Consider the following 56,266-nt stretch of genomic DNA (forward strand, 5'->3'; position numbering starts at 1 on the left):
CCGATTTCGGCGCCTTTTCGGCGTCCAGTTCGAGCTTGATGATGCCGTGGTTCGTGTGCAGTTCGACCATGATGCGATCCTTGAGTAGAGGGAGGGGGCGGGCGGGGCCGCGCGAACTACGCTGTATTCCGTTACGTTAGCGCGTTCCCGCCGGTTGCGTCAGCAGCCTGTTATTTGGATACCACCGCCGCCGATTCGATCACGATCGGCGTTTGCGGGACGTCCGCCATCGGGCCACGCGTGGTGGTCGGCGTGCCTTCGATCTTCTTTACGACGTCCATGCCCGAGGTCACCTTGCCGAACACGGCGTAGCCGTTGCCGTCCGGGTTCGGGTAGTCGAGGCCGGCGTTGTCGACGGTATTGATGAAGAACTGCGCGGTGGCCGAGTTCGGATCGCTCGTGCGCGCCATCGCGATTGTGCCGACGGTGTTCTTCAGGCCGTTACGGCTTTCGAGCGGAATCGGCGCGCGTGTCGGCTTCTCGACGTAGCTCGCCGTGTAGCCGCCACCCTGGACCATGAAGCCCGGAATCACGCGATGGAAGATCGTGCCGCTGTACTGGCCGGACTTCACGTAGTCGAGAAAATTGGCGACCGTCTTCGGCGCCTTCTCGGGATAGAGCTCGACGCGGAAGTCGCCGTCCGTCGTCTTGAAGAGGACGGTCGGATGCGCGGCGGGCGCGGCCGTTTGCGCAAACGCGGGCGCGTTCGCGATCAGAGCGGCGCTGCCGAGCGCCAACAACAAGCTTTTCATGGAATTCCTCAGGGTGGAGAAAAAGAAGCCGCGCGCTCACTGCGACGGCGCGACGTAAGGAGGCATGGCCAGCGACCCGTTCGAGACGCCGTATTGGTACGACGGCGTGGAATTGACCGGGAACGACGGCACGGCAGCCGAGGCCGGCTTTGCCGCGGCGGTCTTTTTCGCCGGGACGGGCGGAGCGATCACTTTCTGGAGATCGGCAAGGCGCTGCGCGGTCGCGCCGCTCGCGTGGCCGAGTGCCTGCGCTCGCTTGTACGATTCGGCGGCGAGCCGCAGGTACAAGTCGCCGAGATTTTCGTAGGCGAGGCCGTAGCTCGGATTCACCTTGATGGCCGTCTCGAGCGCGGCGCGCGCATCTTCGTAGCGGCCTTCCTTTGCATAGAGCGTCGCAAGGTTGTTGTACGGCTCGGGCAGTTCCGGATAGGTCTGCGTCAGCTCGACGAATTGCCGGATCGCGTCGTCGTCGCGATTCAGGTGCGCGAGCACGGTGCCGCGCTTGAACTTTGCCTGCGCATCGCGCGGGTGTGTCTTGATGCGCTCGTCGAGCTGGATCAGCGCCGCATTCCAGTTCTGGCTGGCGATCGACGCATCGAGCTGCGGCGTGCCGTCGGCGACCGCGGTCGACACTTGTTGTGCGTGCGCGGAGAGGCCTGGCAGCGCGGTCAGAGCAATGCCGCACAAGATAGACGCGGCGAGGGTCGCAGCGCGTGGCGCGCGGCCGCTGGAAGGTTTCATAGGCTTAAGTCGGGATGTTATACTCCGACCCATTCTAACAAAACGTCTGCTGGTTTCCTCGAACAGCAGACTGTCCATCGCCACTCGTGGTCGTCTCCGCCTCGATCGCAGTTTGACCGCCGCTTCAAGCGTTCACGCTCGCGCACCGGCTCTGTCACATGTCCCGCATTCGTCATGTGTTTCGAATGCGTGGCGTGCGGCGCCAAGTGCGGATATCTCTCGGCCCACGCATCGTCTCTATGGAATCTCTGCGCATCTACAACACGCTCGCGCGTGACAAGCAACTTTTCGTGCCGCGCCGTGAGGGCGAAGTGCGAATGTATGTCTGCGGGATGACGGTGTATGACTACTGCCACGTGGGCCACGCGCGCGTGATGGTCGTGTTCGACATCGTGCAGCGCTGGTTGCGCACGCTCGGCTACCGGGTGACCTACGTGCGCAACATCACCGACGTCGACGACAAGATCATCCGCCGCGCGGTCGAGAACGGCGAGTCGATCAAGGCGCTGACCGGCCGCTTCATCGCGGCGATGCACGAAGATGCCGATGCGCTCGGCATCGAGCGTCCGGATATCGAGCCGCGTGCAACCGATTTCATCCCGCAGATGCTCGGCATGATCGAGAAGCTCGAGGCAAATGGTTATGCGTATCGGGCCAAGGACGGCGATGTCAATTACGCAGTGCGCAAGTTCGCGAACTACGGCAAGCTGTCGGGCAAGTCGCTCGAAGATTTGCGCGCGGGCGAGCGCGTGGCGGCCAACGATGCGAAAGAAGATCCGCTCGACTTCGTGCTGTGGAAGAGTGCGAAGCCCGACGAGCCGGCCGATACGATCTGGGATTCGCCGTATGGACGTGGCCGTCCCGGTTGGCATATCGAGTGCTCGGCGATGAGCTGCACGCTGCTCGGCGAGCACTTCGACCTGCACGGTGGCGGCCAGGACCTGCAGTTTCCGCACCACGAGAACGAAATTGCACAGAGCGAAGGCGCGACCCATCAAACCTTCGTCAGTTATTGGATGCACAACGGCTTCGTGCAGATCGACAATGAAAAGATGTCGAAATCGCTCGGCAACTTCTTCACGATTCGCGACGTGCTGGCGAAGTACGATGCGGAAGTCGTGCGCTTCTTCATTGCGCGCGCGCATTACCGTTCGCCGCTCAATTACAGCGACGTGCATCTCGACGACGCGCGCGCCGCGCTCACGCGCTTGTATGTCGCGCTGAAGGAAGCAAGTCCGGACGACGAGGCGCTCGACTGGAACGAAGCGCATGCGCAGCGGTTCCGCGCGGCGATGAACGACGACTTCAATACGCCGGTCGCGGTGTCGGTGCTGTTCGAGCTGGCGGGCGAGGTGAATCGCACGCGCGATCGAGGGCTTGCTCGCCAGTTGAAGAGGCTTGCGCAAGTCGTCGGCCTGCTCGGCCGCGAGCCGCGCGTGTTTCTGCAGCAGGCGGGCGGCAGCGCAAGCGAAGCGTCGCTCGATGCCGCCGCGATCGAAGCGCAGATCGCGGCCCGTGTCGCTGCGAAGCAGGCCAAGAACTATGCCGAAGCAGACCGGATTCGTGCCGCATTGCTCGAAGCCGGGATTGCACTTGAAGACAAACCGGGCGGGTTGACCGAGTGGCGCCGTGTATGAGCGCCTATCGAACGTCCCTCTGATCGACTCGCCAGGCAGGAGGCAAGATGGCAACGGCCAGGAAGGCGCCGGCTAAACGGGCGGCGCCGCAACAATCCGCGGCAGCAGTGAAGACAATGCGCGCGCGCAAGACGAGCGTGTCGAAAGCATCGCTGGACGACGGCGGCAAAGCGTCTCCGTTGAAGAAGGCGTCGGTCAAACGTTTGCTCAACGGCGCCGCCGGGCACGCGGAGAAGGCGGCGCGCGCATCGAAGGCGAAAGCGTCGAAACCCAACGGCGCGGCAGACGCTCCCGGGATTCAGGAGTTCGCACGCGACGGCGAGGCCACGCGCAAGACGCGCGCGGGCTCGTCGACAGAAGCGGCGGTGCCGGTCCAGATTAGCGCGCGGGCTCCCTCCGACACACGTCCTCCGTACTGGGACGGCGCGTGCGCCGATCTCGTCAAGCGCGACCGCATCCTCAAGAAGCTGATTCCGAAGTTCGGACCGGTGCACCTGATCAACGGCGGTGATCCGTTCGTGACGCTTGCGCGCTCGGTCGTCGGCCAGCAGATTTCCGTTCAGGCTGCGCAGGCCGTTTGGCAGCGCATCGAAGCGGCGTGCCCGAAACTGACGCCGCAGCAGTTCATCAAGCTCGGGCAAGAGAAGCTGGTTGCATGCGGACTGTCGAAGCGCAAGACCGAGTACATACTCGATCTCGCGCAACACTTCGTGTCGGGCGCGTTGCACGTCGACAAATGGATGTCGATGGAAGACGAGGCCGTGATTGCCGAGCTGACGCAGATTCGCGGCATCGGCCGCTGGACGGCGGAGATGTTCCTGATCTTCAACCTGTCGCGGCCCGACGTGCTGCCGCTCGACGACCTCGGCCTCATTCGCGCGATCAGCGTCAACTATTTCAGCGGCGAGCCGGTCACGCGCAGCGAGGCTCGCGAGGTGGCCGCGAACTGGGAGCCGTGGCGCACGGTCGCGACCTGGTATATGTGGCGCAGTCTCGACCCGCTCGCCAACGGCGACTGATGCGGCTAAATTGACTATCGATATCTCGAAATCGATAGTTGTGTTTCGATTTTGACATCGGCGGGCGCGGTTAGAATACGCGCTGCCCGGCAAGTCCAAGGATTCGAACAAATGAAAACCACTTTTCTGGATTTCGAACAGCCAATCGCTGAGCTCGAAGCGAAGATTGAAGAGTTGCGCTTCGTGCAGGACGATTCGGCCGTCGATATTTCGGAAGAAATCGAGCGGCTGTCCAAGAAAGGCCAGCAGCTCACGAAGGATCTCTACGCGAACCTGACTCCGTGGCAGGTTTCGCAAATCGCGCGTCATCCGCAGCGGCCCTATACGCTCGACTACGTGAACGAGCTGTTCACCGATTTTCACGAACTGCATGGTGACCGTTCGTATGCGGACGACTTGTCGATCGTCGGTGGTCTCGCGCGCTTCAATGGCCACCCGTGCATGGTGATCGGCCAGCAGAAGGGCCGCGACACGAAGGAGCGCGCGGCGCGCAATTTCGGCATGCCGCGTCCTGAGGGGTATCGGAAGGCTGAGCGCCTGATGCGTCTCGCCGAGAAGTTCGGCTTGCCGATCTTCACGTTCATCGATACGCCGGGCGCCTATCCCGGCATCGGTGCGGAAGAGCGCGGGCAGTCGGAAGCGATCGGCCGCAATCTCTACGTGATGGCGGAGCTGAAGACGCCGATCATCGCGACCGTGATCGGCGAGGGCGGCTCGGGCGGCGCGCTCGCGATCGCCGTCGCCGACAGCGTGCTGATGCTGCAGTTCTCGACCTATTCGGTGATCTCGCCGGAAGGCTGCGCGTCGATCCTCTGGAAGAGCGCGGCGAAGGCGCCGGACGCTGCCGAGGCGCTGGGTCTGACGGCGCATCGCCTGAAGGCGCTGGGGCTCATCGACAAGATCGTCAACGAACCGCTCGGCGGCGCGCATCGCGACCCGAAGGGCATGGCTGCGCTGTTGCGTCGCGCGCTCGCCGATACGCTGCGCCAGTTCCAGGGCATGAGCACGGCGGACTTGCGCGAGCGCCGTTTCGAGCGCCTGATGGCGTACGGTAAATTCAAGGAAACGACGCCGGGCGCATGACGCGCTCGCAGTTCGTTCGCACTCGGGCGCTGCGCGCCTCGCTGCTGTGACCTCCTCCTCCGATTCCACTGCCGATCACATCGTTCTCGATGCGATCGGCAGTGCGCTTTTGGCGTTGCCCGGCGACGCGCGCATAGCGCTCGCCTACAGCGGCGGTCTCGATTCGACGGTGCTGCTCGATGCGGCTGTGCGCGTCGCCGGGCCTGCGCGCTGCGTCGCGCTACATGTTCATCACGGGCTCAGCCCGAACGCGGATCGATGGCTCGCGCATTGCGAGTCGACGGCGCGCGCATGTGGCGTGAGCTTCGAGGCTCGGCGGGTCGAGGTGACTCGCGAGCCGGGCGAGAGCGTCGAAGCGCTGGCGCGCGACGCACGATATCGCGCGCTCGAGGCGATGTGCGAGCGTCATGGCGCCGCTACGCTGTGGCTTGCCCAGCACGCCGACGATCAGGCCGAAACCGTGCTCCTGCAATTGCTACGCGGCGCGGGTGTTGCCGGGCTCGCGGCGATGGCGCAGGAACGCGCCGAGGGCGTATCGATGGTGCCGCGTGCACGCCCGTTGCTCCATCTGCTGCGAGGACAGCTCGAAGCCTACGCGCGCTCGCTCGACTTGCGCTGGATCGAAGACGAATCGAACACCGACACACGCTACGCGCGCAACGCGCTGCGTCATGACGTGATTCCCGCACTGGCCGTTCATTTTCCCGGTTTTCGCGATGCGCTCGCCCGCACAGCCCGGCATGCCGCCAGCGCGCAGCGTCTGCTCGACGATCTGGCCGAGCTCGACATGCGGACGGTGACGCGCGACGAAGGCCGTGCCTTGTCGCAGGCAGCGCTGCTCGCGCTGGACGACGAGCGCGCGCTCAACGTGCTCCGTTTCTGGATGCGCACGCTCGGCCTGCCCACGGCCTCGGCCGGCCGCCTCACCGATGCCTTGCGCCAGTTGCGCGATGCGAGCGGCGATCATCGATTGCGCGTCGATCACGCAGGGCAATGCCTGCGTCTTTACCGCGGCGAAATCTATTGGGAAGCGGGCGACAGCGCCGACTCCGCCGACGAAACCGCGCTCGCTGTCAGGCCGCCGAGCGAATTGGCTTGGCGTGGCGAGGAGGTGTGGCGCTTGCCCCTCTGGCGCGGCTCGTTCGTCTTCGTGCCGGCTGCGGGCGACGCTCCCGACGCGGTTTCGGAAGCGCTGTTGCAGCAAGCGCCGCTGACAGCCCGTTCGCGCGCGGGCGGCGAGCGCATGCGAGTGGCGCCGCACGGTCCGACACGCACGCTCAAGAATCTGTTCCAGGAGCTCGGCGTGCCGTCGTGGAAGCGGGACGTCCCGCTTGTCTATCTTGGCGACCACTTGCTGTTCGTGCCGCTCATCGGCTTGAACCGAGACGCGCTGCGTGGCGAAGCGCCACTACGGACGGGACAGCCGAGCCGGCGCATCGAATGGCGTCCCGATCTGATCGTCGCGTAATGGAGGCGGCGGCCCGGTACGCCGCTGGCGCGTGCCGATCTTTTGCGCCACAAGCTCCCGCCGTAAGCTCCTTGCGGCGCTTTCCGTCAAAGCCTGCCTCGCTCCGGCTTGTCTTTTCGGCGTCTATCGAGTACGCTCAATCGTTTGCTCAATCCGCTTTTGTTTCCGCTTGGCGCATTGTTTTGGCGTTTTTTGCGCCCTTTTGCGGTTTCTTGCGTCCATTTAACGAGCAAACCCGCGCATGCCGGCAGGCAACGCGTGCATGCTTCGCCGCCACCCATCGTCGTCGTCCTAAGCTCATAAGGCGTGTGACCGAACGGCAGTCTTGCGGTCCGCTGAGCGCATTCAGGTCAGTCAAGCGCGGTTACTCTTTCAGTTCAGAACGACAATGGCACTCATCGTACATAAATACGGCGGCACCTCGATGGGCTCGGTCGAGCGCATCAAGAACGTCGCCAAGCGCGTCGCGAAATGGCACCAGGCCGGCCACCAGTTGGTCGTCGTGCCGTCGGCGATGTCCGGCGAAACCAACCGGCTCCTCGGCCTCGCCAAAGAGATAACGAGCCAGCCGAGCCCGCGCGAACTCGACATGATTGCGTCCACCGGCGAGCAGGTGAGCGTCGGTCTCTTGTCGATCGCATTGCAGGAGTTCGGCGTCGAAGCCGTCAGCTACGCCGGCTGGCAGGTCCCGATCAAGACCGACAGCTCCTTCACGAAAGCCCGCATCCACGCGATCGACGACGAGCGCGTGATGCGCGACCTCAGCGAAGGCAAAGTGGTCGTCATCACGGGCTTCCAGGGCGTCGATCCCGAAGGCCACATCACGACGCTCGGCCGCGGCGGTTCCGACACCTCGGCGGTCGCGGTCGCGGCCGCGCTGAAAGCTGAAGAATGCCTGATCTATACAGACGTCGACGGCGTCTATACGACCGATCCGCGCGTCGTGGACAGCGCCCGCCGGCTCGATCGCGTGACGTTCGAAGAAATGCTGGAGATGGCGAGCCTGGGTTCGAAGGTCTTGCAGATCCGCTCGGTGGAGTTCGCCGGCAAATATCAGGTGAAGACGCGCGTGCTGTCGAGCCTGACAGATCCGCAGATCCCGCTCGAAGAGGAAATGAAGTCGGGCACCCTGATTACTTTTGAAGAAGACGAGACCATGGAAAAAGCAGTCATCTCGGGCATCGCGTTCCAGCGCGACGAAGCCCGCATCGCGGTGATGGGCGTGCCCGACAAGCCGGGCATCGCGTATCAGATTCTCGGCCCGGTGGCGGACGCGAACATCGACGTCGACATGATCATCCAGAACCAGAGCGTGCAAGGCAAAACCGACTTCACGTTCACGGTCGGCCGTGGCGACTATCAGCGCGCGATGGACATCCTCGTCAACCAGGTAAAGGGCCACGTCAGCGCGGAGCAGGTGCTGGGCGATCCGAAGGTGTCGAAGGTGTCGGTGGTGGGCGTGGGCATGCGTTCGCACGTCGGCATCGCGAGCAAGATGTTCCGTACGCTGTCGGAAGAGGGCATCAACATCCAGATGATCTCGACCTCCGAAATCAAGATCTCGGTGCTGATCGACGAGAAGTACATGGAGCTCGCCGTGCGCGCGCTGCATAAGGCGTTTGAACTCGATCAGGCGTAATGGAAATGAGGTAGGCGGTGGTGTGAGCACGGTGCGCGCAATACATCGCGCAGCGAATGGGCAAACCTGGCGAGAAAATTGCGTCATACGTTTGACCTTCGGCCGCGAACCCGCTATTATCTTGGCTTCGTCGCGCTGACTCCCTGCGCGAGCGAAGGTTTGGGAGACGTGGCCGAGAGGTCGAAGGCACTCCCCTGCTAAGGGAGCATCTGGGCCAAAACCTGGATCGAGGGTTCGAATCCCTCCGTCTCCGCCAGCAATGGTGGCGAAACCCCGTAGAGTTGCGGCTCTACGGGGTTTTGTTTTTTTGCGGGTCTTTTGCTGTGCATTCCGCAGATCGAGTTGCGACGATTTGCCGCTTTCTTCATTCTCATTCGATTTTAATTGGGATCGCTAATCAAGCCCTTCCTGGATAAAAGAATTAGAAAGGCACCCTCAAGGGCTGCATTGGCAAGCCGATATTCGCGTATAGATTGTTTGCGCGCGGGTGCGTCTGTGCTGGATCACCCATTCATGTAACGAAACGTAACGTCCGTTGGTCGTGGGCGATCTTGTGCATCAGTCGTTACAAGTTTGAAATACGCCGGACGGGATCCGTGCGCTATATTGCGCCCAGCAACACCACATTTCGCACAAAAGGTGAGTCCATGAAATCCGCACGCATTCTTTCACTGCTCGTCGGGGGGCTGGCAATTGGCGTTTCGAGCGCCGCCATGGCGCATGTGGACGTCGGTATCAATATCGGCATCCCGGCGCCGGTGTACGTCGCCCCCGCACCGGTCTATGCGCCGCCGCCTCCGCCGCCCGTCGTCTATCAGCCAGCGCCTGTGTATGTCGCGCCGGCGATCGTGATCGGCTGGCACGGTGACCGCTACTGGGACGGTCGCCGCTACTGGGGCCGGGATGACTGGTATCGCCACCATGGCGGTCCGGACCACGGCTGGCATGGTGATGAGGGCTGGCATGGTGAGCATCGGGGCTGGCACCACGACCACGACGACTGACGCACTGCCGGTGACGTCTGCGTGATGCAGCGTGAGATAAAAGAAACCGCCCGTAAGGGCGGTTTCTTTATGGGGGGCATGGCGACCGCTTCAAGCGCTGCTCGCCATTTAGCGCATATTGGCCGGCTTACTCGCTGGCGGCCGCCATCCCGCCGACCACCGCGCTAAAGCCGCTGTCGACGTGCATGATCTCAGCCGTCATGCCGCTCGCCAGGTCGGACAGCAGGAACGCGCCCGCATTGCCGACTTGCTCGATCGTGACGTTGCGCTTGAGCGGCGCGTTTTCTTCGACGAAGTCGAGGATCTTGCCGAAGCCTTTGATGCCGCTCGCAGCGAGCGTCTTGATCGGGCCGGCGGAGATGGCGTTCACGCGAATGCCTTTCTTGCCGAGCGAGACGGCGAGGTAGCGCACGCTTGCTTCGAGTGCAGCCTTGGCCACGCCCATCGTGTTGTAGTTCGGAATCGCCTTTTCCGCGCCTAGGTAGGAGAGGGTGAGCAAGGAGGCGTTTTCCGACAGCATCGGCAGCGCGGCTTTCGCGAGCGCGGGGAAGCTGTACGCGGAAATGTCGTGGGCGATGCGGAAATTTTCGCGCGTCATGCCGTCGAGGAAATCGCCCGCGATCGCCTCGCGCGGCGCGAAGCCGATGGAGTGGACGAGGCCGTCGAGGCTAGGCCAATGTTCCTTGAGCGATGCGAAGACGCCTTCGATCTGCGCATCGTCGGCGACGTCGCACGGAAAGACGAGGTTGCTGCCGAATTCGGCGGCGAATTCGGTGATGCGATCCTTGAAGCGTTCGCCGACGTACGTAAACGCCAATTCGGCGCCTTCGCGTTTGCAGGCCTGCGCGATGCCGTAAGCAATCGAGCGGTTCGACAGCAGTCCTGTCAGCAAAATGCGTTTACCAGCGAGAAAGCCCATGAATTCTCCTAATGAAGTCGGCGTGCCGTGCCGCTGCGCAAATGTGCGCGCTGCCGGCCGGTGCGGGATTTTGGTTAGAATTCTCTCACATTGCAAACACCAACTGACCAATAAGCCAATATGACGATCGGCTCGCGCTGGGCCTCTCCACGTCGCGCGCATCGGCGCGCTTCCACTTGCACGCGCTTGCGCGACCGTCTTTCGCTTCGTACGCACGCGCTCGTTGCACGCGTTTTGATCGCTGTTTGTACGTCGCTGGGGCTCTTCGCACCACATGCCGCATATGCGGTCTACGCGATCGCCCAATACGGCGAGCCGAAGTATCCGCCGGACTTCAAGCACTTCGACTACGTGAACCCCGATGCGCCCAAGGGCGGCACGCTGGTGCTCGCGAACCCGGATCGGCTTACGAGCTTCGATAAATTCAATCCGTTCACGATGCGAGGCAACCCGGCGCCCGGCATCGGCATGCTGTTCGAGAGCCTGACCACGGGCAGTTCGGACGAGGTGGCGTCGGCCTATGGCCTGCTCGCCGACGACATCGGCATCGCGCAGGATCGCTTGTCGGTTACGTTTCATATCAATCCGCGCGCGCATTTCTCGAACGGCGACCCGGTAACGGCCGATGACGTCAAGTATTCGTTCGATACGCTGACGAGCAAGCTGGCGGCGCCGCAGTTCGCGGCCTTCTTTGCCGACATCAAGCGCGCTGTCGTTGTCGATCCGGCGACGGTCCGCTTCGAGTTCCGCCAGCCCAACCGCGAGTTGCCGCTGCTCGCGGGCAGCATGCCGGTGTTTTCTCACAAGTGGGGCATGAAGCCGGACGGCAGCCGCATTCCGTTCGATCAGCTCGCGTTTCAAAAGCCGATCGGGAGTGGTCCGTACCTGGTCGAGAGCTACTCCGGCGCGCGGACGATCACCTATCGGCGCGATCCTTCTTATTGGGGCGCGGCGCTGCCGGTGCGCGTCGGCACCAATAATTTCGAGCGCATCACCTACAAGCTGTACTCGGACAACACCGCGCGGCTAGAGGCGTTCAAGGCGGGCGAGTACGACGCGCTCGTCGAATACATCGCGCGCAACTGGGTGCGGCGCGACGTCGGCAAGCGCTTCGACAACGGCGAGCTGATCAAGCGCGAATTCCGGCAGCACAACGGCGCAGGAATGCAGGGCTTCTTCATGAACCTGCGCCGGCCGCTTTTCCAGGACGTGCGCGTGCGCGAGGCGCTCGATCTTGCGTTCGACTTCCAATGGCTGAACCGGCAACTGTTCTTTGGCGGCTATACGCGTCTTAACAGCTACTTCGCCGATAGCGACATGCAGGCGAGGGGCATGCCGAGCGCGGGAGAACTGGCGCTGCTCAATCCGTTGCGCGCACAACTGGATTCCGCCGTGTTTGGCCCGATGGCCGTCCAGCCTGATACGGACCCGCCCAATTCGTTGCGGGCGAATCTGCTGAAGGCCCGCGCTCTGCTGGCGGAGGCTGGGTGGACCTATCGCGACGGCGCGTTGCGCAACGCGAAGGATCAGCCGTTCACGTTCGAAATTCTCGACGACAGCGGCTCCGCAGGTGGGATGGAGCCCGTCGTGACGGCTTACATACGCAACCTTGGCAAGCTTGGCATCACGGCGACATTCCGCACCGTCGATTTCGCACTGATCCAGAAGCGCTATGAAGCCTTCGACTACGACATGACAACAATCCGTTGGCCGGGCTCGCCCGTGCCTGGACAGGAGCAGGTCAGCCGTTTCAGCAGCAAGACGGCGGACGAGCAGGGCTCGGACAACATGTTCGGCCTCAAGTCGCCCGCGGTCGACGAGCTTTTATCGGAGCTGGTCCACGCGCAGACGCGCGAACAACTGACCGACGCGGCGCGCGCGCTCGACCGTGTGCTGACGCGTGGCTACTACGTGGTGCCGCATTGGTACAGCGCGACGCACCGGATTGCGTACAAGCGCGAACTTGCTTATCCGAAGACGTTGCCGCTGTACTATGAGGCGAACGACTGGATCGTGTCGGAGTGGTGGTTCACGCAGCCTTCGCCGGCGCAGCCGGTGAACTGACTCCGGCGCGCTTGCCGCGACTTCCAGTCCTGCTTAACGGTTTTGCTCGCTCACGGGTGACGGTCTATGTGGAGCTACATTCTCAAACGCGTGCTGCTGATGATCCCGACGCTGCTCGGCGTGTTGACCATCACGTTCGCCGTGATCCAGTTCGTGCCGGGCGGGCCCGTTGAGCAGGCAGCGTATGAGCTGAAGAAGGGGCAGGCGGAAGGGCACGCGCCTTTCGGGCTGCGTGCGCACACGGGCGTCGACGCGCAGCAGATCGCGCAATTGAAGGCGCTCTACGGCTTCGACAAACCCCCGCTCGAACGCTATTGGCTGATGCTCTCGCGCTTCGCGCGCTTCGATCTCGGACAAAGCTATTTCCGTCACCAGAGCGTGTGGTCGCTGATCGTGTCGAAGCTGCCGGTTTCGATCAGCATCGGCCTATGGACATTCTTTCTCACCTACCTGATATCCGTCCCGCTCGGCATTGCCAAGGCCGTGCGCAACGGCTCGCCGTTCGATATCTCGTCGAGCGTCGTCGTGCTCGTCGGCTACGCGATTCCCGGTTTCGTGCTCGGCGTGCTGCTGCTCGTGCTGTTCGGCGGCGGGTCGTTCCTGCAGCTCTTTCCGCTGCGCGGCCTCACGTCCGACAACTTCGCGCAGCTGAGCCTCGCCGGCAAGATCGTCGATTATCTGTGGCACATCACGCTGCCGATCACGGCGTCGGTGGTCGGCAGCTTCGCGGTCGTCACGATGCTGACGAAGAACGCGTTTCTCGACGAGATCCACAAGCAATACGTGCTGACCGCGCGCGCGAAGGGCCTCTCCGAGCGCCGCGTGCTCTGGAAGCATGTGTTTCGCAATGCGATGCTGCCGCTGATCGTCGGTTTCCCGGCTGCGTTCATCGGCGCGTTCTTCACCGGGAGCCTGCTGATCGAAACGCTTTTCTCGCTCGACGGCCTCGGCTTGCTGTCGTATGAATCCGTCGTGCGGCGCGACTATCCGGTCGTACTCGGCACGCTCTATCTCTTCACGCTGATCGGGCTCGCGACGAAGCTCATCTCCGATCTCTGCTACGTCTGGGTCGATCCGCGCATTCAATTCGAACAACTGGAGCGCTGAAATGAAGCCGCTCCCGACACCCGCCTACTGACATGAGCCGAGTCCGTCCCCGCAACGATAGCGACGCGCAAGTCCGCACCGAGCCCGCGCGCGCGTTCGTCTCGCCGTCGCCGGCGCGCCGTGTGTGGCTGCGCTTCAAGCAGCAGCGTCTCGGCTACTGGAGCCTCATCGTCTTCGCCGTCGCGTTCCTTGCGAGCCTGGCGGGCCCGCTGTGGTCGAACGACAAGCCGCTCGTCGTGCGCTACGGCGGGCATCTGTATTTTCCGATCGTGAAGACCTATGCGGAGACGGCCTTCGGCGGCGACTTCCCGACGCCCGCCGACTACCTCGATCCCTATGTCCGCCATCGGCTCGATGCACCCGGCAGCTTCGCGATCTATCCGCCGAACCACTACTACTACGACACGCTCAACTACTTCTCGAACCAGCCGAACCCGGCGCCGCCATCGCGCGAGAACTGGCTCGGCACCGACGCGCAGGGGCGCGACCTGTTCGCGCGTCTTCTCTACGGCTTTCGCGTGTCGGTCGAATTCGGTCTCGTGCTGACCTTCATCGGCACCGTCATCGGCATTCTCGCGGGCGCCGTGCAGGGATACTTCGGCGGCCGCATCGACATCACCGGACAGCGGCTCATCGAAATCTGGAGCTCGCTGCCCGAGCTCTATCTGCTGATCATCTTTGCTTCGATCTTCGAGCCGAGCTTTTTGCTCTTGATCGTGCTGCTTTCGCTGTTCGGCTGGATCGGCTTGTCGGACTACGTGCGCGCCGAGTTCCTGCGCAACCGCACGCAGGACTACGTGCGCGCGGCGCGCGCGATGGGGCTGTCGAACTGGCAGATCATCTGGCGTCACGTGCTGCCCAACAGTCTCACGCCCGTCATCACGTTCTTGCCGTTTCGCATGAGCGGTTCGATTCTTGCACTGACGAGCCTCGACTTCCTCGGCCTCGGCGTGCCGCCGCCGACACCGAGCCTTGGCGAATTGCTCGCCCAAGGCAAGGCGAATCTCGATGCCTGGTGGATCTCGCTGTCGACGTTCGGTGTGCTCGTGGCGACGCTGCTGTTGCTGACGTTCATGGGCGACGCGTTGCGCAACGCCCTCGATACACGGATCGCCGATGCGATGCGCGCCGGAGGCAACCAATGAGCACGCCGATGACGCCGAATATGAATTCGCGCGACGCGGCCGCGGGCGAGCCGCTGCTGTCGCTTGAGCGCCTGCGGGTGAGCTTTGGCGAGACGCTCGCCGTCAACGATGTCACGCTCGCGATCGGTCGCGGCGAGCGTGTCGCGTTGGTCGGCGAATCGGGCTCGGGCAAGAGCGTGACCGCGCTCGCGATCCTGCGCCTGTTGCGCGATGCCGAAGTGAGCGGCTCGATCCGCTTTGCGGGCGAAGACCTCGCGCAAAAGAGCGAGCGCGAGATGCGCGGCCTGCGCGGCTCGGATATCGCGATGATCTTCCAGGAGCCGATGACGGCGCTCAACCCGCTCTACACGATCGGCGATCAGATCGCGGAGACGATCGAGCTGCACGACGGCCTGCCGCCGCTCGAGGCGAAGAAGCGAGCGGTCGAGCTGCTCGCGCGCACCGGCATCGCCGAACCGGGCAAGCGCGTGAACAGCTACGCGCACCAGCTGTCGGGCGGCCAGCGGCAGCGCGCGATGATCGCGATGGCGCTCGCGTGCCGGCCGCGCCTGTTGCTCGCCGACGAGCCCACGACCGCACTCGATGTCACGATCCGCGCGCAGATCGTCGACCTGCTGCTGGAACTGCAGCGCGACGAGGCGCAAAAGCGCGGCATGGCCGTGCTGCTGATCACGCACGACCTGAACCTCGTGCGCCACTTCGCGCAGCGCGTGGCGGTAATGGAGCAGGGCGTGCTGGTCGAGAGCGGTCCTGTCGATCAGATATTCGCCGCGCCTCAGCATCCGTATACGCAGCGGCTTCTGAACAGCCGGCCGCAGCGGGCCGTCGAGCCGGTGCTGCCGATCGCGCCCGTCCTGCTCGAGGCGCGCGACGTTTCCGTCGCGTTTCGCACCAAGCTGCCAGGTTTTGCCGGATGGTTCCGCTCCGGGCGCTTCTCTGCGGTAGCGAACGCGAACGTGACAGTGCGGCAAGGGGAGACGCTCGGCATCGTCGGCGAGTCGGGCTCGGGCAAGTCGACGCTGGCAATGGCGCTGTTGGGATTGCAGCGGACCTCGGCAGGCGGGGTCGAGTTCCAGGGGCGGCCGCTCGCGAGTTATCGCGGACACGAGCAGACGGTGCTGCGCTCGAACATGCAGGTCGTATTTCAGGATCCGTTCAGTTCGCTCTCGCCGCGGCAGACCATCGAGCGGATCGTCGGCGAGGGATTGGCGCTGCACCGTCCGCAACTCGACGCCGCGGCGCGGCGCGAAAAAGTCATCGCGGTGTTGAGGGAAGTGGGGCTCGATCGTACGGCGCTGACCCGCTATCCGCACGAATTTTCGGGCGGGCAGCGTCAACGGATCGCGATTGCGCGGGCGCTCGTGCTCGAGCCGCGCATCCTGATTCTCGACGAGCCGACGAGCGCGCTCGACGTATCGATCCAGCAGCAGGTCTTGAAATTACTCGCGAATCTGCAGAACAAATACAACCTCGGTTTCGTATTTATCAGCCACGACCTCGAGGTGATTGGCGCGATGGCCCATCGCGTCATGGTGATGCAGGATGGAATGATCGTCGAAACGGGGGATATCGCAAAAATCTTCTCCGAGCCGACTCATCCTTACACTCGAAAGCTACTGAAGGCGGCATTGCAAGCGTGATTTCTCCCAATGAGGGGGGTATCTCAATTGTATTTTTTAATTTGTTTTGACATTTCTATACTTACTGGCTAGTATCGTCCAAACTTTTCGCAATCCACTGATTCTTAAGCAAAATCTACCGACCAATGCAGCACCGATACCTAGCCCAGGTTTGCACGCGAGCCGTCGCCGGGATGTTCATTGGCGTACTGATGGCCGCAGCTCCCGGCGCATTCGCCGACGAAGTAAGCAGTTTTAATCAGAATGCCGCAAATTTGACTCAGAACGGGTCGAATTCGCTGTCTCCCGATCTTTCCCTGAATTCCCAAGCGGACACCGCGGCCCCATCAGCCGGCGGTGCGAAGTCGTTTCTGGCTGGCATGGCCGGCAAGGCTGGCGATGTCGTCGTCGGCGCGCTGAACATGATTGGCGTGCGATACCGCTGGGGCGGCAATACGCCGGATTCCGGCCTCGATTGCAGCGGCTTCGTGCGCTACGTGTTCCAAGACACGCTCGGCCTTGCATTGCCGCGCCGCGCAGAGGAAATGAGCCGCGTCGGCGAGAAGGTTCGCATGAGCGAATTGAAGCCCGGCGATCTCGTCTTCTTCAACACGATGCGCCGTACGTTCTCGCACGTCGGCATCTACATCGGCGACAACAAGTTCGTGCATTCGCCGTCCACCGGCAGCACGATCCGCGTCGACGATCTGGATGACAGCTATTGGGAAAAGCGCTTCACGGGCGCACGCCGCATCGAGACGCAGTTTCCGTTGAAGGCTGACGATCTGCGCCAGCGTGTGAATGCAGCGCTGGGCGGAAACGGCAACTGACGTTTGCCGCTGCTGCTCCGGCAGTCGCGACCGTTCGATCCCGCTCAAAGCGAATACAAAAGCCTGCTTCATTTGAAGCAGGCTTTTGGCGTTTTCGCGCAATGCCGATTGGGCGGCGAAGTATCTGCGGGGCGCGCAGCAATGGCGCGCCAACCCTCCGCCGCACTGATTACGCGGCCGCTGCGTGGCTCGCAGCCAGCTTGCGCTGCAACTCAGCAAAACTTTTCGCGACCGCCTCCTCGCCCGCCAGAATGGCCGCGTTGCGCTGCCCGAAATCGCTGCCGCCCATGGCCGCGAGATTCGGGCGAATCACGAAGTCGGCGTACTTCTCCAGCTCGTAGGTCTTGATCGTCTGCCCCATGATCGTGAAGGTCTGGAGCAGCACGTCGAACGAGCTTTGCGTGAGCGCCGATTCGGGACGTGCCGAAATGTCTACCGCGATCACGAAGTCCGCACCCATCCTGCGTGCGAACGACGCGGGCACCGGGCTCACGAGCCCGCCGTCGACGTACTCGTGTCCGCCGATCTTCACCGGCTCGAAGATCGACGGCACGCTGCACGACGCGCGCACCGCAATGCCGGTATTGCCGCGCTGGAAGAGGATCGGCTGGCCGCTCCTCAAGTCGGTCGCGACGACGCCGAGCGGCTTGGCCATCTTTTCGATCGGCCGGTTGTTGAGCGTCGTGTTCAGGTAGTTCTGCAGCGCCACACCTTGCAGGAAGCCGCGCGCGCGAAACGGCATCGCCCAGTCGCTGATCGAGGCTTCGTCCATCGTTAATGCGAGCTTGTTGATCGCGATGCCGCTCATGCCCGAGGCATACAGCGCGCCGACGACCGCGCCCGCGCTCGTTCCGCACACGATATCGACCTGGATGTTGCGCGCTTCGAGCGCCTTGATGACGCCGATATGCGCGAAGCCGCGCGCTGCCCCGCCACCGAGCGCGAGCGCGACACGAAGCGGGCGTTCGCGTGTCGCGGCGGCTGGCTGCGGCGCGGCAGGCGGAGCAGCCGGGGCAGTGTTTGCGACCGATTCACTGCTGGTTTTGGTGCCGGTCGAGGCGCAAGCGGACAGCACGGCCGATGCGCACGCAAGCGAAAATGTGCGGCGGGTGAGGCGAGGGGACGAGGGCTTCAACGATTTCTCCAGCGGCGGCGCACGGCCCGGCTTCGATTCGGGCGGACTGCCGGCCAGCTCCGGCAAGTTCGGTATCGGCGCCGCAATCAAGCAAAGATGGCCGCGCGTGGGCGGCCGTATCGCGCCTGACGCGTGGCGCGGCGCGCGGACATCATAAAGCAAAGCGTGGCAGACGAACCGCGGCATGGAGAAAAGTCGCCGGCGGTTATAATTCCCGTTTATTTCGAATCGATTCACCGCGCGACACGTGCGCTGCTTTCCGCGAATTCGCGAGCCGGCAGCGAGCTGCGACTCCATCGGCGATCGCGCGTCCCGTTCTCGAGTTTTCAATTGCCTATGACCACCTCCGTTCGCACCCGCTTCGCACCCAGCCCGACTGGCTTCATCCATCTGGGCAACATCCGTTCCGCGCTTTACCCGTGGGCGTTCGCGCGCAAGATGAAGGGGACGTTCGTGCTGCGTATCGAAGATACCGATGTCGAGCGTTCGACGACGGAGGCCGTCGATGCGATCCTCGAAGGGATGGCGTGGCTCGACCTCGATATCGACGAAGGCCCGTTCTACCAGATGCAGCGGATGGACCGCTATCGCGAAGTGCTCAAGCAGATGATCGATCAAGGGCTCGCGTACCCGTGCTACATGTCGACGGAAGAGCTCGATGCATTGCGCGAGCGGCAGCGTGAAGCTGGCGAGAAGCCGCGCTACGACGGCACGTGGCGCCCGGAGCCGGGCAAGACGCTGCCGCAACCGCCTGCCGGCGTCCAGCCGGTGATGCGCTTCAAGAACCCGCTGACGGGCGTCGTCGCGTGGGACGACGCGGTGAAGGGGCGCGTCGAGATCTCCAACGAGGAGCTCGATGACCTCGTGATCGCCCGGCCGGACGGCACGCCGACCTACAACTTCTGCGTCGTAGTCGACGATCTCGACATGCGTATCACGCACGTGATCCGCGGCGACGACCATGTCAACAACACGCCGCGCCAGATCAACATCCTGCGCGCGCTCGGCGCCGAGCCGCCGGTCTACGCGCACTTGCCGACGGTGCTCAACGAGCAGGGCGAGAAGATGAGCAAGCGTCATGGCGCGATGAGCGTGATGGGGTATCGCGACGCAGGCTACCTGCCTGAAGCGGTGCTCAACTACCTTGCGCGGCTTGGCTGGTCGCACGGCGATGCGGAGGTGTTCTCGCGCGAGCAGTTCGTCGAGTGGTTCGATCTCGAGCATCTCGGCAAGTCGCCGGCGCAGTACGACCACGACAAGCTCAATTGGCTCAACAATCACTACATCAAGGAAGCGGACAACGCGCGCCTTGCCGACCTGGAGAAGCCGTTTCTCGCGCAGCTCGGCATCGACGAAGCGGCGATCGCGGGCGGCGCGGATCTCGCTGGTGTCGTCGCGCTGATGAAAGACCGCGCGACGACGCTCAAGGAGATCGCGGATAACGCCGCGATGTTCTATCGCGTGCCGGCGCCTGAAGCCGAAGCGCTCGCGCAGCACGTCACTGAAGCGGTGCGCCCGGCGCTTGCCGAGTTCGCTTCGGCATTGCGCACGGCAGAGTGGACCAAGGAGGGCATTTCTGCCGCGCTGAAGGCGGCGCTGACAGCGCACAAGCTCAAGATGCCGCAACTGGCGATGCCGGTGCGCCTGCTCGTCGCCGGCACGACGCATACGCCGTCGATCGATGCGGTGCTGATGCTGTTCGGTCGCGATGTCGCGGTGAGCCGCATAGAGAAGGGGCTCGCGTAAGCGGCGCTTCTGCAATGGGCCATGTACGCATGCAGCTCCGAAAAAGCTGCATGCAAAAAATTTTCACAAGAAAGCGAGTAGGGTATTTACAGAACGGAAATCGGTCTCTACAATCTCGTTTCTGTTCTGCAAGGGGGTATAGCTCAGCTGGGAGAGCGCTTGCATGGCATGCAAGAGGTCAGCGGTTCGATCCCGCTTACCTCCACCATCAGAACAAGTGAAGTCGTTTCGCAGAGCGGTATGCAGCGGTAAAAAAGACTTCACAAGCAGTAGTTAAGCAGTTAGAATAGCGTTCTTCGCTGATGACGAAAGTTAGCGGCGGAAACGAGACAGATCTGAAAAGATTTTGTCCCCTTCGTCTAGAGGCCTAGGACATCACCCTTTCACGGTGAGTACAGGGGTTCGAATCCCCTAGGGGACGCCAAGACATCGGTGTCGCTTCGGAAGAGAAGCAGCGCAGCTTGTGAGAAAAGACCGACGCTCACGAGCCATGGTGTAAAGACTGGAGTGGTAGTTCAGTCGGTTAGAATACCGGCCTGTCACGCCGGGGGTCGCGGGTTCGAGTCCCGTCCACTCCGCCAGACAAAGCCCGTTCAGGTCACGCTTGAACGGGCTTTTTCATTAAAGGTGTAAGCAGTACTTTGTCCCCTTCGTCTAGAGGCCTAGGACATCACCCTTTCACGGTGAGTACAGGGGTTCGAATCCCCTAGGGGACGCCAGAACATCTGCGTCGCTTCGAAAGAGAAGCAACGCAGCTTGCGAGAGCCGACCGACGCTCGCAAGCCATGGTGCAAAGACTGGAGCGGTAGTTCAGTCGGTTAGAATACCGGCCTGTCACGCCGGGGGTCGCGGGTTCGAGTCCCGTCCGCTCCGCCAAGACGAAACCCGTTCAAGTGCAAGCTTGAGCGGGTTTTTCTTTAATAGGCGATTTTTCTGATATCCGGCGCGAAGGCGAAGAACGGAATCACCCGCTCCCAGGCCCGCCGCCAGAGTATCGCGATGGGCGGGTATTTCGTGTTCCACGGGCCGGCACCGAACGCGTCCAGCGCCACGGCGGCAGCTTCGTCTGTCGGCGCCCGATAGACTTCCTTGCGCGCCGCCGGGACCGATTTGCGGTCCTTCCAACTCGCGAATTCGAGCGAATTGCGGATCAGATGCACGATGCAGCTCTGCACCGTCATTTCCGGGAACACCGCGTTGATCGCTTCCGGGAAGCCTTTTAGCCTGTCGACCACGGCAATCAGGATGTCTTGCACGCCGCGCGTACCGTCGCGGCGCACGCCCAGTGCCAGGTAGATCGCCTTGTTGCGCACCAAGCCTTCGTCGCGAATCTTGACCCGCAGCGCGTCGAAGAACACCACCGGGTACATCGGCTCCAGCGGCCGCTGGAGCCATACGCGGATCTGATCGATGACCGCGTCGATCACCATGCTGATGAAGTCTGGCGACACCTCGATGCCGTACATCTCCAACAGGAAACCCTGAATTTCCCGCACGCTCATGCCGCGCGCGTACATCGCGATGAGCTTGTCGTCGAACCCGGTGAAGTGTCGCTCGCCCTTGGCGATCAGCACCGGGTCGAACGTACCTTCGCCGTCGCGCGGGATATCGACGTCGAACGTGTCGTCGTCCGTCGTGATGCGCTTGTGGCTCGTGCCGTTGCGGTGAGATTCGTGCTGCTTTCCGGCTTGGCTTCGCCCTTCTCGTAGCCGAGATGATGCGTCAGCTCGGCGCCCAGCGCACACTCGAAGCTCGCCTTTTTGAGCGCCGCGAGTTGTTCGTTGATCGTTGCACGATCCGGCGTTCCGAGGACCAACTGCTTGATCAATTCCGGGACAGATTCAGCCCCTTGCCCGGTTCTACCGTCGTTTCTTCCTTACGTTTACGTGGCATAGAGCGACTCCTTGGCCGCCAAGTTTATGCCTCACACACAAGGTTTCGGACAGGCTCCTGGATGGGCGCGCCCCGGCTCTCATAGCCTCAACTGCTCGAACCGTCCGATGCGGACCAGTATGCCGGGCAGTGTGCGAGGAGATCGGTCCGACAACTGATTGCCCCTATCCCGATCATGCGACGGCACAACCCTGTTTCGTTTTCGTTAGAGACTGCTTGACCAGGAAGATCAGTCTACAGAAATGAATTGTCTGTTTCTTGAATGAATTCCCTCCTTTGCCTAATCTGACCGAGCAAAAAGGTTGGATGACGATATGGGGGTGTATCGAATGGATAATTCACACTCTGTGTTATTGACGGTTTTTATATTAACTCCAGGGAAATCTGTTTTTAATTAAAAATGGGGGTGGCCGGTTGCCGAGCGCGTTTTTCCCGTTTCTCATGGAAAACATCGTTTTCAATGCACGCTTGGATTGAGGATTACTCTGAAATGGACGAGGCAGCGGTATTTTCATTTGGGCCGATTGCTCAATTGCATCCTTATGCCGGAATTTCGGAGGGCAATGTCTTCTTTGCAGGGGGAGCACACATCGTTGAAACATGCATGGATCGAAGGCGTCTTGGAATCGGCGGTTCGGGCTTCGCTGGAAATTTTGCATGGAGCGGCTTGATCGGCTCGCACTGCTGGAGTAGCCGTTTTGCCATGCGCCGGCTTCAAATTCATCCCCAGCCTGGCGCGCTAATCCATCGCTTGGCTTAAGCAAAGCGATTAGCTTGTCACTCAGGCAGAGCGATTGGTGTGCAATGGTTGCTCGAGGTCCTTGTGCGTGTGTCATTTCTCTTGGCCTTTAGGGGAGCTTTGCGCGTGCCTATCCTGCCGCCAGCCTTGTTGCGCACGCGAGATCCCGCTGAGCAAGCGTCGCACCCAAGCGCTTTTTGCTTTGGTTCGGCAATGGCACGACGTTTTCTTCGCGATGCCGAACAGCCGCATGCTTTATCAACCCAAGTCAGCCCGTGACGTTCGAAGAACGACATAGGGCATTTCATAGGCTCTCAAGGAGAACATCATGAAATGGATTAGGATCGGGGCGTTTTGGGCCGTGTGCTGCATATCCAGCGCGGCGTCGGCAGGCACGAGCGGCCAATTCAATGTGGAATGCCCCCTTTCCCATACGCTGGCTGATGATGCCATCGTGTATCCTGGTCAGCCGGGTATTGCCATGTGGCACGATTTCTTCGGCAACAAATCGGCAAATGCGTTTACCACAGGCAAGAGTTTGTTGGCACAGCCTGCTACCACGTGCGACAACTATGCGGACGCTTCTTCGTACTGGGCGCCCTCGCTGCGGCTTGCGGATGGCCGCGTCATCCGGCCGATGTACCAGAAGACGTACTACAGGGCCATTGGTGTGGACAAGTATCCCGTCTCGCCGCTGCCCGATGGTCTGCAATTGCTAGCGGGCAATCATCACGGCTTTGAGCCGTCGGCTCCCATTACCTTCATTTGCTCTGGTCAGAATTACAGCAAGACGATTCCCGCCGGGTGTACACCGAACGAGCAGGGGTTCGTGCAGTTCAACGTTGCGGTGCTGTTCCCGGATTGCTGGGACGGCCAGCATCTTTCACCCATTTTCGGGAAGCAGCCGCTGCAGGTTCAGCGCGAACGCGCCATGTCCGGGCGGCAGGGCAACGCGGTGTATAGCGACAGCACCGGCAAATGCGCTGCCAACTACGTCCATATTCCCCAACTGAATCTGAATCTGGCCTATAACCTTGGAACGACAACGAACCTGGATGGCGCGCAACTATCGATGGACCCGACCGTTGTGGACGGCAAGGTGGTGCAAGAGAATTGGGGCTCGCTGTACACGGCTCACGCCGATTTTGTCAACGGCTGGCAGAACCATGCTGCGCAGTACATGGTGACGTATTGCCTGAACAAAGGCTGGGCATGCGACAAGCGAATTCCCTTCGATTACAGCGAAGCGCTTGCCGATACCACGCTGAGCAATTTGCGCCCCAATGAAAATACCGGCAGTGCGCATCAAATCCATGCCAAGGCGCGTTACAGGGGCGATGCCGATCAGGAAATCGCTCTACTGCGCTTTGCCGTGCCTGACAAGCCGGACGTTCGTGCATTGCCCAACCCGAAATACGCTGTCCAGCTCTATGGCGCCAATGCTTCCACTAACTCGGCGCGTATCATTGCCCTGTTCGAGACCGACGATAACTGGGATGAGGCGAGCGCTACCTGGAGCAATACGCCTCTTTGTCCCGATTCCGGACGTGTTTCCACGATGTATTTGAACAACGTTCCGGCCTATCGTACGTTCGACGTGACGGATTTTGTCAAGGATGCCCAGGCCCAGGGTAAAAAGACGATTTCATTCTGCGTGCGAGGCACCGACGCCAAAGAAGACATTTCCAGCGTATTCGCTTTTGATTCTCGCGAGGGTGCCAACCCGCCGCTACTGATCCTGCCGTCCAATCCATGACGGGAATGAGCGCGCTCTGTTTCTGGTGGCCCGCCTGGCGTGGGCCATTCGTCTTTATGCGCCCGGCTTGGGCGCACTCCTTTGGGAGGAGGTCCTGGCATAAGCGGATCATGGCGAATGAAGTGAAGCGCAACTGAATGAGGGGGAGCGGGCGTGGGGAGGAAGCGGGAGCATAAATCGCGAGCCGATGAACAAGAACCGCATGGAAGGCGCTGCCGAGCAGGGCGAGCGGGCAAAGAACCACGAAGCTCTCATGACCAGGGCGAAGCGGCGTAGATGTGGCGGTTGTGGGAGGGGCCCGGTCAGACAACTGACCGCCTCTATCCCGATTTCGCCTCATGTGCCGTTTGCCTGGTCGTCCAAGGGCGTTGCGGCAGCGCACGAAAACGCCTGTCGCACATCCCATCGTTCCGGGGACAAACCGCACTTGCCATCGCGCGTGGGCTGCCTTAACGTCGGCGGCATAACGTCTTCCGATTGCCGCAGCGATGCTCGACCCGACCGACGTCCCTTGTCCGTTCCATCTGCGTGAAGCCTCGTCCGACGATTTCGAGTTCGCCGAGGCGCTCACACGCAACAACATGGGCGGCTATTACAAGCGCCATCATCTGATCTGGCGTACCGACCTGTTTCTGGCCAGTTGGCGCGAATCGGAAAACTTCATCCTCGAAGAAAACGGCGAGCCGATCGGCGTGTTGCGCATCACGGAGGAGGGCGACTCCCTCCATATCCGCGACGTGCAAATTGCCGAAGGGCATCGGCGCCACGGTGCCGGCACGTACTTGCTCGATACGTCGCATCGCTGGGCGCGAGCTCGGGGCCTGCGCGAGTCGCAGTTGCGCGTGTTCGTCGACAATCCGGCCGCGCGGCTGTATCTGCGCATGGGCTATCGGGTCGCCGGCCCGCGGCTGGCCCAGCTAGGGGCCATCCGGCACATGGTGCGGCGTGTTTGATGCGTCGTCGGTCGTTGGATCGGCTGCCTGGCGTTCGGCGCCGCGCATCATGAATGCGCGCGGGCTTTCGCCAAACGCTCGCCGGAACATCGCCGAGAACGCGCTTTGGCTTTGGTAGCCCAATTCCTGCGAAACGTGCGATAGCGCCCGTCCCTGGTGGAGCAGCGGGATCGCGCGCGCTAGCACCGCCTGCTGTCGCCACTGCGAAAAGCTCATTCCCAGTTCGTTGCGAAAGAGTCGCGCGATCGTGCGCGTGCTGGCTCCGACACTCGAGGCCCAGCGCTCGAGCGGGTCGGTGTTCGCGGGGTTGGCCAGCAGCGCCTCACACAGCGCGCGCAGACGCTTCTCCGCAGGCATCGGCACCGAGAGCGGCAGCGGCACCGAGCGCGTCAACTCGTCGAGCGCGAGCGCACCGAGGAGCTGTTCGCGCGCAGGCGGCAGCTCGGGTGTATCGATCGATGCGATGAGCTCGCGCAGCAGCCCGGACACCTCGACGACGCGGCACGCATCCAACCCTGGCGGCACCGCGGATTCGTCGATATAGAGCGTGCGCAGGTAGGCGTCCTCGACGATCACGACTTCGTGCAGGATGCGCGGCGGCACGAAGATCGCGCGCGACGGCGGGACCATCCACGTGCTGTCGGCCACGCCGACCCGCAGCACGCCGCGCGACGCATACGCGACTTGCGCCCACGCATGCGTATGCTGCGCGATGCGCTCGCCGGCCGGCATCGGGCGCGAGCGGACGCGAATCGGATGCTTGGGCGTCGGCGCGAATTCGGGCGGGATGTCGGCGAAGTGGACGCGTGTCGACGGGGCGGCGGGGGACGAGATGGCTGGCTGGGTCATGGTCGTGGCAGTGGGTTCGCAAGCCGTGACGAGCGGCGAACGACTCGCCGCGATCACGAAGATGAAGGCCCGCTGCCGTTGCCTTGCGGGCTGGTTCGAACGTCTACTGGCACGGCTATTGTAGGTGGATTGCCTCGACGATGCGGCAAGCCGGCGTATAGGCGAGACTCGTGCGTAAATCGGCGCGGCATCTGCCCAAGGCGGCGAGGCGCCGGGGCATAATAATGCGGGTCGATGCAGTCGATTCCACCGGAGGGGCCGATGACGTTTGCCACAACCGATCTTTGCGATGCGCACGAGGACCGGATCGCGGCGGGCGCGCTGCGCGTGCTCGACCCGGTGTTTCACGCGTTCGGCCGCGCACAGGCTTTCGGCGGCCGGGCGGTCACGTTGAAATTGTTCGAAGACAATTCGCTGGTGCGCTCGACGCTCGAGCAGCCGGGGCAGGGGCGCGTGCTCGTCGTCGATGGCGGCGGGAGCCTGCGTTGCGCGCTCGTCGGCGGCAACCTCGCGCAGATCGGCGCGAACAACGGTTGGGCCGGCATCGTGGTCTACGGTTGCGTGCGCGATACGTTGGAGCTGAACGAGAGCGACATCGGCATTCGCGCGCTTGCGGCGCATCCGCAGCGCAGCCAGAAGCGCGGCGCCGGCGAGCGCGATGTCCCGGTGCGGCTGCCGGGCTCGATCGTGCGGCCCGGAGATTGGGTGTATGCGGATATCGACGGCGTGCTGGTCAGCGACGCGCCGCTCACTTGAACGGAGGGACGACAGGCAATGCAATACGTTTTCGTGTACGGCACGCTGCGCGCGGGCGAGATCAACGACATCGGACGGGCGGCCGCGCGGCACGGCATCGCCGAGCCGCGTTTCATCGGCGCCGCCGCGGTGAGTGGACAGCTTTACGACTTCGGTAACTATCCTGGCTTGGTTCCCTACGAGGTCGCGGCATCGGTGCGCGGGGACGTCTATCAGATCGACTCAGCGCTAGTCCCCGTGCTCGACGAGATCGAAGAGGTGTATCCGGGCGTCGAGGGGCTCTTCAGGGCGCGGCAGGCGATGGTTGCCGTCGATGGCCGCGAATACGCATGTCTGTTCTATCCGGTCGCGCCCGGAGCGGCCGCCGGCCGGCTGCGCATCGAATCGGGCGATTGGGTCGAGTACCGGATCGCGCGCGACGCGTTGGCGTCGGTCGAAGAACGCAAATACGGCAGCTAGTGCAAAAAACAAAAGACGCCGCGAATGAGCGGCGCCTTTGAACGTCGGCGTGCCTATACAGACACCCTGACGCGCAAGCGAAGCGAGGCGGGACGCTCGAAAACCCGCGCCCCGGCCCGCGATCAGATTTCCTCGTAGAGCGGCAACGTCAGGAATTCCGTGAAGTGTTCCGACGTCGACATCTTCTCGAAGATCACCGCCGCGCGCTCATACGGCGTGGTATCGCCGCCGACGGCCTTTTTCACGTTTTCCAGCTCCAGCTTGGTCAGCTCGCTCACGAGCTCGGCGGTGACCTTGCGGCCGTCCGCGAGCGTGCCCTTCGGCGAGCGGATCCACTGCCACACTTGCGAGCGCGAGATTTCCGCCGTGGCCGCGTCTTCCATCAGGTTATGGATCGGCACGCAGCCATTGCCCGCGAGCCATGAGCCGAGGTAGTGAATCCCGACGTTGATGTTGTTGCGCAGGCCTGCCTCGGTGATCGGCGCTTCCGGGCGGAAGTCGAGCAGGTCCTTGGCCGCCGGCTGCACGTCGTCGCGCTGCTTGCCGATCTGGTTCGGCTTGTCGCCGAGCACTTTGACGAACTCTTCCATTGCGATCGGCACGAGGCCCGGGTGCGCGACCCAGCCGCCGTCGTAGCCGTCGCCCGCATCGCGCGCCTTGTCGGAGCGCACGCCGGCCATCGCCTTTTCGTTGGCCTGCTCGTCGCTCTTGATCGGAATCAGCGCGCTCATGCCGCCGATCGCCGGCGCATTGCGCTTGTGGCAGGTCTTCAGGAGCAAGAGCGCATAGGCGCGCATGAACGGCACCGTCATCGTGATCTGCGAGCGGTCGGCGAGGCAGAAGTCCTTGTCGTTCTTGAACTTCTTGATCGCCGAGAAGATGTAGTCCCAGCGGCCCGCGTTGAGGCCCGAGCTGTGCTCGCGCAGCTCGTACAGGATCTCGTCCATCTCGAACGCGGCGACGATCGTCTCGATCAGCACCGTCGCGCGGATCGTGCCGCGCGGGACGCCGATTGCTTCCTGCGCCATCACGAAGGTGTCGTTCCACAGGCGCGCCTCGACGTGGCTTTCCATCTTCGGCAGATAGAAGTACGGCCCGGTGCCGCGCGCGAGCTGTTCCTTCGCGTTGTGGAAGAGGAAGAGGGCGAAGTCGAAGATGCCGCCCGACACGCGCTGGCCGTCGACCGTCACGTGCTTCTCGTCGAGGTGCCAGCCGCGCGGACGCACGATCAGCGTGGCGATCTTGTCGTTGAGCTGGTACGACTTGCCGTTCTGCTCGAGCGAGATCGTGCGGCGCACGGCGTCCTTGAGGTTCAGCTGGCCGGTGATCTGGTTGTCCCAGTTCGGCGTGTTCGAATCCTCGAAGTCGGTCATGTAGGAATCCGCACCCGAGTTCAGCGCGTTGATGATCATCTTGCGCTCGACCGGGCCCGTGATTTCCACGCGGCGGCATTCGAGATCCTTCGGCAGCGGCGCGATCTTCCAGTCTCCGTCGCGGATCGCCTGCGTCTCCTTGAGGAAATCGGGACGCTCGCCGGCATCCAGCCGCTTGGTGCGCTCGGCGCGCACCTTCAGCAGATCCTGGCGGCGCGGCTCGAACGCGCGGTGCAGCTTGGCGACGAGTTCGAGCGCCTCGCGCGTCAGGATCGTTTCAAAGCCCGGCAGGATCGCACCGGTGATTTCCATGCCTTGCGGCAACGACAGCGTGTTGGCCATGGGATTCTCCTTGGTCGGTCAGATGGCAAAGTACTGATAAAAATTGCGTATAAGGCTCGCTTCGAGTCTTCGATCACTCAACTGCCAGGGCTGTGGCGGCTGCGATCGGGACGCTTGTCGGGCGGTGCAAGGTTTTCGATGAATTCGAGCAGGTCGGCCATGCCGCCGCCCGTGCCGTGGGGGATCACGCCCAGTTCCTCGGCGGGCGCGCCCGCGCGATTGATCCAGAAAGTCGTGTAGCCGAACCAGCCCGCGCCGGCGGCGTCCCAGCCGTTCGACGACACGAAGACAATTTCGCGCGCTGTCGCGCCGAATGCCTCGGTGCCGAGCGCGTATGCGGCCGGGGCCGGCTTGTAGGCGCGCACTGCGTCGACCGACAGCACGCGATCGAAGAGCCCCGTCATGCCGGCGCTCTTCACGGCGATGTCGAGCATCTGCGGATTGCCGTTGGACAGGATCGCGAGCCGGAGGTGTCCAGAGGCGCCGGAGCGCATCTCGCGCAGTCGGCGCAACGCAGGCACGGCATCGGGATACGCGGACAGGCACGCGTATTCGTCCATCAGGCGCTTCTCGCCCGCGGTGTTCAGCGTGAGCCCGAGCTTGCGCGCGGCGTAGCGCAGCGCGTCGAGCGTGATGTTCCAGAACGGCTGGTAGCGCGCGCCGGCCGGATCGGACAGCGTGCGCAACTGCGTGTATTCGATTTGCTTTTGCCGCCAGAGCTGCGAGAGCGCGTCGCCGTGGCCGGGAAACATCTGCTCCGCCGCAGCGACGACCGAATGCACGTCGAACAGCGTGCCGTAGGCGTCGAAAATCACTGCTTTGGGGAAGAGTGTCGTTGTGGCCGACATAGCCGTGCGCTCCTGTCAGAGGTCGAGATGAATTGTATTAGTGATCGCCTTCGCTTAAAAAGAGCGGAACGATCACTTGATCTTTTACTTTTACCAACCTAATCTGGCCGTCGGCATTGTTATGCAACCCTTTTTTCGGCCGCCGCAGCCTCCGCCCATGCCTCGTTTCAAGCAGATCGAAACCTTCGTTGCCGTTGCCGCCAAGGGTAGTCTTTCCGCCGCCGCGCAGGCCGAAGGCGTGGCGCCCGCGATCATCGGCCGTCGGCTCGACGCGCTCGAGGAGCGGCTCGGCGTCAAGCTCTTCGTGCGCACCACGCGCAAGCTCACGCTGACCTTCGAAGGCTCGGCGTTCCTCGAAGACTGCCAGCGCATCATCCACGACATGCAGAACGCCGAGGCGAGCGTGTCGGCGGGTGGCGTGAAGGCGAGCGGCCATCTGCGCGTGTCGGCGCCGGCCGGGTTCGGGCGCAAGCACGTCGCGCCGCTCGTGCCGGCGTTCGCGCTCGCGCATCCGGATGTGTCGATCACGCTCGATTTGTCCGACCGGATGGTCGATCTCGTCAACGAGGGCTTCGACTGCGCGGTGCGGCTCGGCGAGTTGCCGGATTCGTCGCTGGTGTCGCTGCGGCTCGGTGAAAACCGCCGCGTCTGCGTGGCATCGCCGCAGTACCTCACTCGCCGCGGCACGCCCGAGACGCTCGCCGATCTCGCGCGGCACAACTGCCTCGCGCTCGGCGCGAGCGCCAACCAGCAGCGCGGCTGGATGTTCCAGCAGGACGGCAAGGTCGTCTCGATCAAGGTGTCGGGCACGATGGAGTGCTCCGACGGCGCGGTGCTCCACGAATGGTGTCTCGAAGGACACGGCCTTGCCTGGCGCTCGTGGTGGGAAGTCGGCGCCGATATCGCGGCCGGGCGGCTCGTCAGCGTGCTCGATGCGTTCGCCGCGCCGCCGATAGGCATCCACGCGGTGTTTCCACAGCGCCGCCATCTGCCGCTCAGGGTGCGGCTCTTCCTCGATTTCCTCAAACATACGTACGAGCAGCCTGCCTACTGGAAATGACGCGTGAGGGCGTTCAGAGCGCCCCCAAACCTGCCGCTGCGCGCCAGGCCCCCCAAGGGGGGCAAGAAACCTTGGGGGCGGCCCGGCGGTTTCTTGAGAGGCCACGGGTTTCCGATATGCGGACTGACCCGCAAACCGGCATTGAGGCGAGATTCGGCGCACTACAATCGGTTGGGAGGGCTGCGCGAACGCGCGTATGACCGCGGGCGCAACCGCGCGAGCCGATAGCGAGGACAGCCGACGACGGAGAGCGCCATGTTCAAGCACATCCTGGTCCCGACCGATGGTTCCGAACTGTCGCAAAAGGCCATCGACGGCGCGATCGACCTCGCGCAGACAGTCGGCGCGCGAATCACCGCCTATGCGTGTCTGCCGCAATATCCGTACTCGCCGTTTTCCGAGGTCGTGATCGAGCCGCCTGCCGATTTCCAGGAGCGCAGCGAGCGCGAAGCGCGCGAGCACCTGCAGGACGTCGAGGAGGCGGCGCGCCGCGCCGGGGTGAACTGTGACAGCCAGACGAGCGTGCATCCGTCGCCTTACCTCGGGATCATCGAGGCGGCGGAGCAGGGCGGTTGCGACGTGATCTTCATGGCGTCGCACGGACGGCGCGGGCTCGGCAGCCTGTTGATCGGCAGTGAGACGCAGCGCGTGCTGACCCATACAAAAATCCCGGTGATCGTGTATCGCTGACAAGGGAACAGCCGGATCGAAAAGAAGCGCGCCGGCTGGTGAGCCGGCGCGTTCCTTTTTCTCCTCCCCACTGCCGGTGCGGCCGCCGCCCACGTGCGAGCTTCTGCCGTTACGCGACCTTCTTGCTGTCGAAGAACTGCTCGTCTTCGGTCGAGCCGTGCAGTGCGGTCGTCGAGGCTTCGCGCTCGACCGTCTGCGTCACCGCGTCGAAGTAGCCCGTGCCGACTTCGCGCTGGTGCTTCACGGCTGTGAAGCCCTTTTCGGCCGCTGCGAATTCCGCCTGCTGCAGTTCGACGAAGGCGCTCATCTGCGAGCGGGCGTAGCCGTGCGCGAGGTTGAACATCGAGTAGTTCAGCGCGTGGAAGCCGGCCAGCGTGATGAACTGGAACTTGTAGCCCATCGCGCCGAGCTCCTTCTGGAACTTGGCGATCGTCGCGTCGTCGAGGTTCTTCTTCCAGTTGAACGACGGCGAGCAGTTGTACGAGAGCAGCTTGCCCGGGAACTGCTTGTGGATTGCCTCGGCGAATTTCTTCGCGTACTCGAGATCCGGCTTACCGGTTTCGCACCAGATCAGGTCCGCGTACGGGGCGTAGGCCAGGCCTCGCGACACCGCCTGCTCGAGGCCCGGCTTCGTGCGGAAGAAGCCTTCGACCGTGCGCTCGCCGGTCAGGAACGGCTTGTCGTTGTCGTCGATATCGGAGGTGACGAGGTCGGCCGCTTCGGCGTCGGTGCGGGCGATCAGCACGGTCGGCACGCCCATCACGTCGGCGGCGAGGCGCGCGGCGGTCAGCTTGGCGACGTTCTCGCGCGTCGGCACCAGCACCTTGCCGCCCATGTGGCCGCACTTCTTCACCGAGGCGAGCTGGTCTTCGAAGTGCACGCCCGATGCGCCGGCTTCGATCATCGCCTTCATCAGCTCGAACGCGTTGAGCACGCCACCGAAGCCGGCTTCGGCATCGGCCACGATCGGCGCGAAGAAGTCGACATAGCCTTCGTCGCCGGGGTTCTTGCCTTCGGACCACTGGATCTGGTCGGCGCGCGTCAGCGTGTTGTTGATGCGCTTCACGACGAGCGGCACCGAGTTCGCCGGATACAGCGACTGGTCCGGGTACATTTCGCCGGCGACGTTCGCGTCACCCGCCACCTGCCAGCCCGACAGGTAGATCGCCTTCAGGCCGGCCTTCACCTGCTGCATCGCCTGGTTGCCGGTCAGCGCGCCGAGTGCGTTGACGAACGGCTCGCTGTTGACCGAGGCCCAGAGCTTTTCGGCGCCATGCTTGGCGATCGTGTGCTCGACTTGCAGCGAGCCGCGCAGGCGCACCACGTCGTCGGCGGTGTAGCCGCGCTTGATCCCCTTCCAGCGCGGATCGGTTTCCCATTGCTGATGAAGTTGCTGTGCTTGTTGTTGACGTGACATGGTGAGCTCCTTGGTTTGCCCTGGATGTGAATCGTCGGAAAGCTACTTGCAGCGAAACGTGGCGGAGAGCGCTTTGTTTCGTGAGGTCTTATATAAGAGTCTAGGGAAAGCCGAGGAGACGACATAGTGGTGAGCTAGACTTTGTCCGATATTTTTATGTGATTAAAATCAATGTGTTAATTAGATGATTTCGCAATGAGAAACGGTGTTTTCTATCTTGCAATGAGGGTGGTTGTGCCACGCAACATGATTTTTTACGACGCAAAAAAATTTTTCATATCGTGAAATATCGGGCTGGACGAAAAAAAACCGGTGCGCGAACACCGGTTTTCCTCAGACAGAGCCGAATCGACGAGACGAACGCCTTATCGATTCGCGCTGCGGGCTGGCTCGATCAGCTGCCGCGGCGTGCACCGCGCGGGCTGTCGCTGCGGCGTGCGCCGTAGCCGTCGCGCGAGCCGCCATAGCCGCCTTCGCGCGAGCCGCCCGACGGCTTGCCGCTCCAGCCGTTGCCGCTGCCGCTGCGCGAGCCGCCGTTGCCCGGCTTGCCGCCGCCATTACTGCCGCCGTTGCCACCGAAGCGCCGGCCGCTGCCGCTGGCCGGACGGCCGCGGCCGCCACCGAAACCGCCGCGGCCATTCGCGGGCGGCGCCTTGCGCGGCTCGAAGCCTTCGATCACGTTGACCGGCAGCGGCGAGCGCACGAAGCGCTCGATGCGCTTCAACGCACCTTGCTCGGCGTGATGCACGAGGCTCACGGCGATGCCCGAGCGTCCCGCGCGGCCGGTGCGGCCGATGCGGTGCACGTAGTCCTCGGCGAACTTCGGCAGGTCGTAGTTGAAGACGTGCGTGATGCCGGGAATGTCGATGCCGCGCGCGGCGACGTCGGTCGCCACGAGCACGCGCACGCGGCGCTCGCGCAGCGCGCGGATCGTGCGGTTGCGCGCGCCTTGCGGCAGGTCGCCGTGCAGCGCGGCCGATTCGAAGCCCGCGTCGGCGAGCTTGCCGGCGAGCTGGTCGGCATCGCTCTTGGTCGCCGTGAACACGATCGCCTGGTCGAGGCCAGCGTCGCGCAGCAGGTGGTCGAGCAGGCGGTCCTTGTGGTCGCGGTCGTCGACGTAGTGCACGGTCTGCGCGATGTTCGTGCGCGCCTCCAGGCGCTGCTGGATCTCGATGCGCTCGGGGTCCTTCAGCAGGCGGTTCGTGAGCGAGCCGATCTTGCCGTCGAGCGTCGCGGAGAACAGCATCGTCTGGCGCGTGGCGGGCGTCGCGGCGACGATCGTCTCGATGTCGTCGATGAAGCCCATGTCGAGCATGCGGTCGGCTTCGTCGAGCACGAGCATCTGCAGCTGCGACAGGTCGATGCGGCCGCGCTCGAGGTGGTCGAGCAGACGCCCCGGCGTCGCGACGAGAATTTCGGGGTTCTTGGCAAGCAGCATCAGCTGCTGGCCGTAGGCCACGCCGCCGAGGATGCTGACCGTGCGCAGGCGGCTCAGGTGCTTGCCGTAGGTGGAGGCGGCCGTCGTCACCTGCATCGCGAGCTCGCGGGTCGGCGTGAGGACGAGGAGGCCCGGGCGCGCGACCGGCTGAGGGCGGCGCGCACGGCGCTCGCCTTGGGGCTCGCGCGGTTCACGCGGCTGCGAGGCCTGCGCCTTTTGCATCTGCGCGAAACGCTCGATCGCGGGCAGCATGAAGGCTGCGGTCTTGCCGGAGCCCGTCGGGCTCGAAACGAGAAGGTCGCGGCCGGCGATGCCGGCGGGAATCGCGCGCTGCTGGACAGGCGTCGGCGCGGCGTAGCCGGCGGCGGTCAACGCAGAGCAGATTTCCGGCGAGAGGCCGAGCGACGCGAACGTCGGTCCGGCGGGCGCAGCGGTATCGGCGGCAGGGGCTTGCGTGGCTTGGGCATCCAGACCGAAGACCTGATCGGCAAGGGTGTTCAACGGGCTGGAGGTATTGCTCGAAGTCATGAGAATCCTTGAAACAGGGATAGGAACGTCGGCGCCAATCGGCATTACCCAAGTCGTCGGATTCAGCGAGCTTTACGCGCCGCGAGCAAATCGAAAAACGGGGGCAGCCCGCGACAATGAAGGCGAGCTTTCGTTAGAAGCTGTATCGGGTGCGGAACGCCGGGAGGGCACGCCGCGAAGCCTGGTACGAGTCGGCCCGGAGGGCCTAGGCAGGTGGGGACAGGTTCTAAACTGGATTGGAGCAAAACGCTACGAGTCGCCGCATGACAGTCTTAAAACTAGACCCGTCATTGAAGCGCAGGCCGCATTATAAGGGGTTTTGCTGCGCCGCGCCACTGGTTTGAGACTTGTCCTATGCGCGTAGGAGTGCGGATGGGACAAGCGTCGAAGCTGGCGCAACGACATCTTAGCTTGCTGCACCGGTTTTCAGCGACTCGACCAGCTCCGTGTATTGCTGCTTGGCGATGTCCTGCGCGGTGCCTTTGAGCGACGCCCACGCGTCGTATTTGTACTTGCCGACGATGTCGGCGAAGCCCGGCTTGTCGCCGTGCACGTCGCCTTCGGTCGCTTGCTTGAAGAGGGCGTACAAGCGCAGGAGCGTCATGTTGCCCGGCTTCTCGGGCAGTTCCTTGACGTCCGATTGGGCTTGTGCGAAGCGTGAGTCGATGTCGCTCATGAGGTCTCCTTGGCAGTAGGCGGGATAGAGGCGGCAGATCATATCAAGCGGGCTCGCGCTCTGGCTTGAGCGATCCTTCCAAACAGGCTGGACCGTGCCGGCGAGCGTTCCCGGTGCTGCGCGGCCGCTCTCCGCGATTGCCCGGTGCGCGTCGGCCGAACGGACGAGGTTCGGCTGACGAGGCGCCGCATTACAATATCGGCCATGACCCGAACTGTGCTGCTTGCTCTCGATACGTCGACCGAATATTGCTCGGTCGCGCTGTTGTGTTCCGATTCGTCCGCCGATGCCGCGGCCGCGCCACCTCGCACCTGGGTGCGCCATGAAGAGACGGGGGCGGTGTCGAGCACGCGCGTGCTGCCCGCCGTGCGCGAATTATTCGCCGAAGCCGGGCTCGCGCTCGCCGACTGCAACGCCATCGCATTCGGCTCCGGCCCTGGCTCGTTCACCGGTCTGCGGACCGCGACAGGCGTCGCGCAGGGGCTTGCGTTCGGCCTCGATGTGCCGGTCGTGCCGATCGGCACGCTGCTCGCGTGTGCGGAAAGTGCGCGCCTCAATCGGCCGTCGGTGACGCGCGTGCTCGCGGCGCTCGATGCGCGGATGGATGAAGTCTATTGGGCCGACTATGCGTGGGATGACGCGGCGCGCGAGTGGTGCGCAGTGGCGCCGCCGTCCCTCGGCACTCCGGGCGCTGTCGTCGCGCCAGACGCGCCGTTCACGCTTGCGGGCAACGCCGTGGCGGCGTTCGGCGCGAGGCTCGGTGTGGCCGCGCTGGCCGAAGCCATCGACGAAGCCGCGCTGCCGCACGCGCTGCCGGTCGCTTTCGCGGCGCTGCGGGCTTACCGCGCGGGGCACACCGTGCCGGCCGAGCTGGCCGCCCCCGACTACGTTCGCGACAAGGTCGCCCAGACCACCGCTGAGCGCCTTGCCGCGCGGGCGGCGCAAAGCGGCGAGGGCGTGCGATGAGCGGCGTGCTTCTGGCCGATCGCTATATGTCGCCGATGACCGACGCCGATCTCGACGAGGTCGTGATGATCGAGCGCGACGCCTATGAATTTCCCTGGACGCGCGGCAATTTCGAAGACTCGCTGCGCAACGGCTATTTCGGGCTGTGCATGCGGCACGTGACGGGCGCTCTGATCGGCTATTGCGTGCTGATGCCGGTCGTCGACGAGATGCATCTGCTGAATCTGTGCGTCGCGCCGCGGGCACAGGGCGCGGGCGCCGGTCTTACCCTGCTGCGCGAGGCGGCGCGCATCACGCAGCAGGAGAGGCTTTCGGGTCTGCTGCTCGAAGTGCGTCCGTCGAACCTGCGTGCGATCCACCTCTACGAGCGCTTCGGCTTCGTTTCGATCGGCCGGCGCAAGAATTACTATCCGGCGCGGCATCGCAGCCGGGAGGACGCCATCGTCATGCGTTTCTCGTTTGCCAAGGAGGGCGCGTATGGCGCTGCATGAATCCGCGCTGGAAGAACTGGGGCTTGCGCCGATGTGGGTGCGGCGAGGCATCGCTGCCGCGGTGAGCGGCGAGGCTGCATCTGCCGTCGCTGCTGCGGACGAGGTTGAGGTTGCTGCCGAGCCGGTCGAAATGGCTGCGCCGGATTCAAGCCCTGCTGTGCGCGCTGGGGCGGAGCCGGTACCGGCGAGCGGGGCGAAGCGGCCTGCCGATCAGCCGGATTTCGCTGCTGCTGCGCCGCAAGCCAAGCGCGAACTGGCTGCGAAAGAGCCGTTCGTCGACGCACCGCAGGCAGCGGCCTTTGGAGGCGACGAGCCGCCGCCGCTCACCGAAGACGACTTCCCCTGGCTCGACGCCGAACTGGTGCCCGCGTTCGAGCCCGCGGGGCGGGCCGAGTCCGGCGGGCTGCCCCCGGTGCATGGCCTCGATTGGGATGCGCTCGCGGCGCGCGTCGCAAGCTGCGAACGGTGCCGTTTGTGCGAAAAGCGCACGAATACGGTATTCGGCGTGGGCGACCAGAACGCCGACTGGATGCTGATCGGCGAAGCGCCCGGCGAGAACGAAGACAAGCAAGGCGAGCCGTTCGTCGGGCAGGCGGGCAAGCTGCTCGACAACATGCTGCGCTCGCTCGCGCTTGCGCGCGGCACGAACGTCTATATCGCGAACGTCATCAAATGCCGGCCACCGGGCAACCGCAATCCCGAACCCGACGAGGTCGCTCGCTGCGAGCCGTATTTGCAGCGCCAGGTAGCGCTCGTCAAGCCGAAGCTGATCATCGCGCTCGGTCGGTTCGCGGCGCAGAGCCTGCTGAAGACGGACGCCAGCATCTCGTCGCTGCGCGGCCGCGTGCATCAATACGAGGGTGTGCCGGTGATCGTCACGTATCACCCGGCGTACCTGTTGCGCAGCTTGCCCGACAAGTCGAAGGCTTGGGCGGACCTGTGTCTTGCGCGCGATACCTATCGGCGCGCCGGCGGGCAGGCCGCCGACGACGCACAGGCGCAAAAATGAAAGCGCTCGAGCCGGCCGCCAACGCTGCTGCCGCGCTCGGCGCGCTGCTCGATTCGCTTGTCGATCCCGCCGTGCGGGATCTTGCATGGCTGCTCTTCAGTCCGGACTTGTTGCGGGCGCAACCACCCGCGGGCATGTTGGCGAGCCCGTTCGAATCGGCCGGCGAGGCATCGTCGACGGTCGCGTGGCTGCTGCACCTGGACCAGGACGCCCGCGACTTGCACGAGAATCTGGCAGTGGCCCATGTGACGCGGCTTGGCCGCTATGCCGAATGCCTGCTCGGCTATTTCCTCCGGTACGGGCCAGCCGCGCGGCTGGTCGCCGCCAATGTCGCGTTGCGCCGCGCAGGACGCACGATCGGCGAATGCGACTTTCTGGTCGAGACGGCGGGCGGCAGGCGCCTGCATTGGGAGCTGGCCGTCAAGTGCTATTTGCGCGCGGGCGGTGCGAGCGTGTCGATGGCGGACTACGTCGGGCCGAATCTGCAGGATCGCTTCGATCTCAAGTTCACGCATTTGCTCGACCATCAGCTGCCGCTGAGCGCACGTGAGGAATTCGCATCGCTGGGGCACGAAGGGCCGTGGGACGCGCAAATGTTCGTCAAGGGCTGGCTGTTCTACCGCTGGTGCGACGAGGCCCAGGTGTCCGAGGCGGTATTGCCGATACCCGCTGAGATCCATCCGGCGCATGCGCGTGGCTGGTGGCTCGCGCGCGAGGATTTTCCGCGCGTCGCGGCCGGCCATGCGCAAGCGTGGGCTGTGCTGCCGCGCCTCGCGTGGCTCGCACCGCGGCACAGGGTGCCCGTCGACTGCGCTACCGCAGGCCACCTGCTGGGTTCGGATGCGCTCGTCGAGCAACTGGCGCAGCAAAGCGGTCCGACGATGGTGGCTGCGTTCGAGCGTGACGATGGCGCGCAATGGTTCGAGCGCTCACGCGGCTTCGTCGTGCCGAACGATTGGCCGGCGCGTGCGTTGGCGTTTGCCGGGCAGTGAGTCACCACCAGCGATAGAAGTGATGGACCGGCCCGACGCCGCTGCCCACATCGAGCCGCGTGCTTTGCTCGAGCGCTCCGGTCAGATAGGCCTTGGCATCGGTGACGGCGCTCGCGAGATCGGCACGCTGAGGGGCCAAGGCGGCAATCGCCGACGAGAGCGTGCAGCCCGTGCCGTGCGTGTTCTTGACCGGCACCCGCGGCCCGCCAAGACGCAGGGCGCCGTCGGGCTGAACGAGCCAGTCGGGGCTGTCGGCGGCCGCCAGGTGGCCGCCTTTCATCAATACGGCCGCAGCGCCAAGCCGAAGCAATGCCTCGCCCTGTTGCCGCATCGCCGCTTCGTCGGCTGCCGCGTCGACTCCCAAAAGCGCCGCGGCCTCGGGCAGGTTCGGCGTGAGCAGGCTGGCGAGCGGCAGCAGCTCGTCGCGCAGCGCAGCGACCGCATCGGGGGCGAGCAGGGCGTGATTGCTCTTCGAGAGCATCACCGTATCGAGCACCACGTGCTTCGGCCGGTATTGCCTGAGCGCCGCCGCTACCGCGCGCACGATGCCGGCATTCGCGAGCATGCCGATCTTCACGGCGTCGATGCGGATATCGCTGAAGACAGCGTCGAGCTGGGCCGCGACGAACGCTGCGTCCGGCGCGTGAATCGCGGTGACGCCGCGTGTGTTCTGCGCGGTGAGCGCGGTGATGACGCTCGCGCCATACGCGCCGAGCGCCGAGAAGGCCTTCAGGTCGGCCTGGATGCCGGCGCCGCCGCCGGAATCGGAGCCGGCGATCGTCAGCACGTTGGGAATCGTAGGTTTCATGGCGAGGATGATCATGGACGGCGCGCCCGGCCGACGCGCTCGTGCAAGCGTCCCAAGCGTCGGCGCCGCGGCCGGACGGCGGCAGGCAGGGTGCTCAGTGCCTCATTTCGCCGATCAGTGCGACGGAGTCGAAGGCGCGCTGATTGGCCTGATGGCGCCGCATCACGAGCCACATCATGAGGCAGACGAAGGTGCCGAACAGCACGATGACGGCGGCGACCGGCACGTCGAGCCAGACCAGCACCGCATACAGGCACAGCATAATGAGCACCGAGAGGTTCTCGTTGAAATTCTGTACGGCAATCGAATGTCCCGCCGACAGCAGCACGTGCCCGCGATGCTGGAGCAGCGCGTTCATCGGCACCACGAAGAAGCCCGACAACCCGCCGACGAAGATCAGGAACACGTACGCGACGAGCAGATAGCCGGGCACGTGCATGCGGCCGAAGTAGACCCCCCAGTGCGCCGGGAACAGGTCACGCGTATAGAACGCCATCAGCATCACGGCGATGCCCATCACGATGCCGACAGGCAGCACGCTGAGCGAACGCTTGAGCGGTATCCTGGCCGCGGCGATCATCGCGCCCGCAGCCACGCCGACGGCGACCACGGCCTGCAGGATGGCCCCCTCGGACAGCGACATGCCGAGCGACACCTCGGCCCATTTCAGCACGATGAACTGCAGCGTGGCGCCGGCGCCCCAGAAGAGCGTGGTGACTGCGAGCGAGATCTGGCCGAGCTTGTCGCGCCAGAGCACGAGGAAGCAATCGGCGAAATCGGTGATGAGCTTGATCGGGCCGTGCTGCTGCCGGGGATAGCGCGCGCCGGTGTCGGGAATGCGAAGGTTGAAGAGCGCCGCGATCACGTAGATGCCCATGATGAAGAGCATGGCGGCTTCGGCGGGCGTGTCGACGAACGGAATGTTGTGCTTGAGTATATGGGCGGCGATGTGCGGGCTGATCAGCGCGCCGCCGAGCACGGTGCCGAGGATGATCGAGCCGACCGTGGTGCCTTCGATCCAGCCGTTCGCGGCGACGAGGCGATCGGGCGGCAGGAGTTCCGTGAGGATGCCGTACTTGGCGGGCGAATAGGCCGCGGCGCCGAACCCGACGATGCCATAGGCAATTAACGGATGTGCGCCGCCCAGCATGACCAGGCAGCCGACCACTTTGATCGTGTTGGTCACGAACATGACGCGGCCCTTCGGGCGGGAGTCGGCGAATGCGCCGACGAAGGCGGCCAGCACGACGTACGACAGCACAAAGAACAGCTTGAGCAGCGGCGTCATCCAGTTCGGAGCGTGAAGATCTTTCAGCAGTGCGATTGCAGCGATCAGAAGGGCATTGTCGGCCAGCGACGAAAAAAACTGCGCGGCCATGATGGTGTAAAAACCTTTTTTCATCTGATGCGGTGCTGTCCTCGCTGCAGTCGTCCGCCCCGGACGCGTATGACGCGTTCGGACTTATTCCGTTCGAAATGGGTTGTGCGCACGGCTTTATATCACGAAAATAGACGTTTTCGGACTAGCGTATCCCTCGATGGTGCCCCCAGCGGGCTTCCACAGGCATTGAAAACGCACTGTAAGGTCCTGATTCGCAAGTGTCTTTACGAAAAATCTCATGCCGCGCCCTCTGCTAGCCACCATCCATACCGCTGCTCTCGCCAACAATCTCGCCGTTGTCCGCCGTTACGCACCCAATTCGAAGGTGTGGGCCGTCGTCAAGGCCAATGCCTACGGGCACGGGCTTGCGCGCGCGTTCCCGGGGCTGCGCGCCACGGACGGTTTCGGCCTTCTCGATCTCGAGGAAGCCGTGAAGCTGCGCGAGCTGGGCTGGGCGGGGCCGATCCTGCTGCTGGAAGGTTTTTTCCGGCCGACCGACATCGACGTGATCGACCGCTATAGCCTGACCACGGCAGTGCACAGCGACGAGCAGCTGCGCATGCTGGAGATGGCGCGTCTCTCGAAGCCGGTCAATATCCAGCTGAAAATGAACAGCGGCATGAACCGGCTCGGCTACGTGCCGGACAAATTCCGCGCCGCCTGGGAGCGGGCGCGCGCCTGTCCGGGCATCGGCCAGATCACGCTGATGACCCACTTCTCGGACGCCGACGGCAAGCGCGGCATCGCCTATCAGCTCGAAGCGTTCGAGCGCGGCGCGGAAGGCATTGCCGGGGCGCGCAGTCTCGCGAACTCGGCGGCGACACTCTGGCATCCGTCGTCGCACTTCGATTGGGTGCGTCCCGGCATCATCCTTTACGGCGCGTCGCCCTCGGGCGTGACCGCCGATATCGACGGCACCGGCCTGCAGCCGGCCATGACACTGACCTCGGAGCTGATCGCCGTGCAGTCGATCGCGCAAGGGGACACGGTCGGCTACGGCTCGACCTTCGCCGCGCCGGCGCCGATGCGCATCGGCGTCGTGGCCTGCGGGTACGCGGACGGCTATCCGCGCATCGCGCCGGAAGGCACGCCGGTCATCGTCGACGGAATTCGCACGCGCGTCGTCGGACGCGTGTCGATGGACATGATCACCGTCGACCTCACGCCTTGCCCGACCGCCAACATCGGTTCGCGGGTCGAGCTGTGGGGCGCGAACCTGCCGATCGACGACGTGGCCCGCGCGTGCAGCACGATCGGCTACGAGCTGATGTGCGCAGTGGCGCCGCGCGTGCCGGTGCGCGCCGAATAAGCACCGCGGCTTTCCTTCCAAAGAACAAAAAGGCCGCGCGTGGCGAAGCAAAAAACGCTGTACACCTGCACCGAATGTGGCGGGCAGGCTCCGAAGTGGCAAGGGCAGTGTCCTCACTGCCAGGCGTGGAACACGCTCGTCGAGACTGTCGCGGAATCCCCGAACGCCCATCGCTTTCAGTCGCTCGCGAAGAGCGCGCCGGTGCAGCGTCTCGCCGATATCGAGGCGGCCGACGTGCCGCGCTTCTCGACCGGTATCGGCGAGTTCGACCGCGTGCTGGGCGGCGGGCTCGTGGCCGGAGGCGTGGTGCTGATCGGGGGCGACCCGGGCATCGGCAAATCGACACTGCTGCTGCAGTCGCTTGCGGGCATCGCCAACGAGCGCCGCGCGCTCTACGTGAGCGGCGAGGAATCGGCCGCGCAGATCGGCTTGCGCGCGCAACGTCTCGCGTTGCTCGATCCGGGCTCGAAAGCGGCCGACCTGCAACTGCTCGCCGAGATCCAGCTCGAGAAGATCCAGGCCGCCATCGAGGCCCAACGCCCGGAAGTGGCCGTGATCGACTCGATCCAGACGATCTACTCCGACGCGCTCACCTCGGCGCCCGGCTCGGTTGCCCAGGTCCGCGAGTGCGCGGCGCAGCTCACGCGCATCGCGAAGCAGTCGGGCACGGCGATCATCATGGTCGGCCACGTGACGAAAGAGGGCAACCTTGCCGGCCCGCGCGTGCTCGAGCACATCGTCGACACCGTCCTGTATTTCGAAGGCGACACGCATTCATCGTTCCGGCTCGTGCGCGCGTTCAAGAACCGCTTCGGCGCGGTCAACGAGCTCGGAGTGTTCGCGATGACCGAGCGCGGCTTGCGCGGCGTTGCGAATCCGTCAGCGTTGTTTCTGTCGCAGCACGAGCAGATCGTGCCCGGCTCCTGCGTACTGGTCACGCAGGAGGGGTCGCGGCCGCTGCTCGTCGAAATCCAGGCGCTCGTCGACACGGCGCACGTGCCGAATCCGCGCCGGCTCGCAGTCGGCCTCGAGCAGAACCGGCTCGCGATGCTGCTCGCCGTGCTGCATCGCCATGCGGGCATCGCCTGCTTCGATCAGGACGTGTTCCTCAATGCAGTGGGCGGCGTGAAGATCGCCGAGCCGGCCGCCGATCTCGCGGTGCTGCTCGCGATTCATTCGTCGATGCGCAACAAGCCGCTGCCGAAGGGGCTGATCGTGTTCGGCGAGGTGGGCCTGGCCGGCGAGATCCGGCCGTCGCCGCGCGGGCAGGAGCGTCTCAAGGAAGCGGCGAAGCTGGGTTTCACGGCGGCGCTGATTCCGAAGGCGAACGCGCCGAAGCAACCGATCGACGGCTTGCAGGTGTTGGCAGTGGAGCGGATCGAACAGGCCATCGACCGGGTTCGGGAGCTCGAGTAGTTCCGCTCGACGCGGCGCCGCAGCCGTCACGCGCACCAGGCCTTACAAATTAAATCCCGCGTAACCAACCCTATTTTTGCTGTAACCCATTCGGCACGCCGCTTGCCTATTCTTTGCGCACATGCAATCCCTCTTGTGCGGCTAAAGGATGGCGCCTTGAAACAATCTCATGCAATTGCGGCACCCGGCAGTTATAACCTGCGCGGCTGCAGGGTATCGGAGCCGATTCCCCGGCCTTGGGGCGGCGGCTGCCGCATCGTCGAGTGGATCGATTCGGAAGGTCGGATTTCGCGGCGTGTCGTCGCCGAGGATGTGACCGCGGCCGAAGTGATCGCGGCGATCAAGCGGCATGTCGAAGGACGCAAGCACGTGATGCTCGACGACGAGCTCACGCCGCGGCAGACGCTGCCTCGGCGCTGAGCGGGCGCTTGGCCCGACGCGGCGGTCCTATTCTTCGGACTCGGGCACCGCTGATTCGGACTCGGGCGCAGCGGGTTGAAACAGCGCGTGGCTCGCGGCTTCGGCCGCGGTCAGTACCGGCGAGACGCAGCAATCGAGCGGCTCGAGCAGCGAAACCCAATCGTCGAGCGGATGCTCGGCGAACAGGTCGGCCAGTTCCTGCGTCAGCGCCATGGCGTCGGGGCCGCCGATCGCCTGTCCGAGACTCCAGTGGCGGCTTGCCCAATCGTTGCGATTGAGCGCGCGGCACAGCCGCTCCCAGAATTTGAGCTCGAGCGCGCCGACCGCGAGCCAGCGGCCGTCGGCCGTGCGGTACAGGTTGTAGCAGGGCACGCCGCCGTCGAGCAGGCCGCCGCCCGTGCGCGGCGTGCTTGTGCCGTTGCCTTCCCGGATGGTGTCGATGAGCGTGGTTCGAGCGACGATGTTGTGCGCGTGCATCGCATGCGTCATCGACACGTCGATAAACGCGCCGTCGCCGCCGCGCGCCACCCGCCATAGCGCCGCGAGGATCTGCGTGACTGCGGACAGCGCGCCGCCGAGCAGGTCGGCGATCTGGATGTTCGGGATCGCGGGCGTGCCGTCGCGCGCCTTGACCTGATCGAGCACGCCTGCGTAGGCGAGATAGTTGATGTCGTGACCAGGCCGTTGCGAGAACGGGCTCTCGTAGCCGTAACCGGTGATTGCGCAATAGACGAGCTTCGGATTGAGCGCCGCAAGCGCCTCGTAGCCGAGCCCGAGGCGTTCCATCACGCCAGGGCGGAAGCTCTCGACGATCACGTCGGCCTCGCGCACGAGCGCGCGCAGCACCGTCAGCCCGGTTTCCGATTTCAAGTCGAGGCGGGCTTCGCGCTTGCCGCGGTTGACGATCTTGTAGAACGTGCTCGGCTGGCCGGCGGCTTTGTCGGCGGCGCATTGCATGAGCGCGCGGGCAGGGTCGCCGGCGCCCGGTTCTTCGATCTTCAGCACGTCCGCGCCCAGCTCGGCGAGGCGCAGCGTCGCGACCGGGCCAGGCAACAGGCGCGTCAAGTCGACGATGCGCAGGCCTTGCAGCGGAGCATGTAGCGTCAAGAGCCACCTCTTGTCGGTCGGTGCCGGCCTGGGCCTCGAGCGAGGCCGGCTAGCCGATTTGTTCGAGTTCCTCGTGTGCGTCGAGCCATTCGGCTTCGAGCGTTTCGAGGCGCGCGGTCACTTCCGCCTGTCGCCGGATCGCATCGGTCAGCTTCGCCTTCATCGCGGGCTCGTAGCTGGCGGTGTCGGCGACGAAGGCATCGAGTGTAGCTTTTTCCGCGTTTAGCGCGTCCATTTCCTTCTCGATCTTCGCAATCCGCGACTGCAGGGGCTTCTTCAGTTGCGAGAGCTTCTGGCGCGTTTCCGCTTCCTGGCGGCGCTGCTCCTTGCGGTTTGCGGCGGTGTCGGCAGCGCCGTTGCCGCCGTTCGCGCTCTCCGCGCCCGTCGCGGCCTTGGCGGCGGCGCGCTGGTCGGCGGCGTGCTGCAGCAGCCAGTCGCGGTAGTCGTCGAGGTCGCCGTCGAACGGCTGCAGGCGGTGCTTCGCGACCAGCATGAACTGGTCGGTCGTCGCGCGCAGCAGATGGCGGTCGTGCGAGACCAGGATCAGCGTGCCTTCGAATTGCGCGAGCGCCATCGTCAGCGCGTGGCGTGTTTCGAGGTCGAGGTGGTTGGTCGGTTCGTCGAGCAGCAGCAGGTTCGGCTTCTGCCAGATGATCAGCGCGAGCGCGAGGCGGGCCTTTTCGCCGCCCGAGAACGGCGCGATCGCCGCGGTCGCCATGTCGCCCGAGAAGTTGAAGCCGCCGAGAAAGTCGCGCAGCTCCTGCTCGCGCGTATCGGGCGCGAGGCGCGCCAGATGCTGGAGCGGCGAATCGTCCGGGCGCAGCGTTTCGAGCTGATGCTGGGCGAAGTAGCCGATGCGCAAGCCGCGGCCTTCGCGCGTGTGGCCCGCGAGCGGCGCCAGCGTGCCGGCGAGCGTCTTGATGAGCGTCGACTTGCCTTGGCCGTTCGCGCCGAGCAGGCCGATGCGCTGCCCGTTCTGGATCGAGAGCGTGACGCCCGCGACGATCGGAATCTCGCCCGCGCCGTCTTCCGTGCGATAGCCGCAGCGTACATCCTCCATCACCATCATCGGGTTCGGGGCGGCGTCGGGGGCGCGGAATTCGAACGTAAACGGCGAAGCGATGTGCGCGGGCGCGATCAGCTCCATCTTCTCGAGCGCCTTCATCCGGCTTTGGGCTTGCCGCGCCTTGGTGGCCTTTGCCTTGAAGCGGTTGATGAAGCTCTGCAAATGCTCGACGGTCTTCTGCTGCTTCTCATACGCGCTTTGCTGAAGCGCGAGTTGCTGGGCGCGCAGGATCTCGAACTGCGAGTAATTGCCGCCGTAGCGCCTGACCTGGCGATTCTCCAGATGGAGCGTGACGTTGCAGACCGAATCGAGGAATTCCCGGTCGTGCGAGATCACGACGAGCGTGCCGGGGTAGCGGTGCAGCCAGTCTTCGAGCCAGACGATCGCGTCGAGGTCGAGGTGGTTGGTCGGCTCGTCGAGCAGCAGCAGGTCGGAGCGGCACATCAGCGCCTGCGCGAGGTTCAGGCGCATGCGCCAGCCGCCCGAGAAGCTCGCGACGCTCTCGCGCGTTTGCTCGAGCGTGAAGCCGAGGCCGAGCAGCAGCGCTTCGGCGCGCGCGGGGGCGGTGTAGCCGTCGGCGTCGGCGAAGGCGGCGTGCGCTTCGGCTTCGGCTGCGCCGTCATGCGCGGCCGAAGCGGCGGCGATGCGCGCCTCGATCGCGCGCAGTGCGGCATCGCCGTCGAGCGTGTAGTCGAGCGCGGTCTTGTCGACGGCGGGCGTTTCCTGGGCGACGTGCGCGATCTGCCACGACGGCGGCATCGAGAAATCGCCCCCGTCCGAATGGAGCTCGCCGCGCAGCACGGCGAAGAGCGTCGACTTGCCGGCGCCGTTCGCGCCGATCAGCCCGGCTTTCTCGCCGGGGTTGAGCGCAAACGAGGTCGCGTCGAAAAGCGGCTTGGTGCCGCGCGCAAGGCTGAACTGATTGAAGCGGATCACGACGGAGGGAAGCTTGCAAAAAGCGCTATTTTAGACTGTGTGGCTTGCGCCAGGCATCGGCCGTTCAGACGAATGCCGAACCCTCGCCATTTCGCATAGACTGCTGGTTTTTTCGGCGTTGCATGGGACTAGAGTAGGCGCTAAAGCGCTAACTCTAGTCGACAGGAGGGTGTATGGGGGAGATCTACCATTTCAGCGCGCGCACGCTTGGCGGCGAGACCATCGGGCTCGACCGTTACCGCGACAAGGTGCTGTTGATCGTCAACACCGCGAGCGAATGCGGGTTCACGCCGCAATACGCGGGGCTGCAGAAGCTGCATGAGCACTATGCCGCGCGCGGCTTCGAAGTGCTCGGGTTTCCCTGCAATCAGTTCGGCAAGCAGGAGCCGGGCGATGCGGCGCAAATCGGCAGCTTCTGCGAGAAGAACTTCGGCGTGACGTTTCCGATGTTCGAGAAGATCGACGTCAAGGGGCCGAACGCGCATCCGCTGTATCGCTATCTGACCGACGAAGCGCCGGGGCTGCTCGGCCTCAAGGCGATCAAGTGGAACTTCACGAAATTTCTCATCAGCCGGAACGGGGCGGTTTCCAAGCGCTACGCGCCCGCCACGAAGCCGGGAGAGATCGAGAAGGACATCGAGGCGCTGCTGTAGCCCGGTTGCGGCGGGCCGCTAGAGAATCGGCGAGAAAAGGCGCGCGACGTGCATGGTCACGCGCCGCAGCGCTGGCGACTTCCGGTATTCGCCCTGATCGACTTCGAACGCCTCGCCGAAGTCCCGTTGCAGCATCGCATCGACCTCGGCGGCGAACGCCTGGTCGATCGTCAGCACCATGATCTCGAAGTTCAGGCGGAACGATCGGTTGTCGAGGTTCGCGCTGCCGATCGCCGCGGCCACGTCGTCGATCAGCACGACCTTCTGGTGCAGAAAGCCGGGACGATAGCGGAAGATCCGCACGCCCGCGCGAACCAGGTCGAATGCGTAGAGCTTCGATGCCTCGAACACCACGTAATGATCGCGCCGGCTCGGAATCAGGATCCGCACGTCGACGCCGCGCATGACGGCGAGCGTCAACGCGGAGAACACCGCTTCGTCGGGGACGAGATAAGGCGTCGTGATCCAGACGCGCTCGCGCGCCGCGTTGATCGCCTCGACGAAGAAGAGCGAGCCGGTTTCCTGCTTGTCGGCGGGGCCGGTCGCCATCACGAGGCAGTGCATGTCGTCGTCGGAGAGGGAGGGTGCTGCGGGCGGCGCGTCGAAATGCGGCAACTGCTGCGTGGCCCAGTGCCAGTCTTCGATGAACACGAACTGGACGCTTTGCACGATCGGCCCGCGCATCTCGATGTGGGTGTCGCGCCACGGCGAGAGGCGCGGGTTGGCGCCAAGGTATTCGACGCCGACGTTGTGTCCGCCGACGAACGCGCGCACGCCGTCGACCACGACGATCTTGCGGTGGTTGCGGAAGTTGAGCTGGAAGCGGTTGACGAAGCGCCGGTTGGTCGCGAACGGATGGATGTCGACGCCGCCCGCGAGCAGCGCGGACACATAGCTGTGCGGCAAATCGAAGCTGCCGATGCTGTCATAAAGGAAATGCACCTGCACGCCCTGGGCAGCCTTCGCGAGCAGCAGTTCCTTGAGCATCTGGCCGAGCTCGTCGTCGCGCACGATGAAGAACTGCACGAGCACGTAATGCCGGGCACTTTCGATCGCATCGAGAATCGCGGCGAACGTCGCGTCGCCGTTCACGAGCGTGCGCACCGAGTTGCCGGGCAAGAACGGCATGCCGCCCAGCTTCGTCAGCGAGCGGACGACGGCCTCGCCGAACTCGTCGGCGGGCCGTCCGCTCACGGCTTCGCTCGTGTCCCAGGCGGGCGGGTGGGCGCGGGTGCGCAGCAATTCATTTTCGAGCCGGCGGGCGTCGACGTAGCCGGAGAACTTGCTGCGTCCGAGAAAGAGATAGGGAATCAGCGTGAAGTAGGGCATCGCCGTCAGCGACACGGCCCATGCGATGGCCCCCTGCGACGTGCGGGTGTTGAGGATGGCGTGACATGCCGCGATCACGCCGAGCACGTGAGCGATGACGATGAGACTGCCGAGATGTAGCCAGTCGTATTGCATGAGGCGTGAAGGACTGCCGATTCCTGAAAGCGTTCGCGAGGACGGCAAGCGCACCGTCTATGTGCATCTTACCGAAGGCGGGGGAATAAGGGCGCGTTCGCTTCGATGCAAGCAAGCCAGGTGCGGTGGCGGCGTCAGCAGCGCTAGGGACGCGACAGGATACCTGCCGTGATCAGCAGTTGCGCTGCCGCATAGCTGAACCAGATCGCGTACGTGCTGCCGGTGAAGGGTTCGAGGAAGCGATCGATGCCGATCATCGTGTCGGACGCGACGAAAATGAGTCCGCCGAGCGAGGTTGCGATGGATGGCAGTCGAGCAAAGAGCGCCAGGCTCGCCATCGAGCACAGTACGACTGTGTAGATGCCGACCGGCGCGGCCAGCTCGTGCAGTTGCGGAAAGAAAGCCGCATACGATGCTGCCGCGCCCGCCCACAGCAGCGGCAGCGCTGCGCGGCGCCAGCCGCGAAGCGGGCTCCGCAGCGGCGCGAGCAACGCGCAATAGGCCAGATGGGCGGCGAGGAAGGCACCCAAGCCGCCGACGAAAGAGATCGGCAGATCCTGCATGGCGAGCAGCGCGTCGCCTGCGGCCGAGGCCGCGAGCGCCGCGCAGAGCCAGAAGCGCTCGCGGCTTCGCGCGTGGTGCACGGCCGCCAGCGCGAGAAAGCCGCACATCAGCACTTTGGCGATGGCTTGGTCGGGATAGGGCGCGTCGCGCAGCGAGATCCCGTAGGCGAGCCCCGCGCCGCCTGCGACGCTCCAGAGCCGGCGGATTTCCGAGGGCATACGATCGAAGAACCCCGGCGAGCCGGCGCCGGGTTTCACGACGGTAGGTCGGACGCCTGGATCAGGAACACGCTGTCGTCGCCGCCGCTCGTCGAGAGCCACACGAGATCGAGCCCGCCGAACGCCGCCTCGACATGCTCGCGCTCGTTGCCGATCTCGACGACGAGCACGCCATCCTCCGTCAACCAGTTGCGCGCTTCGCGGATGATGCGGCGCACGATGTCCATGCCGTCCTCGCCGCCCGCCAGGGCCATTTCCGGCTCGTGCTGGTACTCGGCCGGCAGCGCGCGCATCGATTCGGCGTTCACGTAGGGCGGGTTCGCGATGATCACGTCGTAGCGGCGCTCGGGCAGCGGGGCGAACAGGTCGCCTTCGAAGAGCGCGACGCGGTCGTTCAGGCCGTAGTCGTTCACGTTGATCTGCGCGACTTCGAGCGCCTGCGGCGAGAGGTCGACCGCGTCGACGTCCGCGTTCGGAAACGCATGGGAGGCGAGAATCGCGAGGCATCCGGAGCCCGTGCACAGCTCGAGCACCGCGCCGACTTCGTCCGGGTCGGCGACGTAGGGTTGCAGGCCGTCTTCGAGCAATTCGCCGATGAACGAGCGCGGCACGATCACGCGTTCGTCGACATGAAAGCGGCAGCCGTGCATCCACGCTTCCTGCGTGATGTAGGCCGCGGGCACGCGCTCGGTCGCGCGGCGCTCGACCACTTTCAGCACGGCGTCGATCTCGGTGTCGAGCAGGCGCGCGTCGAGAAACGGCTCGAGCGTGTCGAGCGGCAGGTGCAGCGTGTGCAGCACCAGGTAGGCCGCTTCGTCATAGGCGTTCGCACAGCCGTGCCCGAACGCGAGCTGCGCCCCGTTGAAGCGCGACACCGCGTAGCGCAGCAGATCTCGGACGGTGGAAAAGGGCGTTGTCATGAGGCCTCCCGCTGAGGGTTGTTCGTTGGTCTTTGGGGTTTAGGCGATCAATTGCTCGAGCACGCGGCGGTACACGTTCTTGAGCGGCTCGATGAACGCGACCTCGATATGCTCGTCGATCTTGTGGATGCTGCCGTTGGGCGGGCCGAACTCGACCACCTGCTTGCAGATGCGCGCGATGAAGCGGCCGTCGGAGGTGCCGCCCGTCGTCGAGAGCTCGGCCGTGACGCCGGTTTCGTCCTTGATCGCGCGCTCGAGCGCGTTCGACAGCTCGCCGCGCGGCGTGAGGAACGGCAGGCCGCTGATGGTCCAGGTGAGGTCATAGTCGAGCTCGTGCTTGTCGAGGATCGCGTGCACGCGGCTTTGCAGGCCTTCGACCGTGCTCGCCGTCGAGAAACGGAAGTTGAACGTCAGCTCGGCATGGCCGGGGATGACGTTGCTCGCACCGGTGCCGCTGTGCAGGTTCGACACCTGCCACGTCGTGGGCGGGAAATACTCGTTGCCCGAGTCCCAGTGCTCCGCGACGAGCTCGGCGAGCGCGGGAGCGAGCAGGTGCACGGGGTTCTTCGCCAGATGCGGGTAGGCGATATGGCCTTGCACACCCTTGACGATCAGCTTGCCCGACATCGAGCCGCGCCGGCCATTCTTGACGACGTCGCCGAGCGTGGCGGTCGAGGTCGGCTCGCCGACGATGCAGTAGTCGAGCGTCTCGCCGCGCGCCTGCAAGGCTTCGACGACCTTGACGGTGCCGTCGGTGGCGGGGCCTTCCTCATCGCTCGTGATCAAAAAGCCGATCGAGCCGCGGTGGCGCGGATGCGCGGCGACGAACTCCTCGCTCGCGACGACGAAGCCCGCGAGCGACGTCTTCATGTCGGCAGCGCCGCGTCCGTAGAGCTTGCCGTCGCGATGCGCCGGCACGAACGGCGGCGAAGTCCATTGTTCGAGCGGGCCGGTCGGCACGACGTCGGTATGGCCGGCGAACACGAGCAGCTTGCTGCGCGAGCCGTCCGCTTCGCCTGAGCCGCGCTTCACGGCCCACAGGTTCGTCACACCGTGCGATGCGATCGTCTCGCACGTGAAGCCGATCGCTTCGAGCCGCTCGATCATCAGTTGTTGGCAATGCTGGTCGTCGGGCGTCACGGACGCGCGGGCGATCAGCTGTTCGGTAAGAGCAAGGGTGGCGGACATGGATTCAGACCACTAACGATCGATAGATCAAAAAAATGCCGGCGCGGGGGCCGGCAACTGCTGGATTCAGGGCGCGGCCCAGCGCATTGCTACGCGGCAAAGAGCGCCGCGTATTGATCGGCGGAAAAACCGAGCGTCTTCACGCTGCCGTTCACGACCACGACCGGCCGCTTGATGACCGAGGGCTTCTCGATCATCAGCGCGATCGCGCCTGCTTCGGTGTCGGCCGAGACCTTCACGTCGTCGGGCAGCGCGCGCCACGTCGTGCCGCGCCGGTTGACGAGCGACTCGAGCGGCACGTCCTTCAGCCACGTCTTGACGAGGGCCGTGGTGACGCCCGCCTTCTTGAAGTCGTGGAATTCGAACGGCACGCCGTGTTCTTCGAGCCAGACGCGCGCCTTCTTCACGGTATCGCAGTTCGGAATGCCGTAGACGACGGTTTTCGCGCCAGCCATCAATCGCCTCGCAGGAGCTCGTTCAAGCCGACCTTGGCGCGGGTCTTCGCGTCGACCTTCTTGACGATGACCGCGCAGTAGAGGCTGTGCGAGCCGTCCTTCGAGGGCAGGTTGCCCGACACGACAACCGAGCCGGCCGGAATGCGGCCGTAGCTGATTTCGCCCGTTTCGCGATCATAGATCTTGGTGCTCTGGCCAAGGTACACGCCCATCGAGATAACCGAGTTCTCTTCGACGATTACGCCTTCCACGACCTCCGAGCGCGCGCCGATGAAGCAGTTGTCTTCGATGATGACGGGGTTGGCCTGCAGCGGCTCGAGCACGCCGCCGATGCCGACGCCGCCCGAGAGGTGCACGTTCTTGCCGATCTGCGCGCAGGAGCCGACGGTGGCCCAGGTGTCGACCATCGTGCCTTCGTCGACATAGGCGCCGATGTTCGTGTACGACGGCATCAGCACGACGTTCTTCGCGATGAACGAGCCGCGGCGCGCGATCGCGGGCGGCACGACGCGGAAGCCGCCGGCCGCGAAGTCTTCGGCGGTGTAGTTCGCGAACTTCGACGGCACCTTGTCGTAGAACTGGGAGTAGCCGCCGGCCGGCATCGGCACGTTGTCTTCCAGGCGGAACGACAGCAGCACGGCCTTCTTCAGCCATTGATTGACGACCCATTCGCCGTCCTTCTTCTCGGCGACGCGCAGCACGCCTTTGTCGAGCTGTTCGATCGCGTGCGCGACCGCATCGCGCACATCGGCGGGGGCCGCCTTCGGCGACAGCTCGGCGCGGTTTTCCCAGGCGGTGTCGATGATCTGCTGAAGTTGTTGCGACATAGGTGTGGTTCTCTGGTTGAAGACTGAGGAAAGAGGGAATGGCGGAGCGGCAGGTTTCGCAGCAGCGGCGGTGCGGAGGCGCTGGTTTGCGCCGCTGCGCCACGCCGCGCGCTCGTCAGCCTTGAAGGCCGCGGCAGAAATCGACGATGCGTTTGGCGCCTTCGATGCACTCGTCCACGCCGGCGACGAGGGCCATGCGGACAAAATTGCGGCCGGGGTTCGCATCGTGCGCGGTGCGCGCCAGATAGGAGCCGGGCAGAACCGTCACATTATAGTCGGCGTAGAGACGCCGGGCGAACTCGGTGTCCGAGAGGCCCGTGCGCTCGACGTTCGCCCACAGGTAGAACGCGGCGTCGGGCAAGCGCACGTCGAGCACGTCGGCGAGCATCGGCGTGACCGTGGCGAACTTCTGCACGTACTTCGCACGGTTCTCGCGCACGTGGGTTTCGTCGTTCCAGGCAGCGATGCTCGCAGCTTGATAGACCGTCGACAAGGCCGCGCCGTGGTATGTCCGGTATAGCAGGAAGCGCTTCAGGATCGCGGCGTCGCCGGCGGCGAAGCCCGAGCGCATGCCCGGCACGTTCGAGCGCTTCGACAGGCTCGATAGCATCACGAGCCGCTCGAAGCCGCGTCCCAGCTTGTGCGCGGCTTCGAGGCCGCCGAGTGGCGGCTTGGCTTCGTCGAAGTAGATCTCTGAATAGCATTCGTCGGAGGCGATCACGAAGCCATAGCGGTCCGACAAGGCGAACAGCTCGCGCCAGTCGTCGAGCGTGAGGACGGCGCCCGTCGGGTTGCCCGGCGAGCAGACGTAGAGCAGCTGCGTACGCGCCCAGACTTCGGCCGGAACGGCGCTGTAGTCGCAGGCGAAATTGCGGGCCGGATCGCTGTTCACGAAGTAGGGCTGCGCGCCCGCCAGCAGCGCGGCGCCTTCGTAGATTTGGTAGAACGGGTTCGGGCAGAGTACGATCGCGCTCTTGCCGTCGGCGCGCGGCGTGCCGTCGATCACCGTCTGCGCGAGCGCGAAGAGCGCCTCGCGCGAGCCCGACACCGGCAGCACCTCGGTGGCCGGATCGACGGGCGGCAGCCCGTAGCGCGTCGTGACCCATTGCGCGATCGACTGGCGCAGCGCGTCTGAGCCGATCGTCGCCGGATATGCCGAGAGGCCCGGGAGCGAGGCAATTACGGCGTCGCGGATCAGGGCGGGCGTCGGATGCTTCGGCTCGCCGATGCCGAAGCTGATGTGCGGCAGGGCGGCGGGCGGCGTCGCGTCCTTGAGGAGCGCGCGGAGCTTTTCGAATGGATAGGGCTGGAGACTGTCGAGTAGCGGGTTCACGTGGCTTGGCGGGAAACGCGGACGGAAGCGGCAAATTATAGCTTGGCTATAGCGTGGCGAGGGGGCTTCGGGCCTGCGGGCAGGTCGTTTCGACGAGGTTCGGAACAGGGCCGGTAATGAGCGCCCCCAGACCTGTCGCTGCGCGCCGGGCCCCCCGAGGGGGACAATCCCACAAGGGGACTTCCTTCGGGGCGGAAAACTTGGGGCGGCCCGGCGTTTTCTTGAGAAAGGAAGGGATGGAATGAACGATCGGATTCGCAACGGCTGGCCGACGCTTGCGATCATGCTGGGCGCCTCGGTATGGGGCTTCGTCTGGTATCCGCTGCGCGTGCTTGCGGCGCTCGGCGTGACGGGCACGGCCGCGAGCGCCGCGACGAGCGCCGCCGCATGCGGCTTCGTGCTGCTCGTGCGCCGCAAGTCGCTCGCGACGATCCGCTGGCATTGGGTGCTGCCCGCGCTCGCGCTGGCTGCGGGCGTGACGAATCTCGGCTTCGTCTGGGGCACGATCCATGGGCAGGTGATGCGGGTGCTGTTGTTGTTCTACCTGACCCCGGCATGGACCGCGCTCTTCGCCCACTTCATCCTGCACGAGCGGCTCTCCTGGGCGGGCGCCGGGCTCGCGGCGCTGTCGCTCGCGGGCGCGATGCTGATGCTGTGGTCGCCGCAGGCCGGCGTGCCGCTGCCGGGCAGTCTCGCCGAATGGGGCGGGCTTGCGGCGGGCATGAGCTTCGCGCTCTCCAACGTGCTGATCCTGAAGGCGAGCCGCGTGCTGCCGGACATGAAGCCCGAGATGCGCACTGCGACGATCTTCGGCGGGGCGGCGCTCTTCAGCTCGGTGGCGTCGCTGTTCGAGGCGATGCCGGCGCCGCCTGCCGGCGCGCACCTGGGGCTGGCTGCGCTGCTCGTGCTCGGGCTCGGTTTCGCGCTCGCCTCGAACAATATGCTGGTCCAGTATGGGCTCGCGCGCGTGCCGGCCAATCGCGCGTCGATCATCATGTTGTTCGAGATCGTCGTCACCGCGCTGTCGGCGTGGCTGCTCGCGGGTGAAGTGCCCGGCC

Annotated in this window: 50 protein-coding genes, 6 tRNA genes and 1 pseudogene (2 of these 57 cut by a window edge); 34 read left to right on the forward strand and 23 right to left on the reverse strand. The window is 64.4% G+C overall.

Features of this window, described 5'->3' with window-relative positions; all coding sequences use genetic code 11:
- From FAZ69_RS26535 to FAZ69_RS26545, 3 genes are all read right to left on the reverse strand, one after another.
- Positions 1-70, reverse strand: partial view of a peptidylprolyl isomerase gene (locus FAZ69_RS26535; RefSeq protein ID WP_136898073.1) — the start only. It extends 425 nt beyond the left edge of the window; the window shows 70 of its 495 coding nt (coding positions 1-70); the start codon lies at positions 68-70; the stop codon falls past the left edge of the window.
- 100 nt (positions 71-170) lie between these two features.
- Positions 171-752 (reverse strand): peptidylprolyl isomerase, encoded by a 582-nt coding sequence (locus FAZ69_RS26540; RefSeq protein WP_136898074.1) that lies wholly within the window; start codon positions 750-752, stop codon positions 171-173.
- A 36-nt stretch (positions 753-788) separates the two neighbouring features.
- Positions 789-1,493, reverse strand: coding sequence for a tetratricopeptide repeat protein (locus FAZ69_RS26545; protein WP_136898075.1), 705 nt, complete (start codon positions 1,491-1,493; stop codon positions 789-791).
- Positions 1,494-1,732: 239 nt separating this feature from the next.
- Here FAZ69_RS26545 and cysS point away from each other — a divergent pair, with 239 nt between their 5' ends.
- The 7 genes from cysS (at position 1,733) to FAZ69_RS26585 (ending at position 9,343) form a co-directional block, all read left to right on the forward strand.
- Positions 1,733-3,130, forward strand: a complete 1,398-nt coding sequence (cysS, locus tag FAZ69_RS26555; protein WP_136898077.1) for a cysteine--tRNA ligase — start codon at positions 1,733-1,735, stop codon at positions 3,128-3,130.
- Positions 3,131-3,177: 47 nt separating this feature from the next.
- The gene (locus FAZ69_RS26560; protein ID WP_136898078.1) at positions 3,178-4,149 is read left to right on the forward strand and encodes a DNA-3-methyladenine glycosylase family protein; all 972 of its coding nucleotides are present in this window, start codon (positions 3,178-3,180) and stop codon (positions 4,147-4,149) included.
- A gap of 111 nt (positions 4,150-4,260) precedes the next feature.
- Complete coding sequence (locus FAZ69_RS26565) at positions 4,261-5,232, forward strand: acetyl-CoA carboxylase carboxyltransferase subunit alpha (protein WP_136898079.1); 972 nt, start codon at positions 4,261-4,263, stop codon at positions 5,230-5,232.
- 46 nt (positions 5,233-5,278) lie between these two features.
- Entirely contained in the window at positions 5,279-6,700 is a 1,422-nt protein-coding gene (tilS, locus tag FAZ69_RS26570) for a tRNA lysidine(34) synthetase TilS (protein ID WP_136898080.1), read from the forward strand.
- Between the two features lie 388 nt (positions 6,701-7,088).
- Positions 7,089-8,339 carry an aspartate kinase gene (locus tag FAZ69_RS26575; protein ID WP_136898081.1) on the forward strand — a complete coding sequence of 417 codons (1,251 nt, stop codon included), beginning with the start codon at positions 7,089-7,091 and terminating at the stop codon, positions 8,337-8,339.
- Positions 8,340-8,501: 162 nt separating this feature from the next.
- Positions 8,502-8,595 (forward strand) — tRNA-Ser (locus FAZ69_RS26580).
- Between the two features lie 391 nt (positions 8,596-8,986).
- Positions 8,987-9,343, forward strand: coding sequence for a hypothetical protein (locus tag FAZ69_RS26585; protein WP_136898082.1), 357 nt, complete (start codon positions 8,987-8,989; stop codon positions 9,341-9,343).
- A gap of 127 nt (positions 9,344-9,470) precedes the next feature.
- On the opposite strand, the gene fabI is transcribed toward FAZ69_RS26585, so the two are convergent.
- A complete protein-coding gene (gene fabI / locus FAZ69_RS26590) occupies positions 9,471-10,262 on the reverse strand; it encodes an enoyl-ACP reductase FabI (protein WP_136898083.1) in 792 nt (263 codons plus the stop codon).
- 120 nt (positions 10,263-10,382) lie between these two features.
- Between fabI and FAZ69_RS26595 the strand changes: the two genes are divergently transcribed.
- From FAZ69_RS26595 to FAZ69_RS26615, 5 genes are all read left to right on the forward strand, one after another.
- A complete protein-coding gene (locus FAZ69_RS26595) occupies positions 10,383-12,326 on the forward strand; it encodes an extracellular solute-binding protein (RefSeq protein ID WP_136898084.1) in 1,944 nt (647 codons plus the stop codon).
- A gap of 66 nt (positions 12,327-12,392) precedes the next feature.
- Positions 12,393-13,433, forward strand: a complete 1,041-nt coding sequence (locus FAZ69_RS26600) for a microcin C ABC transporter permease YejB (protein ID WP_136898085.1) — start codon at positions 12,393-12,395, stop codon at positions 13,431-13,433.
- Between the two features lie 32 nt (positions 13,434-13,465).
- A complete protein-coding gene (locus tag FAZ69_RS26605; protein ID WP_136898086.1) occupies positions 13,466-14,578 on the forward strand; it encodes an ABC transporter permease in 1,113 nt (370 codons plus the stop codon).
- Positions 14,575-16,218, forward strand: a complete 1,644-nt coding sequence (locus FAZ69_RS26610; protein WP_240702474.1) for an ABC transporter ATP-binding protein — start codon at positions 14,575-14,577, stop codon at positions 16,216-16,218. Before FAZ69_RS26605 ends, FAZ69_RS26610 begins: the two co-directional genes overlap by 4 nt.
- A gap of 125 nt (positions 16,219-16,343) precedes the next feature.
- Positions 16,344-17,027 (forward strand): C40 family peptidase, encoded by a 684-nt coding sequence (locus tag FAZ69_RS26615; protein ID WP_136898087.1) that lies wholly within the window; start codon positions 16,344-16,346, stop codon positions 17,025-17,027.
- Between the two features lie 169 nt (positions 17,028-17,196).
- Here the strand turns inward: FAZ69_RS26615 and FAZ69_RS26620 are convergent, their stop codons facing one another.
- Complete coding sequence (locus tag FAZ69_RS26620) at positions 17,197-18,162, reverse strand: patatin-like phospholipase family protein (RefSeq protein ID WP_169708769.1); 966 nt, start codon at positions 18,160-18,162, stop codon at positions 17,197-17,199.
- Between the two features lie 336 nt (positions 18,163-18,498).
- Here FAZ69_RS26620 and gltX point away from each other — a divergent pair, with 336 nt between their 5' ends.
- From gltX to FAZ69_RS26650, 6 genes are all read left to right on the forward strand, one after another.
- A complete protein-coding gene (gltX, locus tag FAZ69_RS26625; RefSeq protein WP_136898089.1) occupies positions 18,499-19,908 on the forward strand; it encodes a glutamate--tRNA ligase in 1,410 nt (469 codons plus the stop codon).
- Between the two features lie 132 nt (positions 19,909-20,040).
- Positions 20,041-20,116: transfer RNA gene (locus tag FAZ69_RS26630), tRNA-Ala, on the forward strand.
- A gap of 140 nt (positions 20,117-20,256) precedes the next feature.
- Positions 20,257-20,332, forward strand: a tRNA-Glu gene (locus tag FAZ69_RS26635).
- Positions 20,333-20,412: 80 nt separating this feature from the next.
- Positions 20,413-20,489 (forward strand) — tRNA-Asp (locus FAZ69_RS26640).
- 62 nt (positions 20,490-20,551) lie between these two features.
- Positions 20,552-20,627 (forward strand) — tRNA-Glu (locus FAZ69_RS26645).
- An 80-nt stretch (positions 20,628-20,707) separates the two neighbouring features.
- Positions 20,708-20,784, forward strand: a tRNA-Asp gene (locus tag FAZ69_RS26650).
- Positions 20,785-20,828: 44 nt separating this feature from the next.
- Here the strand turns inward: FAZ69_RS26650 and FAZ69_RS26655 are convergent.
- Positions 20,829-21,801, reverse strand: a pseudogene (locus tag FAZ69_RS26655) (IS256 family transposase); the annotation flags it as partial.
- 490 nt (positions 21,802-22,291) lie between these two features.
- Between FAZ69_RS26655 and FAZ69_RS33620 the strand changes: the two are divergent.
- The 3 genes from FAZ69_RS33620 to FAZ69_RS26675 all read left to right on the forward strand — a co-directional run bounded on the left by FAZ69_RS33620 (position 22,292) and on the right by FAZ69_RS26675 (position 25,249).
- Entirely contained in the window at positions 22,292-22,561 is a 270-nt protein-coding gene (locus FAZ69_RS33620; RefSeq protein ID WP_206171239.1) for a hypothetical protein, read from the forward strand.
- 307 nt (positions 22,562-22,868) lie between these two features.
- On the forward strand, positions 22,869-24,296 hold the full coding sequence (locus tag FAZ69_RS26665; RefSeq protein WP_136898090.1) for a DUF1996 domain-containing protein: 1,428 nt from the start codon (positions 22,869-22,871) through the stop codon (positions 24,294-24,296).
- 488 nt (positions 24,297-24,784) lie between these two features.
- Positions 24,785-25,249: a GNAT family N-acetyltransferase gene (locus FAZ69_RS26675; protein WP_136898091.1), complete on the forward strand. Its 465-nt coding sequence runs from the start codon at positions 24,785-24,787 to the stop codon at positions 25,247-25,249.
- Here FAZ69_RS26675 and FAZ69_RS26680 read toward each other — a convergent pair.
- Complete coding sequence (locus tag FAZ69_RS26680) at positions 25,214-26,098, reverse strand: AraC family transcriptional regulator (RefSeq protein ID WP_136898092.1); 885 nt, start codon at positions 26,096-26,098, stop codon at positions 25,214-25,216. The genes FAZ69_RS26675 and FAZ69_RS26680 overlap by 36 nt on opposite strands.
- 261 nt (positions 26,099-26,359) lie before the next feature.
- Between FAZ69_RS26680 and rraA the strand changes: the two genes are divergently transcribed.
- Both rraA and FAZ69_RS26690 read left to right on the forward strand, forming a co-directional pair.
- A complete protein-coding gene (gene rraA, locus FAZ69_RS26685; RefSeq protein ID WP_136898093.1) occupies positions 26,360-26,854 on the forward strand; it encodes a ribonuclease E activity regulator RraA in 495 nt (164 codons plus the stop codon).
- 18 nt (positions 26,855-26,872) lie between these two features.
- Positions 26,873-27,313, forward strand: coding sequence for a gamma-glutamylcyclotransferase family protein (locus tag FAZ69_RS26690; RefSeq protein WP_136898094.1), 441 nt, complete (start codon positions 26,873-26,875; stop codon positions 27,311-27,313).
- Between the two features lie 122 nt (positions 27,314-27,435).
- On the opposite strand, the gene aceB is transcribed toward FAZ69_RS26690, so the two are convergent.
- Positions 27,436-29,028 (reverse strand): malate synthase A, encoded by a 1,593-nt coding sequence (gene aceB, locus FAZ69_RS26695; protein WP_136898095.1) that lies wholly within the window; start codon positions 29,026-29,028, stop codon positions 27,436-27,438.
- A gap of 77 nt (positions 29,029-29,105) precedes the next feature.
- Complete coding sequence (locus FAZ69_RS26700) at positions 29,106-29,876, reverse strand: haloacid dehalogenase type II (RefSeq protein WP_136898096.1); 771 nt, start codon at positions 29,874-29,876, stop codon at positions 29,106-29,108.
- 157 nt (positions 29,877-30,033) lie between these two features.
- Between FAZ69_RS26700 and FAZ69_RS26705 the strand changes: the two genes are divergently transcribed.
- Complete coding sequence (locus FAZ69_RS26705; protein ID WP_136898097.1) at positions 30,034-30,936, forward strand: LysR family transcriptional regulator; 903 nt, start codon at positions 30,034-30,036, stop codon at positions 30,934-30,936.
- A gap of 255 nt (positions 30,937-31,191) precedes the next feature.
- The gene (locus FAZ69_RS26710) at positions 31,192-31,626 is read left to right on the forward strand and encodes a universal stress protein (RefSeq protein WP_136898098.1); all 435 of its coding nucleotides are present in this window, start codon (positions 31,192-31,194) and stop codon (positions 31,624-31,626) included.
- 109 nt (positions 31,627-31,735) lie between these two features.
- Here FAZ69_RS26710 and aceA read toward each other — a convergent pair whose 3' ends face one another.
- The 3 genes from aceA to FAZ69_RS26725 all read right to left on the reverse strand — a co-directional run bounded on the left by aceA (position 31,736) and on the right by FAZ69_RS26725 (position 35,685).
- Positions 31,736-33,043, reverse strand: a complete 1,308-nt coding sequence (aceA, locus tag FAZ69_RS26715; protein WP_136898099.1) for an isocitrate lyase — start codon at positions 33,041-33,043, stop codon at positions 31,736-31,738.
- A gap of 394 nt (positions 33,044-33,437) precedes the next feature.
- The gene (locus FAZ69_RS26720) at positions 33,438-35,009 is read right to left on the reverse strand and encodes a DEAD/DEAH box helicase (RefSeq protein WP_136898100.1); all 1,572 of its coding nucleotides are present in this window, start codon (positions 35,007-35,009) and stop codon (positions 33,438-33,440) included.
- 406 nt (positions 35,010-35,415) lie between these two features.
- Entirely contained in the window at positions 35,416-35,685 is a 270-nt protein-coding gene (locus tag FAZ69_RS26725; RefSeq protein ID WP_136898101.1) for an acyl-CoA-binding protein, read from the reverse strand.
- Positions 35,686-35,880: 195 nt separating this feature from the next.
- On the opposite strand from FAZ69_RS26725, the gene tsaB reads away from it, so the two are divergent.
- The 4 genes from tsaB to FAZ69_RS26745 are packed head-to-tail and all read left to right on the forward strand — an operon-like array spanning position 35,881 to position 39,143.
- Positions 35,881-36,651, forward strand: a complete 771-nt coding sequence (gene tsaB, locus FAZ69_RS26730; protein ID WP_136898140.1) for a tRNA (adenosine(37)-N6)-threonylcarbamoyltransferase complex dimerization subunit type 1 TsaB — start codon at positions 35,881-35,883, stop codon at positions 36,649-36,651.
- Positions 36,648-37,142, forward strand: coding sequence for a ribosomal protein S18-alanine N-acetyltransferase (gene rimI / locus FAZ69_RS26735; protein WP_136898102.1), 495 nt, complete (start codon positions 36,648-36,650; stop codon positions 37,140-37,142). The genes tsaB and rimI overlap by 4 nt, the downstream gene beginning before the upstream one ends.
- The gene (locus tag FAZ69_RS26740) at positions 37,129-38,151 is read left to right on the forward strand and encodes a uracil-DNA glycosylase (protein WP_136898103.1); all 1,023 of its coding nucleotides are present in this window, start codon (positions 37,129-37,131) and stop codon (positions 38,149-38,151) included. The genes rimI and FAZ69_RS26740 overlap by 14 nt, the downstream gene beginning before the upstream one ends.
- On the forward strand, positions 38,148-39,143 hold the full coding sequence (locus tag FAZ69_RS26745; protein ID WP_136898104.1) for a DUF1853 family protein: 996 nt from the start codon (positions 38,148-38,150) through the stop codon (positions 39,141-39,143). Before FAZ69_RS26740 ends, FAZ69_RS26745 begins: the two co-directional genes overlap by 4 nt.
- Before the next feature lies 1 nt (position 39,144).
- Here FAZ69_RS26745 and thiD read toward each other — a convergent pair whose 3' ends face one another.
- Both thiD and lplT read right to left on the reverse strand, forming a co-directional pair.
- Positions 39,145-39,951, reverse strand: a complete 807-nt coding sequence (thiD, locus tag FAZ69_RS26750; protein ID WP_136898105.1) for a bifunctional hydroxymethylpyrimidine kinase/phosphomethylpyrimidine kinase — start codon at positions 39,949-39,951, stop codon at positions 39,145-39,147.
- A gap of 94 nt (positions 39,952-40,045) precedes the next feature.
- Complete coding sequence (lplT, locus tag FAZ69_RS26755; protein WP_136898106.1) at positions 40,046-41,353, reverse strand: lysophospholipid transporter LplT; 1,308 nt, start codon at positions 41,351-41,353, stop codon at positions 40,046-40,048.
- A 217-nt stretch (positions 41,354-41,570) separates the two neighbouring features.
- Between lplT and alr the strand changes: the two genes are divergently transcribed.
- The 3 genes from alr (at position 41,571) to FAZ69_RS26770 (ending at position 44,477) form a co-directional block, all read left to right on the forward strand.
- Positions 41,571-42,641: an alanine racemase gene (alr, locus tag FAZ69_RS26760; protein WP_136898107.1), complete on the forward strand. Its 1,071-nt coding sequence runs from the start codon at positions 41,571-41,573 to the stop codon at positions 42,639-42,641.
- Between the two features lie 39 nt (positions 42,642-42,680).
- Positions 42,681-44,057 (forward strand): DNA repair protein RadA, encoded by a 1,377-nt coding sequence (radA, locus tag FAZ69_RS26765; RefSeq protein ID WP_136898108.1) that lies wholly within the window; start codon positions 42,681-42,683, stop codon positions 44,055-44,057.
- A 156-nt stretch (positions 44,058-44,213) separates the two neighbouring features.
- A complete protein-coding gene (locus FAZ69_RS26770) occupies positions 44,214-44,477 on the forward strand; it encodes a DUF2866 domain-containing protein (RefSeq protein WP_136898109.1) in 264 nt (87 codons plus the stop codon).
- A 27-nt stretch (positions 44,478-44,504) separates the two neighbouring features.
- Here FAZ69_RS26770 and FAZ69_RS26775 read toward each other — a convergent pair whose 3' ends face one another.
- Complete coding sequence (locus tag FAZ69_RS26775; RefSeq protein WP_240702477.1) at positions 44,505-45,584, reverse strand: CaiB/BaiF CoA transferase family protein; 1,080 nt, start codon at positions 45,582-45,584, stop codon at positions 44,505-44,507.
- Between the two features lie 49 nt (positions 45,585-45,633).
- Complete coding sequence (locus FAZ69_RS26780) at positions 45,634-47,586, reverse strand: ATP-binding cassette domain-containing protein (RefSeq protein ID WP_136898110.1); 1,953 nt, start codon at positions 47,584-47,586, stop codon at positions 45,634-45,636.
- Positions 47,587-47,759: 173 nt separating this feature from the next.
- Between FAZ69_RS26780 and FAZ69_RS26785 the strand changes: the two genes are divergently transcribed.
- A complete protein-coding gene (locus tag FAZ69_RS26785; RefSeq protein WP_136898111.1) occupies positions 47,760-48,239 on the forward strand; it encodes a glutathione peroxidase in 480 nt (159 codons plus the stop codon).
- An 18-nt stretch (positions 48,240-48,257) separates the two neighbouring features.
- On the opposite strand, the gene cls is transcribed toward FAZ69_RS26785, so the two are convergent.
- From cls to dapC, 7 genes are all read right to left on the reverse strand, one after another.
- Positions 48,258-49,703: a cardiolipin synthase gene (gene cls / locus FAZ69_RS26790; RefSeq protein WP_136898112.1), complete on the reverse strand. Its 1,446-nt coding sequence runs from the start codon at positions 49,701-49,703 to the stop codon at positions 48,258-48,260.
- A gap of 143 nt (positions 49,704-49,846) precedes the next feature.
- Complete coding sequence (locus tag FAZ69_RS26795) at positions 49,847-50,485, reverse strand: lysoplasmalogenase (RefSeq protein WP_136898142.1); 639 nt, start codon at positions 50,483-50,485, stop codon at positions 49,847-49,849.
- A gap of 35 nt (positions 50,486-50,520) precedes the next feature.
- Positions 50,521-51,405, reverse strand: a complete 885-nt coding sequence (prmB, locus tag FAZ69_RS26800; RefSeq protein ID WP_136898113.1) for a 50S ribosomal protein L3 N(5)-glutamine methyltransferase — start codon at positions 51,403-51,405, stop codon at positions 50,521-50,523.
- Positions 51,406-51,444: 39 nt separating this feature from the next.
- Positions 51,445-52,593 carry a succinyl-diaminopimelate desuccinylase gene (gene dapE / locus FAZ69_RS26805; protein ID WP_136898114.1) on the reverse strand — a complete coding sequence of 383 codons (1,149 nt, stop codon included), beginning with the start codon at positions 52,591-52,593 and terminating at the stop codon, positions 51,445-51,447.
- A gap of 89 nt (positions 52,594-52,682) precedes the next feature.
- Complete coding sequence (locus FAZ69_RS26810; protein WP_206171240.1) at positions 52,683-53,051, reverse strand: ArsC family reductase; 369 nt, start codon at positions 53,049-53,051, stop codon at positions 52,683-52,685.
- Positions 53,048-53,875 carry a 2,3,4,5-tetrahydropyridine-2,6-dicarboxylate N-succinyltransferase gene (gene dapD / locus FAZ69_RS26815; protein ID WP_136898116.1) on the reverse strand — a complete coding sequence of 276 codons (828 nt, stop codon included), beginning with the start codon at positions 53,873-53,875 and terminating at the stop codon, positions 53,048-53,050. The genes FAZ69_RS26810 and dapD overlap by 4 nt, the downstream gene beginning before the upstream one ends.
- Positions 53,876-53,990: 115 nt before the next feature.
- Positions 53,991-55,208 carry a succinyldiaminopimelate transaminase gene (gene dapC / locus FAZ69_RS26820; protein WP_136898117.1) on the reverse strand — a complete coding sequence of 406 codons (1,218 nt, stop codon included), beginning with the start codon at positions 55,206-55,208 and terminating at the stop codon, positions 53,991-53,993.
- 241 nt (positions 55,209-55,449) lie between these two features.
- Here dapC and FAZ69_RS26825 point away from each other — a divergent pair, with 241 nt between their 5' ends.
- Positions 55,450-56,266: the 5' portion of a DMT family transporter gene (locus tag FAZ69_RS26825; RefSeq protein WP_136898118.1), read on the forward strand. 137 nt of this gene lie beyond the right edge of the window; only the first 817 of its 954 coding nucleotides appear in the window; the start codon lies at positions 55,450-55,452; the stop codon falls past the right edge of the window.

It is taken from the genome of Trinickia terrae, assembly GCF_005144415.1.
In the GTDB taxonomy this organism is placed as follows: Bacteria; Pseudomonadota; Gammaproteobacteria; order Burkholderiales; family Burkholderiaceae; genus Trinickia_A; species Trinickia_A terrae.

Excerpts from the sequence above, each read along its gene's own strand:
- FAZ69_RS26540 (WP_136898074.1), bottom strand. The coding sequence starts at position 752 with ATGAAAAGCTTGTTGTTGGCGCTCGGCAGCGCCGCTCTGATCGCGAAC.
- FAZ69_RS26545 (WP_136898075.1), bottom strand. The coding sequence starts at position 1,493 with ATGAAACCTTCCAGCGGCCGCGCGCCACGCGCTGCGACCCTCGCCGCG.
- cysS (WP_136898077.1), top strand. The coding sequence starts at position 1,733 with ATGGAATCTCTGCGCATCTACAACACGCTCGCGCGTGACAAGCAACTT.
- FAZ69_RS26560 (WP_136898078.1), top strand. The coding sequence starts at position 3,178 with ATGGCAACGGCCAGGAAGGCGCCGGCTAAACGGGCGGCGCCGCAACAA.
- FAZ69_RS26565 (WP_136898079.1), top strand. The coding sequence starts at position 4,261 with ATGAAAACCACTTTTCTGGATTTCGAACAGCCAATCGCTGAGCTCGAA.
- FAZ69_RS26575 (WP_136898081.1), top strand. The coding sequence starts at position 7,089 with ATGGCACTCATCGTACATAAATACGGCGGCACCTCGATGGGCTCGGTC.
- FAZ69_RS26585 (WP_136898082.1), top strand. The coding sequence starts at position 8,987 with ATGAAATCCGCACGCATTCTTTCACTGCTCGTCGGGGGGCTGGCAATT.
- fabI (WP_136898083.1), bottom strand. The coding sequence starts at position 10,262 with ATGGGCTTTCTCGCTGGTAAACGCATTTTGCTGACAGGACTGCTGTCG.
- FAZ69_RS26595 (WP_136898084.1), top strand. The coding sequence starts at position 10,383 with ATGACGATCGGCTCGCGCTGGGCCTCTCCACGTCGCGCGCATCGGCGC.
- FAZ69_RS26600 (WP_136898085.1), top strand. The coding sequence starts at position 12,393 with ATGTGGAGCTACATTCTCAAACGCGTGCTGCTGATGATCCCGACGCTG.
- FAZ69_RS26605 (WP_136898086.1), top strand. The coding sequence starts at position 13,466 with ATGAGCCGAGTCCGTCCCCGCAACGATAGCGACGCGCAAGTCCGCACC.
- FAZ69_RS26610 (WP_240702474.1), top strand. The coding sequence starts at position 14,575 with ATGAGCACGCCGATGACGCCGAATATGAATTCGCGCGACGCGGCCGCG.
- FAZ69_RS26615 (WP_136898087.1), top strand. The coding sequence starts at position 16,344 with ATGCAGCACCGATACCTAGCCCAGGTTTGCACGCGAGCCGTCGCCGGG.
- gltX (WP_136898089.1), top strand. The coding sequence starts at position 18,499 with ATGACCACCTCCGTTCGCACCCGCTTCGCACCCAGCCCGACTGGCTTC.
- FAZ69_RS33620 (WP_206171239.1), top strand. The coding sequence starts at position 22,292 with ATGGACGAGGCAGCGGTATTTTCATTTGGGCCGATTGCTCAATTGCAT.
- FAZ69_RS26665 (WP_136898090.1), top strand. The coding sequence starts at position 22,869 with ATGAAATGGATTAGGATCGGGGCGTTTTGGGCCGTGTGCTGCATATCC.
- FAZ69_RS26675 (WP_136898091.1), top strand. The coding sequence starts at position 24,785 with ATGCTCGACCCGACCGACGTCCCTTGTCCGTTCCATCTGCGTGAAGCC.
- FAZ69_RS26680 (WP_136898092.1), bottom strand. The coding sequence starts at position 26,098 with ATGACCCAGCCAGCCATCTCGTCCCCCGCCGCCCCGTCGACACGCGTC.
- rraA (WP_136898093.1), top strand. The coding sequence starts at position 26,360 with ATGACGTTTGCCACAACCGATCTTTGCGATGCGCACGAGGACCGGATC.
- FAZ69_RS26690 (WP_136898094.1), top strand. The coding sequence starts at position 26,873 with ATGCAATACGTTTTCGTGTACGGCACGCTGCGCGCGGGCGAGATCAAC.
- aceB (WP_136898095.1), bottom strand. The coding sequence starts at position 29,028 with ATGGCCAACACGCTGTCGTTGCCGCAAGGCATGGAAATCACCGGTGCG.
- FAZ69_RS26700 (WP_136898096.1), bottom strand. The coding sequence starts at position 29,876 with ATGTCGGCCACAACGACACTCTTCCCCAAAGCAGTGATTTTCGACGCC.
- FAZ69_RS26705 (WP_136898097.1), top strand. The coding sequence starts at position 30,034 with ATGCCTCGTTTCAAGCAGATCGAAACCTTCGTTGCCGTTGCCGCCAAG.
- FAZ69_RS26710 (WP_136898098.1), top strand. The coding sequence starts at position 31,192 with ATGTTCAAGCACATCCTGGTCCCGACCGATGGTTCCGAACTGTCGCAA.
- aceA (WP_136898099.1), bottom strand. The coding sequence starts at position 33,043 with ATGTCACGTCAACAACAAGCACAGCAACTTCATCAGCAATGGGAAACC.
- FAZ69_RS26720 (WP_136898100.1), bottom strand. The coding sequence starts at position 35,009 with ATGACTTCGAGCAATACCTCCAGCCCGTTGAACACCCTTGCCGATCAG.
- FAZ69_RS26725 (WP_136898101.1), bottom strand. The coding sequence starts at position 35,685 with ATGAGCGACATCGACTCACGCTTCGCACAAGCCCAATCGGACGTCAAG.
- rimI (WP_136898102.1), top strand. The coding sequence starts at position 36,648 with ATGAGCGGCGTGCTTCTGGCCGATCGCTATATGTCGCCGATGACCGAC.
- FAZ69_RS26740 (WP_136898103.1), top strand. The coding sequence starts at position 37,129 with ATGGCGCTGCATGAATCCGCGCTGGAAGAACTGGGGCTTGCGCCGATG.
- FAZ69_RS26745 (WP_136898104.1), top strand. The coding sequence starts at position 38,148 with ATGAAAGCGCTCGAGCCGGCCGCCAACGCTGCTGCCGCGCTCGGCGCG.
- thiD (WP_136898105.1), bottom strand. The coding sequence starts at position 39,951 with ATGAAACCTACGATTCCCAACGTGCTGACGATCGCCGGCTCCGATTCC.
- lplT (WP_136898106.1), bottom strand. The coding sequence starts at position 41,353 with ATGAAAAAAGGTTTTTACACCATCATGGCCGCGCAGTTTTTTTCGTCG.
- alr (WP_136898107.1), top strand. The coding sequence starts at position 41,571 with ATGCCGCGCCCTCTGCTAGCCACCATCCATACCGCTGCTCTCGCCAAC.
- FAZ69_RS26785 (WP_136898111.1), top strand. The coding sequence starts at position 47,760 with ATGGGGGAGATCTACCATTTCAGCGCGCGCACGCTTGGCGGCGAGACC.
- cls (WP_136898112.1), bottom strand. The coding sequence starts at position 49,703 with ATGCAATACGACTGGCTACATCTCGGCAGTCTCATCGTCATCGCTCAC.
- FAZ69_RS26795 (WP_136898142.1), bottom strand. The coding sequence starts at position 50,485 with ATGCCCTCGGAAATCCGCCGGCTCTGGAGCGTCGCAGGCGGCGCGGGG.
- prmB (WP_136898113.1), bottom strand. The coding sequence starts at position 51,405 with ATGACAACGCCCTTTTCCACCGTCCGAGATCTGCTGCGCTACGCGGTG.
- dapE (WP_136898114.1), bottom strand. The coding sequence starts at position 52,593 with ATGTCCGCCACCCTTGCTCTTACCGAACAGCTGATCGCCCGCGCGTCC.
- dapD (WP_136898116.1), bottom strand. The coding sequence starts at position 53,875 with ATGTCGCAACAACTTCAGCAGATCATCGACACCGCCTGGGAAAACCGC.